The 57,671-nt window shown below is 69.1% G+C and carries 47 protein-coding genes and 2 pseudogenes (1 of these 49 running past the window's edge); 28 read left to right on the forward strand and 21 right to left on the reverse strand.

Annotation, left to right across the window (positions count from 1 at the left end):
- The 5 genes from MHW47_RS04140 to MHW47_RS04160 all read right to left on the reverse strand — a co-directional run.
- On the reverse strand, positions 1–2,040 hold a 2,040-nt coding region (locus MHW47_RS04140; protein WP_239221233.1), incomplete at its 3' end, for a hypothetical protein.
- A gap of 418 nt (positions 2,041–2,458) precedes the next feature.
- On the reverse strand, positions 2,459–2,983 hold the full coding sequence (locus MHW47_RS04145; protein ID WP_239221234.1) for a hypothetical protein: 525 nt from the start codon (positions 2,981–2,983) through the stop codon (positions 2,459–2,461).
- A gap of 440 nt (positions 2,984–3,423) precedes the next feature.
- A complete protein-coding gene (locus MHW47_RS04150; protein WP_239221235.1) occupies positions 3,424–4,062 on the reverse strand; it encodes a hypothetical protein in 639 nt (212 codons plus the stop codon).
- Positions 4,063–4,109: 47 nt separating this feature from the next.
- On the reverse strand, positions 4,110–4,637 hold the full coding sequence (locus MHW47_RS04155) for a GNAT family N-acetyltransferase (RefSeq protein ID WP_239221236.1): 528 nt from the start codon (positions 4,635–4,637) through the stop codon (positions 4,110–4,112).
- A gap of 254 nt (positions 4,638–4,891) precedes the next feature.
- The gene (locus MHW47_RS04160) at positions 4,892–5,032 is read right to left on the reverse strand and encodes a hypothetical protein (RefSeq protein WP_239221237.1); all 141 of its coding nucleotides are present in this window, start codon (positions 5,030–5,032) and stop codon (positions 4,892–4,894) included.
- Between the two features lie 279 nt (positions 5,033–5,311).
- Between MHW47_RS04160 and cas3 the strand changes: the two genes are divergently transcribed.
- The 10 genes from cas3 (at position 5,312) to MHW47_RS35660 (ending at position 16,358) form a co-directional block, all read left to right on the forward strand.
- Positions 5,312–8,215 (forward strand): CRISPR-associated helicase Cas3', encoded by a 2,904-nt coding sequence (gene cas3 / locus MHW47_RS04165; protein ID WP_239221238.1) that lies wholly within the window; start codon positions 5,312–5,314, stop codon positions 8,213–8,215.
- A gap of 305 nt (positions 8,216–8,520) precedes the next feature.
- Positions 8,521–10,209: a type I-E CRISPR-associated protein Cse1/CasA gene (gene casA / locus MHW47_RS04170; RefSeq protein ID WP_239221239.1), complete on the forward strand. Its 1,689-nt coding sequence runs from the start codon at positions 8,521–8,523 to the stop codon at positions 10,207–10,209.
- Positions 10,206–11,381 carry a type I-E CRISPR-associated protein Cse2/CasB gene (gene casB / locus MHW47_RS04175; protein ID WP_239221240.1) on the forward strand — a complete coding sequence of 392 codons (1,176 nt, stop codon included), beginning with the start codon at positions 10,206–10,208 and terminating at the stop codon, positions 11,379–11,381. The genes casA and casB overlap by 4 nt, the downstream gene beginning before the upstream one ends.
- A gap of 144 nt (positions 11,382–11,525) precedes the next feature.
- Positions 11,526–12,707: a type I-E CRISPR-associated protein Cas7/Cse4/CasC gene (gene cas7e / locus MHW47_RS04180; RefSeq protein WP_239221241.1), complete on the forward strand. Its 1,182-nt coding sequence runs from the start codon at positions 11,526–11,528 to the stop codon at positions 12,705–12,707.
- Positions 12,704–13,504 (forward strand): type I-E CRISPR-associated protein Cas5/CasD, encoded by an 801-nt coding sequence (cas5e, locus tag MHW47_RS04185; protein ID WP_239221242.1) that lies wholly within the window; start codon positions 12,704–12,706, stop codon positions 13,502–13,504. Before cas7e ends, cas5e begins: the two co-directional genes overlap by 4 nt.
- Positions 13,505–13,508: 4 nt before the next feature.
- Positions 13,509–14,306, forward strand: a complete 798-nt coding sequence (gene cas6e / locus MHW47_RS04190; RefSeq protein WP_239221243.1) for a type I-E CRISPR-associated protein Cas6/Cse3/CasE — start codon at positions 13,509–13,511, stop codon at positions 14,304–14,306.
- Positions 14,299–15,315 (forward strand): type I-E CRISPR-associated endonuclease Cas1e, encoded by a 1,017-nt coding sequence (gene cas1e / locus MHW47_RS04195; RefSeq protein WP_239221244.1) that lies wholly within the window; start codon positions 14,299–14,301, stop codon positions 15,313–15,315. Before cas6e ends, cas1e begins: the two co-directional genes overlap by 8 nt.
- Positions 15,312–15,638 (forward strand): type I-E CRISPR-associated endoribonuclease Cas2e, encoded by a 327-nt coding sequence (cas2e, locus tag MHW47_RS04200; RefSeq protein ID WP_239221245.1) that lies wholly within the window; start codon positions 15,312–15,314, stop codon positions 15,636–15,638. Before cas1e ends, cas2e begins: the two co-directional genes overlap by 4 nt.
- Positions 15,639–15,929: 291 nt before the next feature.
- Positions 15,930–16,106 (forward strand): hypothetical protein, encoded by a 177-nt coding sequence (locus tag MHW47_RS04205; RefSeq protein WP_239221246.1) that lies wholly within the window; start codon positions 15,930–15,932, stop codon positions 16,104–16,106.
- A 126-nt stretch (positions 16,107–16,232) separates the two neighbouring features.
- A complete protein-coding gene (locus MHW47_RS35660) occupies positions 16,233–16,358 on the forward strand; it encodes a hypothetical protein (RefSeq protein WP_275448839.1) in 126 nt (41 codons plus the stop codon).
- Positions 16,359–16,704: 346 nt separating this feature from the next.
- Here the strand turns inward: MHW47_RS35660 and MHW47_RS04210 are convergent, their stop codons facing one another.
- The 8 genes and pseudogenes from MHW47_RS04210 to MHW47_RS04240 all read right to left on the reverse strand — a co-directional run bounded on the left by MHW47_RS04210 (position 16,705) and on the right by MHW47_RS04240 (position 23,766).
- A complete protein-coding gene (locus tag MHW47_RS04210) occupies positions 16,705–17,916 on the reverse strand; it encodes an ImmA/IrrE family metallo-endopeptidase (protein WP_239221247.1) in 1,212 nt (403 codons plus the stop codon).
- Complete coding sequence (locus MHW47_RS04215) at positions 17,913–18,734, reverse strand: hypothetical protein (protein ID WP_239221248.1); 822 nt, start codon at positions 18,732–18,734, stop codon at positions 17,913–17,915. The genes MHW47_RS04210 and MHW47_RS04215 overlap by 4 nt, the downstream gene beginning before the upstream one ends.
- Before the next feature lie 237 nt (positions 18,735–18,971).
- Positions 18,972–19,688 (reverse strand): hypothetical protein, encoded by a 717-nt coding sequence (locus tag MHW47_RS04220; protein ID WP_374230049.1) that lies wholly within the window; start codon positions 19,686–19,688, stop codon positions 18,972–18,974.
- A 595-nt stretch (positions 19,689–20,283) separates the two neighbouring features.
- Positions 20,284–20,910 carry a hypothetical protein gene (locus tag MHW47_RS04225; protein ID WP_239221249.1) on the reverse strand — a complete coding sequence of 209 codons (627 nt, stop codon included), beginning with the start codon at positions 20,908–20,910 and terminating at the stop codon, positions 20,284–20,286.
- Positions 20,907–21,281 carry a hypothetical protein gene (locus MHW47_RS04230; protein WP_239221250.1) on the reverse strand — a complete coding sequence of 125 codons (375 nt, stop codon included), beginning with the start codon at positions 21,279–21,281 and terminating at the stop codon, positions 20,907–20,909. Before MHW47_RS04230 ends, MHW47_RS04225 begins: the two co-directional genes overlap by 4 nt.
- 33 nt (positions 21,282–21,314) lie before the next feature.
- Positions 21,315–21,497 carry a zinc-ribbon domain-containing protein gene (locus MHW47_RS36055; protein WP_374230050.1) on the reverse strand — a complete coding sequence of 61 codons (183 nt, stop codon included), beginning with the start codon at positions 21,495–21,497 and terminating at the stop codon, positions 21,315–21,317.
- Complete coding sequence (locus MHW47_RS04235) at positions 21,494–22,945, reverse strand: restriction endonuclease (protein ID WP_239221251.1); 1,452 nt, start codon at positions 22,943–22,945, stop codon at positions 21,494–21,496. The genes MHW47_RS36055 and MHW47_RS04235 overlap by 4 nt, the downstream gene beginning before the upstream one ends.
- Positions 22,946–22,961: 16 nt before the next feature.
- Positions 22,962–23,766 (reverse strand): annotated as a pseudogene (locus tag MHW47_RS04240) (transposase family protein).
- 245 nt (positions 23,767–24,011) lie between these two features.
- Here MHW47_RS04240 and MHW47_RS04245 point away from each other — a divergent pair.
- The 6 genes and pseudogenes from MHW47_RS04245 to MHW47_RS04270 all read left to right on the forward strand — a co-directional run bounded on the left by MHW47_RS04245 (position 24,012) and on the right by MHW47_RS04270 (position 29,084).
- Entirely contained in the window at positions 24,012–25,544 is a 1,533-nt protein-coding gene (locus tag MHW47_RS04245; RefSeq protein ID WP_239221252.1) for a hypothetical protein, read from the forward strand.
- Between the two features lie 284 nt (positions 25,545–25,828).
- Positions 25,829–25,990, forward strand: a complete 162-nt coding sequence (locus tag MHW47_RS04250) for a hypothetical protein (RefSeq protein WP_239221253.1) — start codon at positions 25,829–25,831, stop codon at positions 25,988–25,990.
- 2 nt (positions 25,991–25,992) lie between these two features.
- Positions 25,993–27,021 (forward strand): hypothetical protein, encoded by a 1,029-nt coding sequence (locus MHW47_RS04255; protein WP_239221254.1) that lies wholly within the window; start codon positions 25,993–25,995, stop codon positions 27,019–27,021.
- Between the two features lie 199 nt (positions 27,022–27,220).
- Positions 27,221–27,945: pseudogene (locus tag MHW47_RS04260) on the forward strand (IS5 family transposase); the annotation flags it as partial.
- A 133-nt stretch (positions 27,946–28,078) separates the two neighbouring features.
- Entirely contained in the window at positions 28,079–28,405 is a 327-nt protein-coding gene (locus MHW47_RS04265; RefSeq protein ID WP_239221256.1) for a hypothetical protein, read from the forward strand.
- 184 nt (positions 28,406–28,589) lie between these two features.
- On the forward strand, positions 28,590–29,084 hold the full coding sequence (locus tag MHW47_RS04270) for a hypothetical protein (RefSeq protein WP_239221257.1): 495 nt from the start codon (positions 28,590–28,592) through the stop codon (positions 29,082–29,084).
- Positions 29,085–30,022: 938 nt separating this feature from the next.
- Here the strand turns inward: MHW47_RS04270 and MHW47_RS04275 are convergent.
- Positions 30,023–31,552, reverse strand: a complete 1,530-nt coding sequence (locus tag MHW47_RS04275; RefSeq protein WP_111338779.1) for a UDP-N-acetylglucosamine 1-carboxyvinyltransferase — start codon at positions 31,550–31,552, stop codon at positions 30,023–30,025.
- Positions 31,553–31,920: 368 nt separating this feature from the next.
- Here MHW47_RS04275 and acnA point away from each other — a divergent pair, with 368 nt between their 5' ends.
- Positions 31,921–34,635 (forward strand): aconitate hydratase AcnA, encoded by a 2,715-nt coding sequence (gene acnA / locus MHW47_RS04280; protein WP_308381381.1) that lies wholly within the window; start codon positions 31,921–31,923, stop codon positions 34,633–34,635.
- 223 nt (positions 34,636–34,858) lie between these two features.
- Here acnA and MHW47_RS04285 read toward each other — a convergent pair whose 3' ends face one another.
- From MHW47_RS04285 to MHW47_RS04310, 6 genes are all read right to left on the reverse strand, one after another.
- Positions 34,859–35,767 carry an FG-GAP repeat domain-containing protein gene (locus MHW47_RS04285; RefSeq protein ID WP_374230051.1) on the reverse strand — a complete coding sequence of 303 codons (909 nt, stop codon included), beginning with the start codon at positions 35,765–35,767 and terminating at the stop codon, positions 34,859–34,861.
- A gap of 138 nt (positions 35,768–35,905) precedes the next feature.
- Positions 35,906–36,763: a VCBS repeat-containing protein gene (locus tag MHW47_RS04290; protein ID WP_239221259.1), complete on the reverse strand. Its 858-nt coding sequence runs from the start codon at positions 36,761–36,763 to the stop codon at positions 35,906–35,908.
- A gap of 232 nt (positions 36,764–36,995) precedes the next feature.
- On the reverse strand, positions 36,996–38,375 hold the full coding sequence (locus tag MHW47_RS04295) for a GH1 family beta-glucosidase (RefSeq protein ID WP_239221260.1): 1,380 nt from the start codon (positions 38,373–38,375) through the stop codon (positions 36,996–36,998).
- An 8-nt stretch (positions 38,376–38,383) separates the two neighbouring features.
- Entirely contained in the window at positions 38,384–39,238 is an 855-nt protein-coding gene (locus tag MHW47_RS04300) for a carbohydrate ABC transporter permease (protein ID WP_239221261.1), read from the reverse strand.
- Between the two features lie 5 nt (positions 39,239–39,243).
- Positions 39,244–40,203, reverse strand: coding sequence for a carbohydrate ABC transporter permease (locus MHW47_RS04305; RefSeq protein WP_239221262.1), 960 nt, complete (start codon positions 40,201–40,203; stop codon positions 39,244–39,246).
- A 12-nt stretch (positions 40,204–40,215) separates the two neighbouring features.
- The gene (locus tag MHW47_RS04310) at positions 40,216–41,445 is read right to left on the reverse strand and encodes a sugar ABC transporter substrate-binding protein (protein WP_239221263.1); all 1,230 of its coding nucleotides are present in this window, start codon (positions 41,443–41,445) and stop codon (positions 40,216–40,218) included.
- Between the two features lie 266 nt (positions 41,446–41,711).
- On the opposite strand from MHW47_RS04310, the gene yicI reads away from it, so the two are divergent.
- Positions 41,712–43,964, forward strand: coding sequence for an alpha-xylosidase (gene yicI / locus MHW47_RS04315; protein ID WP_239221264.1), 2,253 nt, complete (start codon positions 41,712–41,714; stop codon positions 43,962–43,964).
- Here the strand turns inward: yicI and MHW47_RS04320 are convergent.
- On the reverse strand, positions 43,933–45,105 hold the full coding sequence (locus MHW47_RS04320; RefSeq protein WP_239221265.1) for an alpha/beta hydrolase: 1,173 nt from the start codon (positions 45,103–45,105) through the stop codon (positions 43,933–43,935). The two genes, yicI and MHW47_RS04320, sit on opposite strands and share 32 nt — an antisense overlap.
- A gap of 290 nt (positions 45,106–45,395) precedes the next feature.
- Between MHW47_RS04320 and MHW47_RS04325 the strand changes: the two genes are divergently transcribed.
- The 10 genes from MHW47_RS04325 to MHW47_RS04370 form a co-directional block, all read left to right on the forward strand.
- Positions 45,396–46,034: a histidine phosphatase family protein gene (locus MHW47_RS04325; protein ID WP_239221266.1), complete on the forward strand. Its 639-nt coding sequence runs from the start codon at positions 45,396–45,398 to the stop codon at positions 46,032–46,034.
- Between the two features lie 384 nt (positions 46,035–46,418).
- Positions 46,419–47,867, forward strand: coding sequence for an N-acetylglucosamine/diacetylchitobiose ABC transporter substrate-binding protein (gene ngcE / locus MHW47_RS04330; protein WP_239221267.1), 1,449 nt, complete (start codon positions 46,419–46,421; stop codon positions 47,865–47,867).
- A gap of 39 nt (positions 47,868–47,906) precedes the next feature.
- Positions 47,907–48,830 (forward strand): carbohydrate ABC transporter permease, encoded by a 924-nt coding sequence (locus MHW47_RS04335; protein ID WP_239221268.1) that lies wholly within the window; start codon positions 47,907–47,909, stop codon positions 48,828–48,830.
- 12 nt (positions 48,831–48,842) lie between these two features.
- Entirely contained in the window at positions 48,843–49,769 is a 927-nt protein-coding gene (locus tag MHW47_RS04340; protein WP_239221269.1) for a carbohydrate ABC transporter permease, read from the forward strand.
- Between the two features lie 197 nt (positions 49,770–49,966).
- On the forward strand, positions 49,967–51,166 hold the full coding sequence (locus MHW47_RS04345; protein WP_239221270.1) for an ROK family transcriptional regulator: 1,200 nt from the start codon (positions 49,967–49,969) through the stop codon (positions 51,164–51,166).
- Between the two features lie 123 nt (positions 51,167–51,289).
- Positions 51,290–52,354, forward strand: coding sequence for a sugar ABC transporter substrate-binding protein (locus tag MHW47_RS04350; RefSeq protein ID WP_374230052.1), 1,065 nt, complete (start codon positions 51,290–51,292; stop codon positions 52,352–52,354).
- 227 nt (positions 52,355–52,581) lie between these two features.
- A complete protein-coding gene (locus MHW47_RS04355; RefSeq protein WP_239221272.1) occupies positions 52,582–53,370 on the forward strand; it encodes an ATP-binding cassette domain-containing protein in 789 nt (262 codons plus the stop codon).
- Entirely contained in the window at positions 53,367–54,659 is a 1,293-nt protein-coding gene (locus tag MHW47_RS04360) for a sugar ABC transporter permease (RefSeq protein WP_239221273.1), read from the forward strand. Before MHW47_RS04355 ends, MHW47_RS04360 begins: the two co-directional genes overlap by 4 nt.
- Positions 54,660–54,819: 160 nt before the next feature.
- Complete coding sequence (gene dxs, locus MHW47_RS04365; RefSeq protein WP_239221274.1) at positions 54,820–56,796, forward strand: 1-deoxy-D-xylulose-5-phosphate synthase; 1,977 nt, start codon at positions 54,820–54,822, stop codon at positions 56,794–56,796.
- 162 nt (positions 56,797–56,958) lie between these two features.
- Positions 56,959–57,671, forward strand: partial view of an amino acid permease gene (locus MHW47_RS04370; RefSeq protein WP_239221275.1) — the beginning only. Its footprint extends 793 nt past the window's final position; only the first 713 of its 1,506 coding nucleotides appear in the window; its start codon is at positions 56,959–56,961; its stop codon lies beyond the right edge, outside the window.

Below are 57,671 nucleotides of genomic sequence, written 5' to 3' on the forward strand. Positions count from 1 at the left end.
CGCCGCGGCCGGTGCGGCTGCGGACGGGGGCAGGTCCAGGGTGTAGGGCAGGCCGGTGGCGGCCGGGGTCCAGCCGGAGACCCGGCCGGCGTAGGCGGACCCGAAGCCGGTGCCGTCGTGCCGGGTGCCGGCGGGCATGGTGGCCGTGATCGCGACACCTGCGGGCGCCCGCACGGTCACCTCGTCGCCGATGCGGTAGGCGGTGACCTGGCCCGCGTCGAGGGCGGCGCGCCAGGCGGCACGGCGCCGCATCTCGCTGCCGATGTCCTTCATGCGGAGGTTGACCACGGGGGTGTCGGCGGTGAACAGGTCGGCGTAGCCGTCGAGTACACCGTCGAGCACCGGATAGGCGATGCGGTCCTCGGCGAGGTTCGCCTGGTGGATGAAGTGCGGCTTGGGATCGTTGGACAGGACGTGGCCCAGGGCGATCCGGGTCTCCAGCGGGACGATGTAGTCGGTGTAGCCGGTGGTGACGTCCAGCGGCGCGGCCAGGCAGGTGGTGGTGGCGGGGTTGTCCTCGCAGATCCCGCTGCCGCCCTGGGCCCGGCTGGTGTACAGCCAGTTGTACTCGTCGACCTGCTCCGCCGCCCGCCCGGTGTTGTAGAAGATGTTCATCGGGTAGCGGGAGACGGTCGTGGCGGGGCCGACCTGGCGCTGCACGGGGTCACGGGAGTTGTCCGAGCCCAGCCACTGGACGCCGGTGTCGGCGAGGGCGAGCGGCAGGTTGGGGTTGTCCACCGGCTGCTGCGGCAACACCTTCAGACCGGAGTGCTCGCCGGTGACCAACTCCTTCCGGTCGAGCGGGAGTCCGGCCGCCACACCCCACGCCTCGTTGGTCGCGATCTCGTCGACGATGTCGTTCCGGCTGACCCACCGGGTGGAGCCGTCGGGGTTCGTCGCGCACTTCCACGGCACCACGCTGATGTCCTGCACACACCCGAGGAAGGCGTGGGTGTAGGTGTGGTTGATCCAGCGGAACCGGTTCTTCTCGGTGATGAGCTTGTCGGCGAGGAGGTCCTGACCGCCGTTGTCCTCGCGGTGGTCGGCGCTGCCGGAGGCGTTGTAGGCCAGGTCGAGGGTGAAGCCGTGGCTGTTCTGCCAGGAGAGGGCGTGATCGACGTCGGCCGGGACCATGCGGATCGGGTCCGGGGTGCCCTCGCCCGGCTGGCAGTCCACGTCACCGGGTGTGCAGTTGAGGTCGGTGTCCCAGCGGTCGTCGGCGGCGAACACGTCGTCCACGTGGACCGCGAAGTAGTTGCGGTCGGCGCCGAGGTGCACCCCGCCGGTCATCCACTCCACGATGCCCCTGGCCAGCAGCCGGAACTGCTGCTGGTACCGGTTGTAGACGAAGGTGACGACGAGTTCCCGCCGTCCGTCGTGCCGGTACTCGCCCACCAGGGAGCCCTTGGTGGCCCTCCCCGGGATCGTCGCCTGGACGTAGGGCGTGAAGTCGGCGCCCGTCACCGGTGCCGACAGGTAGGCGTAGGACTCGCCCACGGTGGGGGAGTTGTCCTCGAACGGCACCGCGTCTTCCAGGTAGCCGAAGGGCCCGGCCTTGCCCGCCTGCGTCACCTCGGCCCGCATCCCGTCGGCGCTGCCGGCGTAGCCGGTGCCGACCGCCGCGTTGAGCCCCACCTGCGGCCGGGCGTACGTGTAGGCGTCGACCTGGGGGACCGCGTACGCCTGCTCGTAGGCCACGAGGGCCGCCATCTCGGCGGAGCCCGTCGGGAAGGGGTTGTCGTTGGGCAGGACGACGGCCTGGTACTTCGCTCGCGGCCGGCCGTCGACGGTGTCGGCGAGGAAGCCCGCGTCGATCACCGCCCGTCCGGAGTCGTTCAGGTCGACCTCGGTGTACGGCGTCCCGGCGTTCTCCAGCTCGGCGGCGATGGCGTCGGTGGAGGGCCCCCCGTCGCTCACGACGAGCACGCGCAGATCGACGCGCGGTGCCGGATCGTCCGCCTGGGCGGTGGCCACGGGTAACCCGAAGGTCGCCATCAGCGCGCCCACCAGGAGCGCGGTCGTGCGATTGGTCCGCTTCATGCGGTGGAATTCCCTCCCCAGGGCAGGGGAGGTCGGACTCCTGCCAGAGCCTGCCCCACCCCATGACCGTGCCGCCGCCCCTTCGGGGCGACGGTCGTTGACGCATCCGTCGAGTCACATCATGGGGGTCCGCGTGGAGCCTTTGTGTGACTGTCGGGAAACTTGACGGAAAAGCATATGTCTCGATCAATCCGACAAGCTGGTCGTGCCTGTTGACCGTGGTGGGCCCGCCCCTGGACGGGCGGGTGAGCGGTGCCAGTGGGCTAGACCAAGAGGCCGAAACGCGGTGCGGCCGGATCGAGTCACCGCCGGGCGGCATGCCGACGGCGGCCGGCGTGGAACTGGGGCCGGCCGCCGTCCTCCCGGGCGATTCCCGCTCAGCGGGGGCACGCACCGCCCGGGATGCGAGGGGGCGCGATCACGCGCACAGCACGCGGGTCTCGGGCGTGTAGACCGGACCGCCGCTGATGTTGGTGCTGTCGCTGAACTCTGCGTAGAAGTAGGAGTAGAAGCCGATGTTGCCGTTGCAGCCGGAGTCGGCGGCGACCTGCAGCGTCAGGGTGACGGTACGGCTCTGACCTGGCGGAATGGTGGTCCCGTAGTTGCCCCCGAGGTCGGCCGGCCCGACCCCGGAACACGGCACGGCCCCGGCGGCCGTCGCCAGGCTGCACCCGGTGAAGCTGTACTTGAGGTCGGGGCGCTGGGTGGTCAGCCAGGTCGGATCGATGGTCTGGTAGATGAACCAGATGTCGTACGTCTGGTTGTTCTTGATCGTCATCGACAGGTTCACCGTGCCGCCGGGCGTGGTGGTGGCCGCGTCGGTCGTGAACGACAGCTGAGCGGCCGGATCGGCGGCGCTCGCGGTGGGCGCCAGGCCGAAGAGCGAGAGGGCGACGGCGACGATTGCGGCGAGACCGAGGCGTCTCGTGCGAGTGAGTCTCATGGCCCGGGAGAGTAAGCACGGCCCGCACACACCGTCTGCACCCCGCACCTCACTGTGTACGTGATGTGGCTGAAAGCGATCAGAAGGTGAAGGACCCGTGCGACCACCTTCACACACCGGCCCGGAGGGAAGTCGTCGCACGATAACACCATGATGCGACCCGATAGCGGAGAGTTGCCCCACGCACCACTACCGCGGGTAAGCGCGACACCCTCAATGGCGAATTCCGAGAACCCCAACCCACCCGGGCCCGGAACCGCCGCCGACGGACATACGAACCGTCATCGGTGTTCCTGGCAGACGCCCTGTAGGGACACATGAACATCCACGGCCCGCCACGGGCCGCCGACACCGCGCATCCGGGCGCCGACCTACACGGCCGACTGACTCACCGGCAGCTGCGAGCGGTGGAGATTCTGTTCCTGGCGGGCACGGTCGGGCTATCCCCGTTCGGGACGTAGCAGGACCTCGCTGCCCAGGGGGGTGAACCCGCAGGCGAGGAAGGCCCGGAGGGAGCGGGCGTTGCCGGGGGCGACGGCGGCGAAGACCGGGTCGGCTTCCGGTACGAGGGCCAGGGCGTCGGCGAGGAGCGACCGCCCGTGTCCTTGGCCGCCGTCCTGAACGTCGCGGAGTTCGATGCTCAGCTCACGCCGTCCGGCGAGGCCGTCGGCCAGGGTGATGAGGCCGCGCTCGTCGCCGTAGACCTTGACGTTCGTCCGCAGCTCGCGGGCATGGCGGACGCGGGGATGGTCGTCTGCGTCGGTCAGCTCTGCCAGACGCGACGGGCCCCCTGTGCCACGGGCCATGAGCGTCACGTCGATGACGTCGATCCAGCCCTTCGGGCCGGCCAGGTGCCGCAGGAAATCCGGTGAGAGCGAGGCACCGAAGCCGTCCGGTTCCTGGGCGTGTACGGCCTGGCCGGCCAGGGCGGTGGCGACGACGGCGTGGCCGGTGAAGGCGACCGAGCACTCAAGTCCCCCGGCCAGGGGCGGCAGCACCGTCACCCGGCCGTCGGCCGGCGGGAAGCGGCCGTCGGCGGCGGCCATGAAGAACGTCAGGAGCGGGTGCGCTGCGCCCACGGTTGCTCACCTGTCTGTTGGAGAAGCCGGAAGGGGGTAAGGGTGTCTCAGTCGCCGAGGATGCGCTCCCACAGCAACCCGTCCCGCCAGCTCCCGTCGAGATAGATCGAGGAGTGAGCGACGCCGTACGGGCTGAACCCGTTGCGGCGCAGTACCCGCTGCGACGGCAGATTGTCCAGATTGGTGGACGCCTCGGCACGGTGCAGCCCGAGTTCGTCCGTCATCACCCGGAGGACAAGTCCGAGGGCGCGCCCGGCATGCCCTTGATTCTGGGCGGTGCTGGCGATCCAGTATCCGATGGAGCCGCGGCGCAGGTACGGCTGCGGCAGGATGCCGCCGACGGTGATCTGCCCGATGACCTCGCCTTCGGCGAGCACCACGCCCGGCCAGACCGAGCCGGCCCGGTACCCGGCCAGCAGGCCGTCGATCCGCTCCGCCTGTCCCTCCGGGGTGAAGAATGCGGCCGGCTGGTCCGGTTCCCACGGCCGGAACGCCTCGACGTCACGCACCCGATGCGCGGCGATCACGGCGGCGTCGTCGGGCTCGATCAGACGAATCCTGGTGCTGCTGCGCATGGGCTGATCCTCGTAGCGGGGCGTCGTATGAGACAGCCAGCCTATGCAGACAGACCCGGGCACCCCCCCGGGGCCCACCCGACTGAACCGCTCCGCGCCCCGGCCCACGCCCACCGCACGATCGTCAAGAGTCCCCACACCCTGGCCACGGCACTGCTGGGCGAGCCGGGGCCCGGTGCGAGTGCCGTCACGCCCCGCCCGGGCAAGAGCCGATCCCGCAGCTCGTCGTACGTGCCCGCCTCCGAGATCCGGCCTTAGTCGAGGTCGATGATCCGGCGGGTGTTGGCCAACCGGTGCGTGCTGAACACCATGGCCCTGCCCTCGGCGAGGTCCTTCAGACGGGTGCAGATCCGGTGCCCGGCGCGGGCGCCGAGTGCGGCGGCCGGTTCGTCCACCACGAGGACGGGTGCGTCGCGGTGGAAGGCGCGGGGACGCCCCGTCCGGCGAGGCCCGACAGGCCACCACCAGGAACTACCCCCGCAGGCGCGGGGACGACACTTCCTGACCTGCGGTGATGCTAGCAAGTGAGGCGGATTTCCTTTACCTGCATCTTGGCTCCGCTGCGGCTTGCTCAGGGGCGTTGTCAGTGGCACCGCCTAGTGTGCCAGGACGTACGTGAAGGGATGATTTCCATGGTTAATCACCGGTCTTCTGTGGTGCAGCTCATGAGGAGCATGGGGCTGGCGCCTGACGTCGTGGAGCGGGTTTCGCGGCTCTGGGGGAAGTCCGCGGCCAGGAACGGCGGACGCACGCATCTGCTGATCGGGCATCTGCTGGACACGGCCGCAGTAGCCGGGCTCATGTGGGACCGGTACCTTTCGCCGGCCTTTCGGCGCAGGCTCGATGAGATCAGCGAGGGCCGGGGCCGCCTGTGGTTCATGTGGGTGTGCGGCATTCATGACTGCGGCAAGGCGTGCCCGGCGTTTCAGGCCATGGACCCGATCGAGGCCGCCCCCGTGCGGGCGGCGGGGCTGACGTGGGGGCGGCAGCCGGCCAATCGGGGGAAGCGGTGGCGTCACGATGTCGCCGGGGCCGCCCTGCTCAAGCCTCGACTGGTTGCCGAATGGGGGAGCGAGGAAGCCGCCGCGTGGGTGTGGCCCCTGGTGGCGGGGCACCACGGTACGTTTCCGTCCGTCAAGAGCATCGAGCCGCCGTACCGAGGGGCAGAGGGAGAAGGGCCCGAGTGGGCCGAGGCGCAGCGCGCGGTGGTCGACGTGTTCACCCGTGCCATCGGGTTCGAGGACCTGGCGGACGTACGCCCCGTGGGCGCCCTGCGGAAGGCGGAGCAACTCGCGCTGTCGGGGCTGATCGTCATGGCGGACTGGATCGCGAGTGGCGGCCGCACAGGCCGAGGGCTGGCAGATGCCGGCCAGGTCTCGCTGGACGAAGCCCAGCGCCGCATGGAGTCGTGGTGGGACGAATTACGCCTGCGCGGCGGGTGGCAGGGCCTTCCGCTGCCGGGCACCCGGCTGGCGCCGCTGACCGACCGGCTGGGGGTGGCGCCACGCGCCTCGCAGCGGGAACTGGTGGAGCGGGCGTGGTCGATGCCGGTGCCGGGGCTCATGGTCGCGGAGGCCCCCATGGGGGAGGGGAAGACGAAGGGCGCCCTCGCTGCCGCAGAGGTCCTGGCAGCGCGCTTCGGGCTCGACGGCGTGTTCGTCGCGATGCCCACCCAGGCCACGAGCGACCCGATGTACGAGCAGGTCCTGCAGTGGGTGCGTACGTTCGACCCGGAGCTCGAGTCGCAGGTCGCGCTCCTCCACGGACGCCGGCGCTTCAACGCCTGGTGGCGGGCGATCTGGGAGGGGAAGGCCCGCCCGGACACCGACGAGTGCGCCTGCGCGGGCGAGGAAGCCGACCTCGGAGCCCTGGACGCGTACGACGACTTCGGGAGCATCGGCGAGGACGCCGACTTCGGCATGGCCTCGGCCGTACCGTCGACCGGAGACGTTCCCTCCTCCGAGGCGGACGGCCCCGCCCACTGGTTCCTCGACAACAAGCGGGGGCTGCTCACCGCGTTCGGCGTCGGCACCGTGGACCACCTGCTGCACGCCGCGACCCGCACCCGCCATGTCATGCTCCGGTTCGCCGGGCTCGCAGGCAAGGTCGTGATCGTCGACGAGGTCCACGCGGCGGACGTCTACATGCGGCAGTTCCTCGTGGAGGCGCTGCGCTGGCTCGGGCAGGCGGGGGTTCCGATCGTGCTGCTCTCGGCGACCCTGCCGCCCGCGCAGCGGCAGCTCTTCGTGGACGCCTACCTGTCCGGCGTCCTGGGTACGGCGGACGTGCACCAGCCGGTTCCGGAACCCGCCGGGTACCCGTGCGTCACGGTCGCCTACGGCGTGGAGGGCCGAGCCGTCGCCGAGACATCCCGCGAGGCCGTGCCGTCCTGGCGCGCGTCGATGCCTGTGGAGCTCGCCTGGCTGCCCGACACCGATGTCCCCGGTGCGCGGGTGGTGCGGGCGGTACGTGAGTCCGTCGCGGACGGCGGAGTGGTCCTGGTGGTGGTCAACCAGGTCGCCCGCGCCCAGGCGATCCACGACGGCCTGCGCGAGGCCGGGTTCGACGGCGAGTTGCACTTGCTGCACGCGCGCATGTGCGCCGCCCACCGCGCCGACCGGACGGCGGAGTGCCTGCGTCTGATGGGGCCGAAGGCAGGTTCGGATCGGCCGGAGCGCATGGTGGTGATCGCCACGCAACTCGCGGAGCAGTCATTCGACGTGGACGCGGACGTCCTGATCACCGACCTGGCCCCCACCGACCTGCTCCTGCAACGCATCGGCCGACTGCACCGCCACAGCGGCACCCGCCGTCCCGACACCCACCGCGTGCCGAGGGTCCTGGTCACGGGCGCGGCGGCGGGACAGGACGGAGTCCCGCGCTTCCTCAAGGCTTCGGAGAAGATTTACGGCAGGTGGTCCCTGCTGCGGGCGGCAGTCCTCGTGGAGGAGGCCGCCGGCTCGCTCTCGGCCGCCCCGGATGCGCGGAGTGCGCGTACGCGGGGGAACGGGTGGAGCATCCCGGCCGACGTGCCGGAGCTGGTGGCCCGCGCCTACGGCGGCGACGGCGTCTGCCCGGCCGGCTGGCACGAGACCGAAGCCCTGGAACAGTGGGAGGCGAAGGAGTGGAAGCGGGAGGACAAGGCTGGGGAGTTCCTTCTGTGTCGTCAGCGGGAATGGGCCTTCCCCACGCTTGAGGGCCTTCACTACGCGGGCAGCCGGGTCGCCACCCAGGAGCAGCTCGACGCCGTCGTCCGGGACGGCGAACCGACCGTCGAGGCGGTGATCGTCCATCGCGTTCCCGGCGGCTACCGGGCGTACGACGGCACCTGGCTCGGTATCCACGGCGAGGTGGACGACGACGAGGTGACCGACCGATTGATGGGCGGAATCATCCGCCTCCCGGCCGGGCTCACCGAAGCCGCTCAGGCCGAACTGCGCCCGCTGCCGGCGTGGGTCAACCGCCCATGGCTCACGTACCGGCCGGCGCTGGTCCTGGAGGAGGACGGTACGGCGGTCCTCGGCACGCACAAGGTCTCGTACGACGACGTGCTGGGCCTGCTCATCGAGTGGGGGTGAGGGTGGAGCGTCCCGGATTCCCTCGACCCCGCCCGTGCGGGGACCACCTTGAGAACTGACAGGGAACACCCCCGGCGCTGCGGGGAGAAGGAACGCTCCACACGCACAGGCAAAGAGTACTGGCCTATGGCCTATAGCTCCGGAAGCTGAAGCAGTCACCGGGATGAGGTGGGCGAGTTGCGAGAATTGACAGTTGGAGTAATGTGGTGATCGGCGGGGAGAGAGGCTCGGGAGGCATCGTCTCCCCGCCAACCCTCCCACCTGGAGGACAGGGGCAGGGCACGTCGTGGAGAGGAGAAAGCGCCATGGAAGTCAATGGAGACCTGGTCCACGGCACGATGCTGACCGCGGTCGATGTGGACGGCTCCACGCGACAATCCGGTCTGCTCGACCTGTTGTTCGACGCGCATCGGATCCGACGCCTGGAACTTCCGGTGCACACCATGACACCAGTGGTGCTACGCCAGTTGCTGCTGCCGGTCATGTTCGATGCGCTGGGGATGCCGAGGAGCCGGCAGGAATGGGGCGAGCGGTTCCGCCGGGGCCGGTTCTCCGAGGAGGAACGCGCCCGCCTCGGCGCGTACCTGGGCCCCGAGCGGTACGGCGACCGGTTCCGGCTCTTCGGCCCGGAGCGCCCCTTCGCACAGGTGGCAGGGCTGACCGCGCTGAACGGGGAGACGAAGTCCGCCGCGCAACTGGTGCCTTCGGTGGCGTCCGGGAACAACGTGCCCCTGTTCAGCGCGCTGAGTGAGTCGGACGACCTGCTGCTGACGCCGGGCGAGGCCGCGCTGTGGCTGCTCCACGTGCACTGCTGGGACACGGCGTCGATCAAGACCGGCGCCGAGGGCGACCCGCAGGCGAGCAAGGGCAAGACGACCGGCAACCCCACCGGCCCGCTCGGCCAGTTCGGTGTCGTCGTCCCCACCGGAGCGACGCTGTACGACACGCTGCTGCTGAACACCCCGATCGTGCCGGACGGCCTCAAGGCCGACGACCGGCCGCAGTGGGCCTGGGACGAGCGCCCGGCAAGCCTCGGCTGCACGTCACCGGCAAGCCCGGCCTGGTCCCAGCGCCCGGCGAGCGGGTTGTTGGACCTGCTGACCTTCCAGTCGCGCCGGGTGCGCCTGTTCACCTGCGAGACGGAGTCGGGGGTACGGGTGAACCGGGTCATCGTGTCCGCCGGTGACCGGCTGACACGGACGCCCCAGGACGAGCCGCACACCGCGTGGCAGCACACGGCCAAGCCGAAGAAGGACCAGCCGCACCAGCGGCCCCGCCGGCACACCTCGGGCCGGGCGGCGTGGCAAGGGCTGAGCACCCTCCTGGCGATGACCCTGCCCGAACAGGGCGACGGCCCCTACACCTCGTCGCTGCTGCGGCAGATCGGGGACCTCCAGGCCGATCAGGTGCTTCCCCACGGATACCCACTCGGTGCGGAGACCTCGGGTCTGGAGTACGGCACGCAGTCCGCCGTGGTGGAGAACGCGATCGGTGACGACGTGCCCCTGCCGGTCAACGCGCTCCTCGCCCAGGACAAGTGGCTGCGCGCGGCCTTGCTGGAGTGCGTCGACCAGGCGGACCAGGTCGCCCGGGCGCTCGACGGTCTCAACAACGATCTGCGGCGCGCGGCGGGCGGTGACCCGCTGCCCAGGGACAAGGGCAGCAGGCCATCCGCCGCGTTCCTCCACTCCCTCGACGGGATCATGCGGCGTCTCCTCGTCGGTCTGCGGACCGTCGGGGACGACGGCGACCTCCTCGAACGAGCCCAGCTCGCCTGGGAGCAGTCCCTGCGGATCGCCGCGGACAGGGAAGCCGACCTGCTGCTCGCGGCCGTCCCCCCGCGCGCCGTCGTGGGCCGCACGGTCAGGAGCGGTGACAAGGAGTTCGTGTACCGCAGCGGCAAGGCCGTCGGTCACTTCCAGGCGAAACTCGGCGCGATTCTGGAACGGATCGCGGCCGGACACGGCACCGAGGCAGAGGAGGCCGCGGCATGACGTCCACCCGGACACGTCCGTTCTTCTGGGAGGAGGCTGCCGAGGACTGGGACGCGAAGCGGCGGGCGGGACAGCCTCCGGAATTCTCCGAGTACGTGGTGCGAAAGCTCCGGGCCGTGCGCGAAGGCGTGGGCCGGGAGCCGGGCTCCGTCGCGTCGATGCGATCCGTCCACCGCGTCTTCCTCCGGGACGAGGAGCTGGACAGCCTCCCGCGCTCGTACGTCGCCGAGCACTACGCACTGACCCTGTTCGGTCTGCACCAGCACGCCTCGTCCGAGCCCGTCCACCAGCCAGGCAACGGGCTTGGCACCGCGTTCCTGCGGCTGTGGCGCATGGAGCCGCAGGCCCGGCCCGCTCGGGAACGGCGGCTGCTCGCGGCCGCCTCCGCCCAGGACGTGCACGAACTGGCGCAGCACCTCCAGCGCCTCGTGCCCCTGCTGCGGCAGGCAGGTATCGGCCTGGACTACAGGCGGCTGCTCTTCGAGCTGCAGCAGTGGGACGGCCCGGAGCGGGACCGTACGCTGCGGGCCTGGGGCCTCCAGTGCACCGACCCCGGCACTCCCGCCCCACCCGGTGACGAGGGTGCGCGGCGCTCCGACGCCGACAGCGCGTCCGCACCGTACTGGGTGACGTACGACCCCAGGAGCCGGGACGCCGCCGCAGAGCTGGCCGCGCTGCGCTCGGGCATCGGGCGGGAGGCGGGCACGGTGCCCGCCATGTGGGCGTTCCATCGCACCCGCATGACGTCGAACCGGCGCGATGCAGGACACCTCACACCGGATCTGAAGGCCGAACACGCGGCGCTCACCCTCTTCGCCCGTCATCAGCAGGCCCAGGAGCACCGGATGCACGTCAAGGGCCACAGCCCGGGCACCGCTGTCGGCTTCCTTGCCAAGAAGACGGCGGAGGGCATGGGCACAGGCGCCACCACCGCACTGGAACGGCGCTTCGGCGTCCTGCTCACCTCCGACGACTTCGACGAACTCGTCATGCATCTGCGCTCGCTCGTACCGCTGCTGAACCAAGCCGGTATCGGACTCGACTACGACCTGCTCCGCAAAGCCCTGCGCTTCTGGGACGACCCGAGTCGTCCGGACGCCGCGGCCTGTCGCCGGCGCTGGGAGCGCGACTTCCATACCGCGAAGACCGCGAACACCGCGAAGAAGTCCTGAATCCACCGACCGGAGACGGCCGCCCGGCCGCTCCGGCGCCGTATGCGGGACGCCCCGAAGGAACCCCGCGTACGCCCCGTTGCTTCGCCTCTCACACCCGGGTGCCGCCATGGGCGGCGCCCCACGCCTTCTAGGAGCTGTGCCATGAACCAGCCGCACCTGTTCGTCGAGGTCCACATCCTGCAGAGCCTGCCGCCGTCCAACGTCAACCGGGACGACAGCGGTACCCCCAAGCAGGCCCAGTTCGGTGGTGCCCGGCGCGCCCGCGTCTCCTCGCAGGCGTGGAAGCGGGCCACCCGCACCGAGTACGCCCGGCAGGTGCCCGAGGCCGACCGGGCCACCCGCACCAAGCGCATCGCCACCCTGCTCACCGAGCGGCTCGCCCGGTCCGCCGACGAGGGCGGAGCCGGCCTCGACGCGGAGCCGGCCGACCGTCTGGCCACCGCTCTTCTCGAACCGCTCGGGATCGCCAAGTCGGCGAAGAAGGACGACCAGTCGGCGTACCTGTTGTTCTTCGGCAAGAAGCAGCTCGATGACCTGGTGGCCGCGCTCGACGGCCGTGCCGCCGAACTCGCCGCCCTGCCCGACGACGAGCTGAAGGCGGAGGTGAAGAAGCTCCCCGTCGTCGGGACGCTGTCCACCGGGCACCCGGCGGAGGTCGCGCTCTTCGGCCGCATGGTCGCCGACCTGCCCGCGCTGAACGTGGACGCCTCCGTGCAGGTCGCGCACGCCCTGTCCACCCACGCCGTGCGTACCGAGTTCGACTACTTCACCGCGGTGGACGACGAGAACACCGAGGACCACGGGGCCGGGATGATCGGAACCGTCGAGTTCAACTCCTCCACCCTGTACCGGTACGCGGTCCTGGGCGTGCACCAGCTGCGCGACAACCTCTCCGACACCGCCGAGACCCGGGACACGGCGGTCCGCTTCGTCGAGGCGTTCGCACGCTCCATGCCCACCGGACACCAGAACTCCTTCGCCCACCGCACCCTGCCCCACCTGGTCCTGCTGACCGTCCGCACCGACCAGCCGGTCAACCTGGTCTCCGCCTACGAGGAGCCCGTCACCGGCACCACCGGCCTCGCCGAAGAATCCGCTGTCCAGCTCGCCGAAGAACTCACGAAGGTCGGCGAGACCTGGGGCAACAAGCCACTGCGTACGCTGGCCACCTACACCGCCGAAAAGGACAAGGTCACCGACGCATTCGGCCCCTCCCTGTCCTTCCCCGCCCTCCTCGATGCCCTGGGCGCCCTGGTCGGCGACTGGCTCGACGGCGGAGCGGCGGCTGTGGCCGGCGACGGCGCGGAGGCCGGTGCCCGATGACCGGCACCGAGTACGCGGTCCTGCTGCTGCGGCTCGCCGCCCCCTTGCAGTCGTGGGGCGGCCCCTCCCGCTACAACCGGCGCGAAACACGCCCCCAACCCACCAAGTCCGGGGTCCTCGGCCTCCTGGCCGCCGCCGAAGGCCGCGACCGTGCGGCGTCCATCGCCGATCTGGTCGGACTCCGGCTCGGCGTCCGTGCCGATCAGCCCGGTTCCCTGCTCCGCGACTACCACACGTACAGCGACTACCGGGGGGTGCCCCTGCTGTCGGCCAAGACCAACGCCAAGGGGCAGCAGACCCGGACCACACCCGCCAAGTACACAGGCGTCACCCAGCGCTTCTACCTCCAGGACGCCGTCTTCGTCGTGGCCCTCCGCGGCCCGAAGCCCCTCCTGACGGGCCTGGAGAAGGCCGTCCGGCATCCCGTCCACCCGCTCTCCCTGGGCCGCCGCTCCTGCCCGCCCACCGGCCCCGTCAGCCTCGGTCTGCGCCCCGACACCGATCTGGAGGAGGCACTGAAACGGGTGCCGTGGCAGGCGGGCCCGTACCGCCGCAGCCAAGTCCGGGACGCCACCGTGTCCCTGGAGGCCACCGTGGAGGACCCGGCGGGCGACCACCTCGCCGTGGACGTCCCCGACACCTACGACCTCAAGACCGGAACCACCTTCGGCCGCCGCGCCGTGCGCCATCTGTGGGTCTCCGTGCCCACCGGACACGCCGAGCCACCGCAGTCCGCGCGGGACACCGGCCCCACCGGCCGGTCCGGCCACGACCCGTTCGCCCTCCTGGGCTGGTGACCGCATGCCATACCTGTCGAAGATCCCCCTCAACCCGCGCCGCCGGGCCGCCGTCTCCCTGCTCGCCAACCCGCACCGGCTGCACGCGGCCGTACTGAACGGGCTGGCCGTCCAGCCCGTCACGGAACGCGTCCTGTGGCGACTGGAGAGCAACCGCCCCCACCAGGCCGAAGTCCTCGTCCTCACCGAGAGCCGCCCCTCCTGGGCGCACCTGGTCGAGGACGCCGGCTGGCCCGGAGCCGACGGGGGCGATCCGCTCATCGCCGACTACACCCCCCTGCTCGACCGCCTCGCGTACGGCCGCGAATTCGGCTTCCGCCTCACCGCCAACCCCGTACACAACGTCCTGGCACCCGCCCGGCCCAGCGAACCCCAGGCCGCCCGAATCAGCGAAGGCGCTGACAAGGGCGGCCGGCCGCGTGGCTTCCGCGTCGCCCACCGCACCGTGGCCCAGCAGATCGGATGGCTCCTCCAGCGGTGCGAGCGCCACGGATTCACCATCCCCGACGCCGACGTCACGCCGCCCGCCCCCGGCTTGCGCGAGCCCGCCGCCGACGACCGGAAACCGTCACCGGGGCCGGCGGTCGCCGTTGTCGGCCGGGACATCCTGCGCTTCAGCAAGCGGAAGGGCGGACCGCGCGTCACCCTGTCCACGGCGACCTTCGAAGGACGGCTGCGCGTCACCGATCCCGACGCTCTGCGGGCCTGCCTGCTCGGCGGCATCGGCCCCGCCAAGGGCTACGGCCAGGGCCTCCTCACCCTGGCCCCGCTCCGCGCCACCGAGGACGTGAACCGTGGCTGAACCGTGGTGGCGGACCGGGCCCCAGGACGTCCACCGGCTCGAGGACCGCATCAGCAGCCTCTACGCCGAACGGTGTCACATCGACCGCGACGACAATGCCATCGTCCTGGTCAACAAGGCGCGTACTGTCCACGTTCCGGCGGCCTGGCTCGCGGTCCTCCTGGTGGGCCCGGGCAGTCGCATCACGCACCCCGCCGTCACCCTGCTCGCCGACTCCGGCACCGCTGTGTGCTGGGTCGGCGAACACGGTGTACGCCTCTACGCCACCGGTATCGGGACGGCGCGCGGTTCCCAGCTCCAGCTCCGCCAGGCATGGCTGGTGACCCGCCCCAAGGAACGCGTCGCCGTGGCCCGCCGCATGTACGAGATGCGCTTCACCGGCGAGGACACCACCGGTCTGACCCTCCAGCAGCTCCGGGGCCGGGAGGGCACCCGCGTCCGCCGTCTCTACGCCGAGCACTCGGCGCGCACCGGCGTACCGTGGGTCAAGCGCGACTACAAGCCGGGTGACGCCTTCGCGGCGGGCGACGACGTCAACCGGCTCCTGTCCGCGGCGAACTCCGCCCTCTACGGCATCAGCCACGCCGCGATCACCGGGCTCGGCGCCAGCCCCGCCCTCGGGTTCGTCCACACCGGCAACGCGCTCTCCTTCGTGCTGGACATCGCCGACCTCTACAAGGCGGAATACACCATCCCGCTGGCCTTCGACCTTGCCGCCCAGGGCCTGACCTCGGAGCGCGACGCGCGCACCGCCTTCCGCGACGCCGTCGTCAAGGGCAAACTGCTGCCCCGCATCGTCACCGACATCAAACGGCTGCTCGTACGCGAAGGCACCGAACTCTCCGACGAGGATCTCGGAGCCCTGTGGGACGACGGCGACACCGTCGTCAGCAGCGGCCGGAACTGGAGCGCCGCCGACCACCTCGACATCATCCCGGAACCGGAACCGGAGCCGGAACCGAAGCCGGCTGAAAGGGACGGCTCCGGCGACGGCGAGGTGGCGTCATGAGCACGGGTACCACCGTGGTCGTCCTCGTCGCGGCCCCGCCCGGTCTGCGCGGACACGTCACCCGGTGGTTCACCGAAGTCGCCGCAGGCGTCTACGTCGGCAACCCGAACCCCCGTATCCGCGACCGGTTGTGGAACCTCCTCGCCGACCGCATCCACGACGGCCAAGCGGTCATGATCGAACCCGCCACGAACGAACAGGGCTGGACGGCCCGCACGGCCGGCCGCGACCGATGGTCCCCCGTGGACTTCGACGGCCTCACCCTGATCGCGCGCCCCCGCCAGGGCGGCCGGTCCTGGCGGCCGGCCGGCGGACCGAGGTAGGCCCGCCCACCACGTCCACGGCGGTCGCCGACGCGCCCGCCCCACCCCACCCGCAGGCCGGGCCGGGCGCGCCGGCGCGCCCGCTCAGATGTCCCGGAAGAGGCCAGTCACTTGGCTGACCTGCAGGAACGATCGACCATCAGCCTCTGACCTGGGGAAATGGCCTTTCGGTTGTTTCACGCTTGGGCCCCTTGATGCGGCCGAAAGTCCCAGGAAAGTCCCAGAGGGCTCCCAAGGAGACCGGGCGTTCTTTCCAGGTCATGCGGGCTGTGCCGCGCGGCGTCTGCCGGCGTGGCGGCCGCGGCAGCGGGGCGCAGCAGACAGCGGCGGCAGGAAGACCTGCTGCTCCTCGTCGAGGGCGAGGCCATGGCCATAGCGGCGGTGTCGGCAGTGCTCTCCTGGCTGGTGACGAACTGGTGGGTGCTCGTCGTACTGGGAGCGTGCGCTGCGGTGGGCGGGACCTGGTGATTTCACCGGTTCCAGCAGCAACAGGCTTGGGAGCGGGTACAGCAGCAGCCCTGCGCTACGCGCTGCCGCAGCTGGATGCCCTGCATCACCAGGACTTCGAGTACGTCATCCGTGACTTGATGCGCCGTGACGGAGGCACCGACACCCGGCAGATCGGCAGATCGGCAGATCGGCGGGGCCGGCGACAACGGCGCCGACGTCCTGGCCACCGGCCCCATGGGCCGGACCTGGGTCATCCAGTCCAAGCGCTGAGCGGCCGGTGACCGCGGGTCGGCGGACGGCACCCCGGACCTGCAGCGGGTCAACGGGACCGCCCGTCAGCTCTACGGCGCGGCCATCGTTCTCGTCGTCACGAACGGCCGGTTCTCAGCGCGTTGTGCACCCTGGCCGCTCAGCTGAGATGCACCTGGCCGACCGGTGGACCCCTTGCGGCCTGGGCGAGCGGTAGACAGCCTCTGCGGGAACTGCTGCCGAAGATTCCCAGCCCTCGCAAGAGCCAGTGATTCACGAGCCCTGAGCCGTGAACCGCTCGGGGGCCGCACTGTGGGGATTACGCCTCTGCGGTGGGGTCAGGTCGTAGAACCCTATCAACCAGTCTTTACGACGAGCTACTGACCAGCCGGAGGGCTGGCCGGTCTTCCTCGACACCGAGCATGCGCCGCACCTGGGCTGCGCTCCAAGCCAACTCGTGTGCCAGTTCAGTCATTGTCAGCCCGTGTTCGCAGGCGAGAGTGAAGGCGTGGGACAGCAGCGCGGGCTGTTCGCCGGGATAGCCGGCCAGGGGGTCCGGAGCGAAGCCGGGTTGCCCCTGCAGACCGTGCAGCCGCTGGTAGGCACGGCTGGCAGAGGAGTCCGACAAGAGCCCAAGTTCTCTGCAGCGGTACAGCAGGGAGTGCACCGAGACCCCCCAACCGTCGCGGAGCTGCGAGAGCTTATGCAAGTCCGCCCGCGCAGGCAGCTCGGGCAGGATCGATTCGCGGGGGGTGAGGAACTCGGCTGCGAAGGTGTCGGCCTCACGTTCCTGAGTAATGTCCCCCGGATTGGTGTCGCCATGCAAGATCAGGTGACCCAGTTCGTGGGCCGCGCTGAAGCGGTGACGGTAGACGTCATCGGTTCGGTTGGGCGTCAACACGATCACTGGGCGGGGGAGGTATGAGGTGGAGAAGGCGTCGACGGAGCGCAGGTCTTCGTCGCGCTTCGGGGCCACCACCACAATGCCGCGTGCTTCCAGACGCCGGACTAGGTGAGCGATGGGTCCAGTGCCCAGCCCCCACGCGACTCGCAGGGCGCGGGCAGCGGAGGCGGGGTCGCTGGGCAGATCCGTGCCCGGGTGCACCTCGCCTCCAGCGAAGCCGGGGAGGTCGACCAAGGGGAGCTGGACACGCCTTTCCAGTGCGTAGGCCAGCTCCCAGACCTGTTCGGTGAACGCAACGGCCTTGGCGCGCTGGTAGGCCCGGGTGCTGCGCAGACTGCGGAAGTGTGCAGCCGAGGGGTCCAGCCGTGCGTGCGGGCGCCCCGCCAGGAAGTACGCCAGCGGCACATCCAAAATTTCGGTTAGGCGCGGCAGCAAATCGGGGCGCGGCCGGTTAGTGCCCATCTCGTACTGGCTCACGGCAGCGGGGGTGACTCCCAGTTCATCAGCCAGCTGCCTCTTCGTCATCCCGAGGAGGCTGCGGGCCTGGGCCAGCCGGGCGGGGTCGAAGGCTTCGTGCACGGCAGCCGGGGATAGCTGTCCCCGGTCGCCGCGGCCCTTGACAGCGCGGCGGCTGCCGGAGGCGGTGAAAAGCGGTGGTTGGGTACTCTTACTCATTCGCCGTCTTCTATGTTGGAGATGGTTGGTTCCTGTTCAGCGGACGGGCTCTTGGCGACCTCGGAGCGGTGCGTGACGCCCAGACCGGGCACGTCACCTCCACTGAAGCCCTGCGCACGGGGGACGCCTCTACTTGAGCCGCGCAAGTCGTCACGGGAATGGGTGGAGTCATGCTTTGCGGAAGCGATGCTCATATCGAGCGGCTCCGGGTCCCAGACCATGGTGCCGTCGTCCTCTAGCGACGTCGGCGTACCCCACCAGGCGGCCAGTACCTTGTCGCTGTCGGCGTTGGCTGCGTACGCGACGTAGATCACCGTCAGCTGCTCGGCCGAGGCCGCAGCAGCGGCCTCGGCCACCGAGGGCTCCGCCGCCGGCTCGGTGGCCTCGGCCTCCCCCTCGAACAGCGTCAATGGAGGTCGCGCTGAGCCCACGCCGTTGTCGCGGGAAACCTGGTGAGGAATCTTTGTGCTCAGCTTCGCGCGGGAGATTGGTTCTGTCAGCGAGTCAGCGTGCCGGAAAGGGATCAGCACTCGCCCGTTGACAACTGCCAAGCTGTACGACGCCCCTTTGGGCTTGCGGGCCTCATAGCCGGGGAGTTCAGCCAGCTCGAACTGCTTGACGACCTGTCCGTAGCGCGTGGCCCACATGCTGCCGTAGGCGCGCTTGTCCACGGCTCCCGCTTTCTGGGCCGCTACCTGCACCTCGTAAGCGGTTTGTTGACCACGTGCCAGGCCCTTGACCACATGCCGTATCACCTCCGCGGCGTCATCACCGAACTGCTCATCAGCCCACTGCGACGGCGCAAATTCACCAGCCATGATCCCCCCACGGCACTAGTCGCTTACCGGATGGACGACAACGTAGCACTCTGGCTTAACTTATGCTCGCCAATTGCCCGGTGGGTGTGGCGGCCTCTGCGGCACGCGCGCCGTCCAACGGCGGGGCGGGCCCGTAAGTCGGCCTTGGGGGCCAACGAGGCAGTGATTAGCGCTCGCAGTGCTTCCACTTGGGCTGTTGGGTTTGGTTCTACGCGGCTCCCGGGAGCGAACCAGGCCCTAGTTGCGTTTGCCGGGGGCGTAGCCCTGCAGGAAAGCAGGCGCGACCATGCGCTGCCGCTCCAGCAGATGAGGAAGCTCGCGGGCGAGGTCCGGGTGGCTCTTGGCCCAGTCCGGGGCGTGCGCCACGAACTCACGGCTATTGAAGACGCTGTAGCGGTTGATGTCCGCGACCCGCAGCCGCGAGTGATCCTGGGGATCGCGGGAGATGATCACGGCGAGGGTGCTGCCCAGCGGCAAAGTCAGGCGCCGGAAGTTTTGGAATCCGACCACGACGCCGTGGTCGAAGTAGCCGGGCGGCACGTCCTCCGGCGGAGGGCCCACCAGGCCGGAGAAGCAGACGGGGTTGTCGCCGACCAGGAGCCCGCCTTTGCGAGGGCGGTAGCAGGACCAGTGCATGTCGCTGGACAGCAGAGTGGAGACCAGGTGATTCCACTGATCCTTGTGGTACGCGTCGTCGTCGTGGCGGAGCCGCCACGGATCGATCACGTACATGGATATGAACCCCATCATGCTCGTCTGGACCTCTTCATCGGGCAGCCCGCTGCCCTCAACCCCGCTCGCCTTGCCGGTTACGTACATCAGGAAGCGGCTGAGCTGCCACTGCAGGGCCAAGAGCCAAGCCAGGGCGCTGCGGGCGTGGGCGGGCACAGTGCGCTCCCGTCCCTTTACCAGCTCCCAGACGACAGTGGCGGCCTCGTCTTCGATCTTCCCCATGGCCGCCTCCATCGACACGTGGTCGGGTTCGTGTCCCGGCCGGTAGATCGAGTGACCGAAGTTGCGGTGGCCGAGCCGAATTGCCGCCCGCTCATCACCTGATGGGCGACCAGTTTGCCCGTGGGGCCAGCGAAGTGATGGAGGAGGAATTGGGGTATGAAGTGATGCTTCTTGGCATACTGCGGCATGGGGCGACTGTAGTGAGGTAGGACGTGTGGCCGCTCAGGGATACCGGCCCTCGCGATCAGCGGGCTCGCTACTGGTTGGCGAAGGGCGAAGGGTGAAGGGCGGACGGAACGCTACCGCCAACCGACCTGGCCCGACCCGCTGCCTGGGCGCACGCCCATGTTTTCTCCCTACGTTCCGAGGGTGAGAGGAAGTCCCTGTTGGACCTCGTGGGTGCGGCGACTATCTGACCATTGGCCTTACGGGCGGCCGTCAGCCATGGGGGCCCTTGGCAGGGACTGAAAAACTGACGCCTTTGACCTCAGGTGCGGCTCGAGTATCGTCCCCCGTTACGGCTGGCTTGCGTGGAACCACCAGATCGTATTACAGGCCGTTCGGGTCCTCAGCGATTCTCGGATTCCTGGTGGACTCACATTGCTCGTACGGCTGCCCGGGCCCGCGCGGCGTGCATGGCGGCGTTGTCACGCGCGAGGTGCGCCCTTTCCTGGATATTCCTGCCGAACTCCCCCCACCCGAAAAGCAAGGCGAAGAAGGCGGCCATGGTTGCCGTCACCAAGGCGGCAGACGCCATGAATCGGGTCAGGCCGGCGGGCAGATAGGCCAAGAGCCGCACACGAGTGTCGACCGCGAGGTCAGCGCAGCGGCCAGCCCACAGGTCGAAGCCTTGGGCGGCCCGCGCGAGGAACGCCGCGACGCATCCGACAAAGAGCAGGAAGAACAGAACTCCTCCGACTAGTCTTTTCGTCAAACCGGGAGCCGGAGAGGCGTCGGCGAAGGGGAGCCCACGGATGCAGTACATCAGTCCTGTACCCGCAATAATTCCGATGATTATGCATCCGATCAGGTTGAACGTGATGTCGTCATAGTCGCCTTCTGGAGGAGCGGCCCGGTTCTCGCTGGTCGGTGAGGGGCGACGGTGGGAGGGCATGAAAAGGTTGACGATATTACCGAGGACGTTACCGCCCACAAAGGTTCCCGAACCGCGGTTGGTTTGGTTGACAACCTTCTTCTCGGCCTTGGGAAGGTGTTCGGTCATGTGGCGGGCCCGCCCTGGTTGATGGTCAGACCACCGTGGTTGTCACCGCCGATGAACACACCGGCTCCGGTGTTGCTTTGGTTGTAGATAGTGGTCCCCCCGATGGTGAGGGCCCTGAACTCATTGACCGCCACTGGGTAGGAGTCGAGATGCACCCGCAGGAGCGGGGCAACGCGGGCCGCGAGCTCCTCCGTGGTGGCTTCCGGGTTGTCGAATACGGCGACGGCCTCATTCTGCTCGGCCGCCGTTCCCCGGTGCATGAGCTCGCGCACCTTCGCCTTGGCCCACACGGCCCCACTCGTGGCGGCTCCGGCCGCCAGGGCGACGGCTGCGCCGGTGCTAACCTCCGCAGCAATCTCCGGAAGCATCACAGTAGTTGTCCCCTCTCGGTCATGCAGATGAAGTCAAACGGTAGCAGTGGGGGCAGCCGCTATTGGATGTGTTCGGTGCCGCACTTGGGCTAGCCAGAGGTGCTGGCGGCTCCAGGTCCAGGCGGCTCGGTAGGAGCTGCCGGGGGTCACCTCATGTGGGCCCTTCACCGCCGCACAGCGCACGGCTGATGCTCCAGCGGCCTTCCGCGCGGTCACCAGTTGGCCTGAATGGTGGTGACGGTGAGATCGGACGTCCTGGTCGAGTGGATCGCCTCGAGCCAGTACCGTTCAGGAGGCTTGTCCACGGGATGGTGATGGGCCAGGGCGCACACGAGGAATCCGGTGTCCTGTAGCTCAAGGGGCCAGTCCGTGAGGACGGGATGGTCGCCATTCGCGGAGTAGTGGTCGCGGATGACGAGACCGACGACGAACCTTGTTGCGGTGATGGGATCGAGCTCCACGATCGTGGCCAGCAGCTCAACCGGAAGCCGTTCGAACCAAGTTACCCGTATCGCCGTGGCCTCCAAAGGTCGGAAGTAGGCATTGGCGGTGACGCCGAAGCGCTCCCGCAGGTGCTGAAGCGCGGTCGTGTCCAGCGGAGTACCGGGCAGCTGGAAGGAAAGCCTGCACTGGGAGACCGCGCGTCGGCCTGCCTGCTCGTCCTTGGAAGGGAACTGGCCAGGCAGTGGGGGAGCGCTGATCCTCGCGGTCAAGGTATAGAGACCGTCCAGCGCGGTGTCGCAGTAAACGAGCTGTTCACTGTGGTGGGGCTCATCCAGAGCCGCTGTCCGCTGCGGAGCCTCGTCCAGAGCCTCGATAAGCGCTGGAGCCCCGATCCCGAACCAGGAGGTCCCGAGCTGCTGCAAAGCCCATGTGGGACGGTGACTGGTCAGCCCGAGTTCGTCGAGAGTGTGGAGCAGCCCCACTAGATCCTCGGTCGAACGAGCCTGTACGGGCATGTCCAGGCACACCCCCTGCCCTCGGCCGAAGGACCAGTCGACATCCGTCACCGATGTGGCGAAGACCGCGGATGTGAACCCTCCCGGCACAGCGATGTAGGGCAAGGCGTCACCACCCTGGCCGCGCAGCATCAGGTCGCCGGGCGGCAGCTCGCGCGCTGGGCGGCGCAGCCCCTGAACTGCTCCGGCGCTCAGATGAACACGCCCGTGGGTGACGAGCCTTTCCTGCTTGCTATGCAAGAGGCCCGGGAGCGATGCGGGTTCACGCAGTACGGCAAGCACATCTGCGTGATCCATCAAAAGCACCGGCCTGCTGCGCTCCCGGCCCACCTCGTCAATGAGTGTCGTGGTGAACCCCGAAACGCTGACGATGACTCCGATCACATGGGAACTGACACGCCGCAGCCGGTCATGCACCGTACCCAGCACATCGATGTCGGCCTTTGCCTGCTGCCACTTGCACTCCAGCAGGTAGTGCCGCTCCCCGTAACGCACGGCCAGGTCCGTCTGCCGAGGCAAGGCCATGCCCGGATCGAGCTCCACTATGAAGTGCGCCAGCTCGAAGGCCCGGCGCAGCAGCTTCTCGAAGTCTTTGCCCCGCCGGTGCGGATTGTCCGCCGCGCTCAACCGCGAGTACATGTCGGCCAGCCCGGATTCGGGCGCAAGGAAGACATCACTACGGGGCACGGGAGAAACGTCGTTCACACCAGCTGATTCTGCTTCACCGTGACACGTGATGCGGACGCATTACGTCATTGAGCCTTTCCCAACCCCACGCTGACGCGTGGTGAAGGACGAGAACGGCCTGGACGATCGCGGTGATGCGGTTGGTGCCGCAGCGGAGCCTTCGCAGAAGGCGCCAGCCCTTCAGAGTAGTCATGGCCTGCTCGCCGGCAGCGGATCTTGGCGTGCGCGCTGTTGTGCCTGCGCTGCCACCGCTTGAGGCGACGGCCTCGGAAGGGGACGTGGACGGGGTGGCCGGCTCCCCGGCACACGTTGTCCGCCCAGCACTTCAGCTCGGCCACGGCGAGCGCGTCGATGATCCCGTGGGTCCGTGCGGCGGTCAGGTCGTGGGCGGACCCGGGCAGGGCGGGTGACGCTCACAGCAGCCGTCCGAACGGATCGCTGAGGACTTGGACGTTCATGCGGTGGCGCTTGTGTTTCCCGGAGTAGTACGGGGTGTCGGCGGCGATCCGGTCAATCGGCAGGAGGGTGCCGTCCAGGATCACGAACGCCTTGGTCCGGATGGTCTTCATCGCTTTGGTCAGAGTCGGGGTGAGGGCGGCCAGGACGACGACGACCTCGCGTAGGTAGCGACAAACGGTCGCGATGCCGATGCGGAACCCGGCGGCGAGCTGGGCACAGGCATAGCCGCATCGCAGGTGGGCCAAGGCGAGCAGGGCCTATCGGCCTGCGGGCAGACGCCGCCAGCATGTTCCGACCTCCCGTTGCCGGACATGCAGTTGAGCGTTCAGGTAGCGCAGGGTGCTGCTGGACAGATCAATCGATGACGGGTAGACAAACACGCGAGGCTCCTCGTGGGGCACTGTGGATCTTGGTCTTGACACCTCCTACCAGGAGCTTCATCGCGGCAATAAGCCGCCCAACTGACAAACACTGCTGACGGGTTGGAAACAGCTTATTGTGTGAGCGCCCACGATGGCTGCGCTGCGGGTAGAGAATCCAGCCCTTGTCAAGGAAATCCCGAGCGCGATCTACGGACAGCGCGACCCTCAGACTGGCTTCCCCCCTTCGAGAAAAGCTCAAGGCCGTGGCGTTGGACGCGAATGCCTACGGCTACGCGCGACCTGACCTCGACCAACTGGAGCGCCTGGCCGCGCGACTTGCCGGCATAGGCGTCAAGACCTGGGTACCCGAGACTGTCGCTTGGGAGTGGGCCGAACACCTGGTACTCGACTGGCAGATCCTGAAGAATGCCGCGTCCACCGAACGTTGGCGACTCCAGCAGGCTGGCCTCAGCGTGCCTGTATCGGACTACCCAGACCGCGACGAGGTGATCGCGGCGGTGCTCGCCAACCTGGCGAAGATCCCCAACGTGGAGATCATCGAGCTCACTGGTCGAAGTGCGATCGAAGGCTTGAAGGACCAGGTGCTTCTCCGCTCGCCGGCCAAGCTCAAAGGAGCCAGGGCGGCCGACCCCAGCACGGGGGAGAGGGAATCGCGCGGGGTCAAGACTGGCGCCAGCGACAGTGCCTGGATCCGCGACGTGCTGGAACGTGCCGCCCCGGACGAGATCGTGATCGTCAGCGGCGACCGTGACGTACTGGCCGCCTTCACGGCCTGGAACAAGTCGGCGCCGGAGATGCGCCGTCTTGAGGACCTCAGGCCCACCCTCTTCGACTTCACCGTGGACGATGGCCACGCACGCTCCGCCATCATCCGCTACCTCCGTGATCAGCTACCGGCACAGCTGGACAGTGACCCGATCGGCATCGGCCGAATCGAAGGGCTCGAACGGGCCTACGCCCGCACCCGGGACGGCGACGGCACCAGCATGAGCAGCTACGGCGCAAGCGTGACGCACCTTCTTGCGCTGGCTGGGGTCGACGACGTCATGATCGAAGTAGACGAGCCCTCCGCGTCGGCCGCGACCCGCCGCGGGAACCCGCGAGTCGACCCCGGCACAGCCGGAGGCGAGACCGTCTACGCGACGGTGGAATTCCTGGCTTCGGGGGAGACCACCGTGCAGTCGCTGTGGAATGGCGGTGACCCCGAGGTGGAGGTCATCTCGATCCCCAACGTGCTGGTGCGCGCGCACCTCAGCTTCGAGTTCGCCGACGGAGTCATTACCTTCATGGATGCCGACTCCGAGGCCGACGCCGGGATCCTCGATGACCTCTACTGGGGGGAAGACGAACTGGAAGAGTCGCTGGTCGAGGCACTGAACAGGGTCCTTGGAATCCGCCTCGACCTCAACCGTGACTCGTTGGATGGCCTGGAGATCAGCATTCCTGGCACGGACGCCCATGTCGAGCTCACCACGAACAAGTACGGTGACGGCCGATGGGATGCAGAGGTCACCCTCTGGACCGGTGGTGAAGAAGTTAGGACCCGTGAAGGGGCCGTGGGCGCGGAGTGGGCCCCCTCGCCTGGGTGGGATGACGCGGTCGGAGCCCCCTCAATGGCCGCCACCGCTGCGAATGTATGGGGGGAAGGCGTGTACGCAGACCACGGTCTCGTGTCCCTGGCCGCCTGGCTGATCGAGCGCATCGAGTGGCCCCGGTTCCCGACTCTCGCGGCCCAGCCCGAAGTGGCCGCGGGCGACGATCCCGCCGGCGACTGACAAGCCGCACGTCGTAGTTCCTGCTATAGCCAGAGCGGCGAGGTCCCCTTGTGTCGACTCTCAACGAGGGACGGCACAGGGGGACCTCCTCGCGATTCTGGAGCTCTCCGGATTCATCGGCATCATCACTGGTTAGGCGCCTCCAGCGTGGGGAGCGGGAGGCTTCCCCGCGAGGTTTCCTGCGGATCTCGTGAGGCGGCGTGAGTCCATACACGAGCAGCACCATCCCGCGCTCATGCGGCTGGGCTGCACTGCTGGACAGACGTCAGAAAGGGACCGAGCACATGAACTCCAACCCCACCGGACGCGACCGAGGACGCATCTGGGTGCTGCTCGTGGTGGCGGCCAGCGCGGCCGTCGCCATGCAGAGCGAAGCATGGGCGAGCGCCGTTGGAACGGCGGTCACCCTCTACGCCGTCCTCACCACCGACAGTCAGAGGAACTGACCATGGTCCGCACGAAACCGTCCGACGCACACCTCCTCCTGGTCCGTGCCATCACGGCACGCGGACTCAAGGCCACCACCACACAGGTGGAGCGCTGGCAGCAGCACGCCTGGCTCCCGAACCCGGCGACGTGGTTCGAGCCCGCACCCCCGACGCTCCGTCCCCTGATCCTGGACCGCGCTCTATGGCTTGCGGAGAACACGCGAGCAGGCCGCAGCATCGGATGGTGGGGGTGGGTCTTCTGGGCCGTCGACGGAACCCCCCATAGTATTCAGAGGCTTCGGGCCGCCATCATCGCCGCCTTGGAGCGACCGCTGAGGCGGGCAGGCGTCGGAGAAATCCCGAGAGGGAACTCCGACCGGGCATTCCAAGGCCGAGCGGCCGCTGCCGCGAAAATGCTCCCCAACCGCCTCCCGCCCCGGCGCAACCGGGACGAGGAATTGCGTGAGCATGCTGCCGAGGTAGGGCTGAGCATGCCGGCCCTTGCCGAGTCCGACATCCCGACGGTATTCCACCCCGCCCTGCTGGAGGCAGGGGCCCCACTTCTCGTGGGCGGCGGAGAAGACCTCGGGGCCGAGGGACTGCTGGACGCCCTCACGACGGCTCTCCCAGATCACCCGGAAGTTGTCGAGAACGTGCGTCAGCTGCTCCGCCAGGCCGAGTTCGCTGGGATCGACCTCATGGCAGTGCACCCACTAGCTCAGGGCGTCAGGGGCATGGTGCGCGCCATTGAGGCAGCCGATGATAAGGACCTGTGCAATGCCCTGTGCGCCTGCATGATGGCAACGGTCATCCTTCAGAACCTGATGCCCCGTGCTCCAGAGATGCCGGAGATCATGTCGCTGCTGACAGGAGACCCGATGTGGCGCTCGTGGGCAGTGTCCGGTGGGATCCTCCCGGACGGAGCACCCGGCTTGGCTGCCGTCGCACTGAACACCTACCAGTACCTGTCCATGCCGGATTGGGCCGCGGAGCTGGACCGATATTCGATGTTCATGTTCGCTCTGCACCTCGCCAGCGAGGACGGCTGAGCACTGCGGAGGCGGCCTGGCTGCGAAGAGCTCACGCTACGGGCAATGTCCGCACGCGCCGATACCGTCTCGAAGACGGCCATCGTTCCCAACGATCACGGCTGTCCAAGTGGTTACAACGTCTTAGAACGCCTAACACAATGAGGTGGATCGGCCCTGGTGGCCGTGTCCGCTCGGCGGGTAGGGCGTTGTCCGAGCCATGGGGGCTTCGCCGTGGATCGTGTCGGATGACCTGTGGGAGCGGATCGAACCGCTCCTGCCGAAGCGGGAGAGACGGTTCAGGTACCCGGGCCGCAAGCCGGTCCCGGACCGGCAGGCGCTGTGCGGAGTCCTGTTCGTACTGCATACCGGTATTCAGTGGGAACACCTGCCCCAAGAGCTCGGCTTCGGTTCCGGCATGACGTGCTGGCGCCGGCTGCGGGACTGGAACGAGGCCGGCGTCTGGCAGCAGCTGCACGAGGTGCTGCTGGCCGAACTGAACGCCGCCGCCCGCCTCGACTGGTCGAGAGCGGTTGTCGACTCCAGCCACGTCAGAGCGCTAAAAGGGGGCTCCAGACAGGCCCGTCACCAGTCGACCGGGGACGGGCCGGCTCCAAGCACCACCTGATCACCGACGGCAACGGCACCCCGCTCGCGGTCATCCTCACCGGGGGCAACCGCAACGACGTCACCCAGCTCCTGCCCCTGCTCGATGCCGTCCCACCAGTCCGGGGCAGGCCCGGGCGGCCCCGTCGCAAGCCCGAATCGGTCTTCGCAGACCGCGGCTACGACCACGATGTCTACCGAGACCAGGTCTGGGCCCGCCGAATCCTCCCCGTCATCGCCCGACGCGGCACGGCCCACGGCAGCGGACTGGGCACCTACCGGTGGGTGGTCGAGCGCGCCTTCGCCTGGCTTCACGGCTTCAAACGACTCCGCGTCCGCTGGGAACGCCGAGCCGACATCCACGAAGCCTTCCTTAAGCTCGCCTGCTGCCTGATCACCCACCGCCAGGTGCTGTCCTTGACCTGACCGGCACTCACCCCATGTCGATCGACCGGCCCGGCAAACTGATCCCATGAACCGAGACGCCCTGCAATCCGCACTGTCCCAGGACGACAGCATTTCAGCACGCGCAGTCCTGGCCGAGCTGGAGGCAGGCGCGGACTTCCAGGTCTTCCTGAACCAAACGGCTTCTGCACGACAGCTCTGGGGCATCTGGTCCTGGCGGCACGAGGTAATGCTCGACACGGGCGTCACACCCCGTGCCGGACTTGCCGAGGCCATCGCCGGACTCGAAGCCGCAGGAGAAATCCGGGTCTACATGGCGACGGTCACCGGATCACAGAGACGTTTCACGGTGTTCCTGTCGGAAGACCTCACCCAGTGCGTCGCCTGCTGGTGACACCACCTCATTGTGTTAGGCGTTCTTAAGGGCTGTCCCGCCGTTCGAGCGGCAAGGCTCATCCGGGGTCTTGCTCCAGTGTGGCCCGGTGCCGCGAGGATAACGAGTCCGCCCACCGCCGGGTCCGCCACCAGGTGCCGAAAACCCAGGCGGCTGGCGAAGGTCCCGTGCGAGCCTGGCGCACATGACGACGGAACAGAGCGACATCCCCCTAGACCTCACCGCGATCGAGGCCGCCCTCGGCCGCATGGTGTACCGCGCCGGGAACCTGGAGGCCGCGGTGCGATATGTCGGCGGCAGGCTCGCCATTACGCCCAAGGAGCTCCGGAAGCTCGACGGAGTACCGGCGGGCAGGCTGGTGAACGAGGCCAAGGGGCTCGTGGAGAAGGCCGCGGTCGACGAGCGTATCTCCGAGGCCGAGCGCGACGAGCTCGTGAAGCTCCTGGACGACGTCGGCGGCCACCTGGAGGGCCGCAACACCTACATTCACGGCGTGTGGCTGACCAAGGCGAACGGCGAGCCCTTTGTCATGCTCAGCCAGAAGGATTGGCAGGTGAAGACCCGGCCCCTGGCGCCGGAGGAGATCGGCAAGCTCTCCGACGTCTTGCTCGCACTGTCCAACGACATTTTCGACTGGACTGTGCGGGTGCTCGGCGAAGAGGGGGAGACCGGCTCGTAGATCGGACGCTTCGGACGCGTCGATCCGTCCGGCGTACCTTCGCCCAGCTCAGTTCGTTGGTCCCTCCGGGGCCCAGAATCCCCGTTTCCCTCAGAGCCCTGCCGGGCTTGTGGAGGGGCTAGACGGGTTGAGCGGACGGCCAAGACAAAGGCCCAGGCTTGGCAGCCGTGGCAGCTGGTGCATAGCCTCCCAGCAGCCCGGAGTACGGCCTCAGCGCTCCGCGGCTGTGACGCTCATTTGACGCTCCGGGCGTCCAACAGCCCCTGGCGGGACCGCAAAACCCTGTCTGACCTGCATGTTCTCCCACGTTGGCGCAACGTGACATGTTTTCGATGACCCATCACGTGAAGAGGCGCGGTACTTGAAAGCCGTCGCTCCCGCGCTCCAGGCCCCTTCCAGCCTCGCTTCGCCGATCTGTCCAGCGCGGACGACCGCACCATCTGCGTGGTCGCAGCGACCCGGGCCCCGCCATCGTGGCCGCGCTGATCGCATTCGTTTCGTTCCGCCGGCTCCTCAACGGCCGGCAACTGAAACTCCAGGCTGGCGTCTGGGAATCGCGACCGGCCGTCCTCGGACCCGCTTTGCTGCTCCGCACGATGCGCGCTCGGCGCTCCCGCTCGTTCTCCGAGTGGCACTGGCCGACACCGTGACGTTGTGGCTGGTCGGCGCAATCGCTCATCGCCGCGTGGTTCCTTGTCTTCTGGCTCGTGTTCCCGGCCTGCGCCACGGCCCGTACGAGGGGCGTACACGGCAGGTGAGAGGGTCGGCGTCACGCAGGTCATGCAAAAGGGCAAGGAGGATCTACCACTGCGCGGTGCACGTGATCCGTCGCTCCTGGTTCAAAGTCCCAGAGAAGTCCCAGAGACTTCGTCACACCCCACCTCACCTCGCATTTGTGCAGGTCAGGAGGGGTGTGACGATGCTTCTTCTGCAGGCTTTCAGATGTCCCGGAAGATCTCGATCTGTGCGCCCACCGAGTTCAGCCGCTCCGCCAGTTCCTCGTAGCCGCGGTTGATGACGTACACGTTGCGCAGCACCGACGTGCCCTCCGCCGCCATCATCGCGAGGAGGACGACCACCGCCGGGCGCAGGGCCGGGGGGCACATCATTTCGGCGGCGCGCCAGCGGGTGGGGCCCTCGACCAGGACGCGGTGGGGGTCCAGGAGCTGGAGGCGGCCGCCGAGGCGGTTCAGGTCGGTGAGGTAGATGGCGCGGTTGTCGTAGACCCAGTCGTGGATGAGGGTCTGGCCGTGGGCCGAGGCCGCGATCGCCGCGAAGAAGGGGACGTTGTCGATGTTGAGGCCCGGGAACGGCATCGGGTGGATCTTGTCGATCGGCGCCTCCAGTTTGGAGGGACGGACCGTCAGGTCGACCAGGCGGGTGCGGCCGTTGTCGGCGGCGTACTCCGCGGTGCGGTCGCAGTCGACGCCCATCTCCTCCAGGACCGCGAGTTCGATCTCCAGGAACTCGATGGGCACGCGGCGGATCGTCAGCTCGGACTCCGTGACGACGGCGGCGGCGAGCAGGCTCATCGCCTCGACCGGGTCCTCGGAGGGCGAGTAGTCCACGTCCACGTCGATGGAGGGGACGCCGTGCACCGTGAGGGTCGTCGTGCCGATGCCGTCCACGCGTACGCCCAGCGCCTCCAGGAAGAAGCAGAGGTCCTGGACCATGTAGTTGGAGGAGGCGTTCCGGATGACCGTCGTGCCGTCGTGGCGGGCGGCGGCCAGCAGGGCGTTCTCGGTCACGGTGTCGCCGCGCTCGGTCAGCACGATGGGGCGGCCGGGCGTGACGGAGTGGTCCACGCGGGCGTGGTAGATGCCCTCGGTGGCGGCGATGTCCAGGCCGAAGCGGCGCAGCGCGATCATGTGCGGCTCGATCGTGCGGGTGCCGAGGTCGCAGCCGCCCGCGTAGGGCAGCTTGAAGGCGTCCATGCGGTGCAGCAGCGGGCCGAGGAACATGATGATGGAGCGGGTGCGGCGCGCGGCGTCCGCATCCATGGCGTCCATGTCGAGCTTGGCCGGCGGAACGATCTCCAGGTCCGTGCCGTCGTTGATCCAGCGGGCGCGGACGCCGATGGAGTTGAGGACTTCGAGGAGGCGGTAGACCTCCTCGATGCGGGCGACCCGGCGCAGCACCGTGCGCCCCTTGTTGAGCAGCGACGCGCACAGCAGCGCCACGCAGGCGTTCTTGCTGGTCTTGACGTCGATGGCGCCGGAGAGCCGGCGGCCGCCGACGACGCGCAGATGCATGGGGCCGGCGTAGCCGAGCGAGACGATTTCGCTGTCCAGTGCTTCACCGATACGGGCGATCATCTCAAGGCTGATGTTTTGGTTGCCGCGCTCGATGCGGTTCACGGCGCTCTGGCTGGTTCCGAGCGCTTCGGCCAGCTGGCTCTGTGTCCAGCCCCGGTGCTGACGGGCGTCACGGATGAGCTTGCCGATACGTACGAGGTAGTCATCTGACATGTCGGCAGGCTATCTCAGATATGAGATGGCACCCGTACGGGGGTGTGCCGTTCGGGTGAGGAGGGTGTGCCGGGTGCGGGGGAGTGGGGGTGTTCGCGGACGGTTGCGCGGCTCATTCGGGGTACCCGGAGACGGGCGGGCGCGCGGCGCACCAGGGCGGCCCGGACATGACCCGTCAGCGGTCATGTACTAGAGTTATCTCGACATCGAGATATATGCCGAAGGCGCACAGCGGCACCGCTCGGTAAGGGTTACCTAACTAAGCCTTACCTTAGCGGATGGTCCGGTGGTCCGAGGCGGCACCACGCGGCGCCCGCCGCGGTGAGGCGCGGCGCGGAGTTCCGCGCACATTGATGAAGGAGACTGTCGTGTCGGCGAACAGCTTCGACGCCCGCAGCACGCTGCGCGTGGGCGACGAGTCGTACGAGATCTTCAGGCTGGACAAGGTCGAGGGCTCCGCGCGCCTCCCCTACAGCCTCAAGGTCCTGCTGGAGAACCTGCTCCGCACGGAGGACGGCGCGAACATCACCGCCGACCACATCCGCGCGCTCGGCGGCTGGGACTCCCAGGCGCAGCCCAGCCAGGAGATCCAGTTCACGCCGGCCCGCGTGATCATGCAGGACTTCACCGGTGTGCCCTGCGTCGTGGACCTCGCCACCATGCGCGAGGCCGTCAAGGAGCTCGGCGGCGACCCGGAGCGCATCAACCCGCTCGCCCCCGCCGAGCTGGTCATCGACCACTCCGTCATCGCCGACAAGTTCGGCACGAAGGACGCCTTCGGCCAGAACGTCGAGCTGGAGTACGGCCGCAACAAGGAGCGCTACCAGTTCCTGCGCTGGGGCCAGACCGCGTTCGACGAGTTCAAGGTCGTCCCGCCGGGCACCGGCATCGTCCACCAGGTGAACATCGAGCACCTGGCGCGTACGGTCATGGTCCGCAACGGCCAGGCGTACCCCGACACCCTCGTCGGCACCGACTCGCACACCACCATGGTCAACGGCCTCGGCGTCCTCGGCTGGGGCGTCGGCGGCATCGAGGCCGAGGCCGCGATGCTGGGCCAGCCGGTCTCCATGCTCATCCCGCGCGTCGTCGGCTTCAAGCTGACCGGCGAGCTGCCCGCCGGCACCACCGCCACCGACCTCGTGCTGACCATCACCGAGATGCTCCGCAAGCACGGCGTCGTCGGCAAGTTCGTCGAGTTCTACGGTGAGGGCGTCGCCGCCACCTCGCTCGCCAACCGCGCCACCATCGGCAACATGTCGCCCGAGTTCGGCTCCACCGCCGCGATCTTCCCGATCGACGACGAGACGCTGAACTACCTGCGCCTGACCGGCCGCGACGCCCAGCAGGTCGCCCTCGTCGAGGCGTACGCCAAGGAGCAGGGCCTCTGGCTGGACCCGGCCGCCGAGCCCGACTTCTCCGAGAAGCTGGAGCTCGACCTCTCCACGGTCGTGCCCTCCATCGCCGGCCCGAAGCGCCCGCAGGACCGCATCGTCCTCGCCAACGCCAAGGCCCAGTTCGCCCAGGACGTCCGCAACTACGTGGACTGCGTGGACGAGGCGGGCAAGGAGTCCTTCCCGGCCTCCGACTCCCCGGCCATCGGCGCCTCCGGCCCGACGAACCCGGTCCCCGTCACCGCCCCCGACGGCACCACGTACGAGCTGGACCACGGCGCCGTCACCGTCGCCGCGATCACCTCCTGCACCAACACCTCGAACCCGTACGTCATGGTCGCCGCCGCGCTCGTGGCGAAGAAGGCGGTCGAGAAGGGCCTGACCCGCAAGCCGTGGGTCAAGACCACCCTCGCCCCGGGCTCGAAGGTCGTCACCGACTACTTCGACAAGGCGGGCCTCACCCCGTACCTCGACAAGGTCGGCTTCAACCTCGTCGGCTACGGCTGCACCACCTGCATCGGCAACTCCGGCCCGCTGCCGGAGGAGGTCTCCAAGGCCGTCAACGAGCACGACCTGGCCGTCACCTCGGTGCTCTCCGGCAACCGCAACTTCGAGGGCCGGATCAACCCCGACGTCAAGATGAACTACCTGGCCTCCCCGCCGCTGGTCGTCGCGTACGCCATCGCCGGTTCGATGAAGGTGGACATCACCAAGGACGCGCTCGGCACCGACCAGGAAGGCAACCCGGTCCACCTGGCCGACATCTGGCCGACCGAGGCCGAGGTCAACGACGTCGTCGCCAACGCCATCGGCGAGGACATGTTCAACAAGTCCTACCAGGACGTCTTCGCGGGCGACGCCCAGTGGCAGGCCCTGTCGATCCCGACCGGCAACACCTTCGAGTGGGATGCCGAGTCCACCTACGTGCGCAAGCCTCCGTACTTCGAGGGCATGACCATGGAGACCGCGCCGGTCGAGGACATCGCCGGCGCCCGGGTCCTGGCCAAGCTGGGCGACTCGGTCACCACCGACCACATCTCCCCGGCCGGTGCGATCAAGGCCGACACCCCGGCCGGCCAGTACCTCACGGAGCACGGCATCGCGCGCCGCGACTTCAACTCCTACGGCTCGCGCCGTGGCAACCACGAGGTCATGATCCGCGGTACGTTCGCCAACATCCGCCTGCGCAACCAGATCGCGCCGGGCACCGAGGGCGGCTACACCCGCGACTTCACGCAGGACGGCGGGCCGGTCTCCTTCATCTACGACGCCTCGCAGAACTACCAGGCCGCCGGCACCCCGCTGGTCATCCTGGCCGGCAAGGAGTACGGCTCCGGCTCGTCCCGCGACTGGGCCGCCAAGGGCACCGCGCTCCTCGGCGTCAAGGTCGTCATCGCCGAGTCCTACGAGCGCATCCACCGCTCGAACCTCATCGGCATGGGCGTCCTGCCGCTCCAGTTCCCGGAGGGCCAGACCGCCGAGAGCCTGGGCCTGACCGGCGAGGAGACCTTCTCCGTCACCGGCGTCACCGAGCTGAACGACGGCACCACCCCGAGCACGGTCAAGGTCACCACCGACACCGGCGTCGAGTTCGACGGCGTGGTCCGCATCGACACCCCCGGTGAGGCGGACTACTACCGCAACGGCGGCATCCTGCAGTACGTGCTCCGCCAGCTCGTCGCCTCCTGACCCAACCCGGACGAGCGCCCTCCTCCACGCCTCCCGCGCGGAGGAGGGCACCGCGACGGAAGAACCCCGCCCCCGACCCCGGGCGCGGGGTTCTCCCGTCCCGCCTCCGGGGGAGCGGCGGCCCGCGCAGGCGCCCAGAAGCCCCGGACACGCGAAAGGGCCGCACCCCCGACAACGGGGACGCGGCCCTCTCTCATGTTCCGGAGGGAACCGTCAGGACGGCTCAGAACAGGAACTTGTAGCTGTCCCAGCCGCTGGTGCCGACCCGCACCTTGGGGGCGTACGGGGCAGTGGCGTTGCCCGTGCCCTTGTACAGGTACAGCTCGCCGCCCTTGCGGGCGAGGAGGTCGGTCTTGCCGTCCAGGGTGATGTCACCCGTGGAGACGATGGTGTTGTACGTGTTCCAGCCGCTGCCGATCTTCGTGCGCTTGGCGAACGGCGCGCTCTGGCTTCCGGTGCCCTTGTAGAGCCACAGGACGCCGGCCTTGTCGCGGGCGACGACGTCGTTCTTGCCGTCGCCGTTCAGGTCGCCGTTGCCGGCGATCTGGGTGTAGATGTCCCAGCCGTAGCCGGCCTTGATGCGCTTGGTGACGCGGCCGTCGCCGTAGCCGAGGTAGACGTAGAGGTCGCCCTTGGAGTCGACGGCGAGGATGTCACCCGCGGCGGCCCCGCCGATCTGGCCGGGGGAGACGATCTTCTTGTAGATGTTCCAGCCGTAGCCGATCTTGACGGCCGACGAGTCGAACTTCAGGTAGCCCATGTCCCCGTTGTCCTCGCGGAACCAGAGACCGTCGCTCTCACCGTCGACCTGGTTGTCGACCTGCATCATCGCGGAGACGCCGACCCAGCCCGAGCCCATCGTCTCGCGCGCGGTGAGACCGCCCTTGCCGTTCGGGCCGTACGCGTACGCGGTACCGGCCGAGTTGACGGCGTAGAGCGAGAAGTGCGGGGTGACCGCGGCGGCTGCCTGAGCGGGCGCCGCGGACGGCTGGTCCGCCGCCGCACCGAGCGTGGGCTGCGGGGCGTCGGCTGCCACGGCGGAGGTGCCGGTGGCGACGAGGGCGGCGGTGAGCGCCGCGGCTGCCGCGCGAGCGGCTATGCGCATGTGGTGCCGGCCAGTGGTTTTGGCCACAAGTACTCCATGGATCGTGAAGTGGGAGGCGGCCCGCCGCACATGGGCGGCGGGCCACCGATTCAGCCGAATCGTGTCACGATTCCGGGTACGAAACCTTCACGTTTCGTCATGACTCTGTAACCACTGTGACCGGACTCAGAAGAAGAGGCGGTACGTGTTCCAGCCCGAGGTGCCGATGAGCTCCTTCGCCTTGTACGGGGCGGCGGCGTCGCCGGTGCCCTGGTACAGGTACAGCTCGCCCTTCGTGTTGCGCGCGACCAGGTCGGTGATGCCGTCCATGGTCAGGTCGCCCGCGCCGAAGAGGGTGTTGTACTGGTTCCAGCCGCTGCCGATCTTCGTACGCTTCTCGTACGGGGCCTTCTGGTCACCGGTGCCCTTGTAGAGCCACAGGACGCCGGCCTTGTCGCGGGCGACGATGTCGTTCTTGCCGTCGCCGCTCAGGTCGCCGTTGCCGGCGATCTGGGTGTAGATGTCCCAGCCGTAACCGACCTTGAGGCGCTTGGTGACGCGGCCGTCGCCGTAGCCCAGGTACAGGTACACGTCGCCCTTGGTGTCGCGGGCGAACAGGTCACCGCCCTCGGCGCCGCCGAACTGGCCCACCGAGACGACGGTGTTGTAGATGTCCCAGCCGTAGCCGACCTTCTTGCCCGCCTCGTTGCCCTCGTAGTACCAGATGTTGCCCGAGGTGCCGAGCTGCCAGCGGCCGTCCGCGAGGTTGTCCGCGTTGTGGTCCACCTGGCCGACGAACGCGAGGCCCGTCCAGCCGCTGTCGATCTTGGTGCGCGGGGTAAGGGTGCCGTCGCCGAGCGGGGCGTAGGAGTAAGCGTTGTTGCTGCCGTCGACGCCCGAGAGGCCGAACAGGGGAGCGTCACCCACTTCGGCGGCGGAGGCGGAGGCGGCGGAGGCGCCGGTGACGACCAGGGCCGCGGTTATCGCGGCGGCGGCGAGACGGGTCACAGCCCGTCCGGGCCGACGGCCAGAGATCTTGGCCACGTGTGTTCTCCATCGATGGTGGGACGAGGCGTGACGCGCCGCGGGATACGGGGACACGCCACGGAATTGAGGGTGATCCTTTCACGAGTCCCTCACGTCTCCAAGGGTTTGGCGAAATGCGGCCACCACCCGTCCTTCGCCCCGATATGCGGACACCCGGGGTGAACGGCGAACGCCCCGCCCGGCCGCGAAGGGCGGCGGGACGGGGCGCTCGTGCGGCGGCGTACCGGTGTCAGGCCCGGTGCGCCGCGATCAGCCGCTGGTACCAGCGGTAGCTGTCCTTCGGGGTGCGCTCCAGGGTGTCGTAGTCGACCCGGATGATCCCGAACCGCTTCGCGTACCCCAGCGCCCACTCGAAGTTGTCCAGCAGCGACCACACGTAGTAGCCGCGCACGTCGACGCCCGCGTCCATCGCGGACCGCAGCGCCGCCAGGTGCGTGCGCAGGTACTCCACCCGGTCCGCGTCCCGCACCGAGCCGTCCGGCTCCACGGTGTCGTACTCCGCCGAGCCGTTCTCCGTGATGTGCACCGGCGGCAGCGCGTCCCCGTAGGTGTCCTTCAGCGCGGTCAGCAGATCGGTGAAGGACTCCGGGACGACCGGCCAGTCCATCGCCGTGCGCCGCACGTCCGGGTACCGCGCCTCCGCGTACCGGTTGTCGGTGGCCACCCGCAGCGCCGGGTCGGGCTCGCGGTGCGGGGCGTCGGCGACCACGATCGGGCGGTAGTAGTTGATGCCCAGGAAGTCCAGCGGCTGGGAGATCAGCTCCAGGTCGCCCTCGCGCCGGAAGTCCTGCCCGGTGATCAGCTCGCCCCAGGTCTCCTCCTCGGTGGCCGGGTAGCGGCCCGCGAGGATCGGCTCCGTCCACACCAGGTTGTGCTGGGTGTCCGCGCGGACCACCGCGGCCCGGTCGGCGTCCGAGCCGGTGGCCGGCACGTTGCGGTCCAGGTTGAGCGTGATCCCCGCCTCCCGGACGCCCGCCGCGCGCAGCGCCGTCATCGCCAGGCCGTGGCCGACGAGCAGGTGGTGGGCGGCGGCCAGGGCGCCGCGCCCCTCCTGCGCGCCGGGGGCGTGCCGGCCCACGGAGTAGCCCAGGAAGGCGCTGCACCAGGGCTCGTTGAGGGTGATCCAGCGCGGCACCCGGTCGCCCAGGTGCTCGGCGACGATCGCCGTGTACTCGCCGAACCGCTCGGCCGTCTCCCGTACCCGCCAGCCGCCCCGGTCCTCCAGGGCCTGCGGCAGGTCCCAGTGGTAGAGGGTCGCGGCCGGCTCGATGCCCGCCTCCAGCAGCTCGTCGACGAGCCGGGAGTAGAAGTCCAGGCCCTTCGGATTCACCGCGCCGGAGCCCTCCGGCAGGATGCGGGACCAGGCGATGGAGAAGCGGTACGAGTCGACGCCGAGATCGCGCAGCAGCGCCACGTCCTCGCGGTAGCGGTGGTAGTGGTTGCAGGCCACGTCGCCCGTGTCGCCGCCGTCCGTGCGGCCGGGCGTGTGGCTGTAGGTGTCCCAGATGGACGGCCCGCGGCCGTCCTCCCGCGCGGCGCCCTCGATCTGGTACGAGGCCGTGGCCGCGCCGAAGACGAATCCGGGCGGAAAGGTCGGGAACTCAGTCATGGCTGCCTTTACTTGACCGAGCCGCCGGTGATCCCGGCGGCGATGTACTTCTGCGAGAGCACGAGCAGGACGGCCGCGGGGACGGCGGACAGCACGGAGGCGGCCATCACCGAACCCCAGTCGCCGACGTGCGCGCCGATGTACTGGTAGATGCCGAGCGTGATCGGCTTGACGTCGTCCGTGGTGTTCAGCGTCAGCGCGAACATGAAGTCGCTCCACGCGTACAGGAAGGCGAACAGTCCGGCCGTGATGAGCGAGTTGCGGCTCATCGGGAGCACGACCCGGACGAAGGTGCGCAGCCGGCCCGCCCCGTCCACCTCGGCGGCCTCGATCACCTCGCGGGGGATGGCGACCATGAAGGACCGCATGAGGACGATCGCGAACGGGATGCCCAGCGAGGCGTCGGCCAGCATCAGCCCGGCGTACGAGTTGACCAGGCCCAGGTCCACGTACGCGCTGTACAGGGCGTTGGCGATGACGATGCCCGGCACCATCTGGGTGATCAGGGTGCCGAAGACGACGGTCTTGGTGCCCCGGAGCTTGAACTGCGCCAGCCCGTACGCGGCGGGCGCCGAGATCGCCAGGCAGATGGCGACCGCGCCGAGCGCCACCGCCAGCGAGGTCAGCAGGTTGCCGCCCTGGTCGGTGAGCGCCGAGCGGAAGCCCGACAGGTCCAGGCCGTGCGGGACGGGATCGACCTCCAGCAGCCCGGAGTCGGGCTGGAGCGCGGTGTTCACCATCCAGTACAGCGGGAACAGCATCACGCCCAGCACCAGGAGGCCGAAGACCGTGGCGCCCCAGCGGCGCTTGGGCCGGCCGGTCGGACGCGTGGGTGCGGCGGGGGTACGCACGGTGCTCGCCATGCCGGTCACTTCCCCTCGTTGCGGTTGGCCCGCAGGTAGAACACCGCGAAGACGGCGGAGATCAGGATCAGGATGTTGCCGACCACGGCACCGGCCCCGAAGTCCAGCTGGACGAAGGAGTTCTGGTACGTGAGGGTGCCGAGGGTCTGGGTGGAGTCGGCGGGTCCGCCGTCGGTGAGCGCGAGGATCAGGTCGAGGATCTTCACCGTGGACATGAAGCCGAGCACCAGCACCACCGTGATCACCGGCCGCAGCATCGGCAGCGTGATCGAGCGGAAGGTGCGCCAGGCGGACGCGCCGTCCAGCGCGGCGGCCTCGTACAGCTCCTTGGGGACCTCCTGGAGGCCGCCGTAGAGGATCACCATGTTGAACGGGATGCCGATCCAGATGTTCACCAGGATCACCGAGGTGAGCGCCATGCTCGTGCTGGTCAGCCAGGGGGTGTCACCGCCGAGGCCGATCGTGCCCAGGAACGAGTTGAGGACGCCGGTGTCCTGGTCGAGGATGCGCCGCCAGACGACACCGGAGACCACCATCGGCACCAGCCACGGCAGCAGGATCAGCGACCGCAGCACCCCGTTGAGCGGGAAGCGCCGGTTGAAGAACACCGCCAGGGCCAGGCCGATGCCGAACTGTCCGATCAGCGAGCCGATGGTGAACAGGATGGTGTGCCACAGGGCCTTCCCGAACAGCTCGTCGTTGAAGACCTTGCTCCAGTTGTCCGTCCCGTTGAACGGGGACTCGCCCGTGAAGAACGTGGACGGCGAGTAGTCCTGGAAGCTCATCACGATGTTCCGGACGAGCGGATAGCCGAAGAACAGCGCCATGAAGATCACGGCGGGGGCGATGAAGCCCCACTGGGCGAGCCGCCTGCGGCGGCGGATGCGGGCGGGGTTCGGCGGCTTCGCGGCCTTCTGCACGGCGGGCGCCGGGCCCGCGGTCGCGGAAGCGGTGGGGGTCGACATGGTTCGGATACCTCAGTTCCCGCTCGTCGCGCGCTTCTGGGCCCGGGTGAGGGCGGCCTCGCTCGACTCGCCGGTCAGGGCGGACTGGAACGCGCTCTGCAGCGCGAGGGAGACGGACGACCAGCGCGCGCCGAGCTTGGCGGTGCGCGACCGGGCCGTGGCGACCTGGTCGGCCAGGGCGTCCAGCTCCGGGACCTTCGTCCGCCACACGGCGGCGGCCTTCGCGTTGGCCGGGACCATCCAGCTGTTCAGCGCGTAGGTGATCTGCTCCTGCTCGCCGGACATGCAGCCGATGATCTCGGCGGCCTTCTTCTCGCGCTTCTCGTCGCCCGTGTTGGGCACGGTGAGCACGCCGCCGCCCAGCGGGCCCACCGAGTCGTCGCCGGCCTTCGGGACCGGGATCTCGGCGATGCCCCAGTTCAGCCCCTTCTTGGAGTTCAGGGTCTCGACCTGCCAGGGGCCGTTGATCATCATTGCGGCGTTGCCGGCCATGAACTGGTCGTTCACGTCGGCCTGGGTCCAGTTCACCGTCGACTTGGACAGCGATCCGTCCGCCAGCAGGCTCTTCCAGTAGTCCAGCGCCCCGACGACCTCGGGGCTGTTCAGCTCGGTCTCGTCGCCGCCGTTGGACCACATGAAGGGGGTGAACTGGAAGACGCCGTCCTCGGCGCCGCCCGCGCTGAGCGCGATGCCGTACTGCCGGCCGTGGGTGAGCTTCTTCGCGGTCTCCCGCATCTCGTCCCAGGTGGTGGGGGCCTTCAGCCCGGCCTTGTCGAGCGTGTCCTTGTTGTAGAAGAGGGCCAGCGTGTTCACGGTGCGCGCGGCCCCGTAGTAGGTGCCCTCGTAGGAGCCGAAGTCCACGATGCCCCCGGGGATGTCCTTCGTGCTCAGCCCGAGGTCCTTCAGCGGGATCAGCCCGCCGGCCTCGGCGAACGTCGGCATCTCGGAGGCGTCCAGCTGGAGGACGTCCGGCAGTGACTTGGACGACGCCATCCGCAGGGCCTTGGTCATCACCTGCGAGGCCGGAACGCTCTGCTGCTCGATGGTCACTCCGAGCCGCTCGCTGCACCGGGCCAGCGTCTGGGCGTCCCAGCGGTGGTAGGACTCGTCGGTCGACGAGTTCAGAACGGTGTAGACGTCCGGATCCCGCTGCTGGCCGCAGCCCGTCAGGACCACACCGCCGATCAGCGCGGACACGACGGTGAGCGGGACGGCGACCCGAGGGGTGAAGCGGTTCGACATTCTGCTGCCTCTTGTCGGCGGGGCCCGGACGGCTGCGCTGCCGTCCGACCGATTTGTTTGCTGCCAGTACTAATACGTCATGTGGCCCGGCGTTTCTAGACCGTCCTGGTGACGCGCACGTCACACTGGGGCAACATGCCCGCTCAGAGGGGGTCTCCCGCCCCGCGATCAGGCGGATTCGTAGGTTCCGCAAGGCAAATCGAAGCGCTTCGAAAACCATTTGTTTTGTGTACGATCAAATCAGGACCCACAGGAACGGACCCCCCATGAAGTTCACCGACGGCTTCTGGCAGATGCGAGACGGTGTCCACGCCTCGTACGCCACCGAACTCCGCGACCTCCGCCTCGGCACCGACCGTCTCACCGCGTACGCCGCGGTCCAGCGCGTGACACGGCGCGGGGACACCCTGAACGCGCCGCTGATCACCGTGGAGGCCCACGCCCCCGCCGAGGGCGTCATCGGCGTCCGGATCACCCATCTGGCGGGCCGGCGCCACCCCGGCCCGGACTTCGCGCTGCCCGGCGCCGCCGGGGACGCCTCCGCCGTCACCCGCGAGAGCGACGGCGCCGCCGAGCTGACCAGCGGTCCCCTCACCCTCCGGCTGCCGACCTCCGGCGCCTTCGGCCTGGAGTTCCGCGACGCGGACGGCCGGACGCTCACCTCCGCCGGGCGCAAGGGGACCGCCTTCGCCTCCACCGGCGACGGCGCCCACCACGTGTTCGCCCAGCTCGCGCTCGGCGTCGGGGAGAACGTCTACGGCCTCGGCGAGCGGTTCACCCCGTACGTCAAGAACGGCCAGGCCGTCGACATGTGGCAGGCGGACGGCGGCACCAGCAGCGAGCAGGCGTACAAGAACGTGCCGTTCTACCTGTCCTCGCGCGGCTACGGCGTCTTCGTCAACCACCCCGGCAAGGTCTCCTTCGAGGTCGGCTCCGAAGCGGTGGGCCAGGTCCAGTTCAGCGTCGAGGACCAGACCCTGGAGTACTACGTCGTCGCCGGGCCCACCCCCAAGGAGGTGCTGGCCCGCTACACCGCGCTCACCGGCCGCCCGGCCCTGCCCCCGGCCTGGTCCTTCGGCCTCTGGCTCACCACCTCGTTCACCACCTCCTACGACGAGGCCACCGTCACCTCGTTCGTGGACGGCATGGCCGAGCGCGGCATCCCGCTCTCCGTCTTCCACTTCGACTGCTTCTGGATGCGCGAGTACCAGTGGTGCGACTTCGAGTGGGACGCCGACGTCTTCCCCGACCCGGAGGGCATGATCGCCCGGCTCAAGGACAAGGGCCTGCGGATCTGCGTCTGGATCAACCCGTACATCGCGCAGAAGAGCCCCCTGTACGAGGAGGGCGCGGCCCGCGGCTACTTCGTCCGCACCCCCGGGGGCGACGTCTGGCAGTGGGACAAGTGGCAGGCCGGCATGGCCCTGGTGGACTTCACCAACCCCGAGGCCACCGCCTGGTACCAGGGCAAGCTGCGCACCCTGCTCGGCCAGGGCGTGGACGGCTTCAAGACCGACTTCGGCGAGCGCATCCCCACCGACGTCGTCTGGCACGACGGCTCCGACCCGGAGCGCATGCACAACTACTACACGCACCTGTACAACAAGGCCGTCTTCGAACTCCTGGAGGAGGAGCGCGGCCGGGGCGAGGCGGTCCTGTTCGCCCGCTCCGCCACGGCCGGCGGCCAGCAGTTCCCCGTGCACTGGGGCGGTGACTGCTGGTCCTCCTTCGAGGCGATGGCGGAGTCCCTGCGCGGCGGCCTGTCCCTCTCGCTCTCCGGCTTCGGCTTCTGGAGCCACGACATCGGCGGCTTCGAGGGCACCCCCGACCCGGCCGTCTTCAAGCGCTGGCTCGCCTTCGGCCTGCTCTCCTCGCACAGCCGGCTGCACGGCTCCTCGTCGTACCGCGTGCCGTGGGAGTTCGGCGACGAGGCGGTCGAGGTCGCCCGCCGCTTCACGGAGCTGAAGCACCGCCTGATGCCCTACCTGTACGGGGCGGCCGTCGAGGCCCACCGCACCGGCGTCCCGGTCATGCGGCCCATGCTCCTGGAGTTCCCGGACGACCCGGCCGCCCGCACCGCCGACCGGCAGTACATGCTGGGCCCGGACCTGCTGGTCGCCCCGGTCTTCAGCGAGGACGGCGAGGTCGAGTACTACGTCCCCGAGGGCACCTGGACCCACCTGCTGACCGGCGAGACCGTGACCGGCCCGGCCTGGCACCGGGACACCTACGGCTTCGACAGCCTCCCGCTGCTCGTCCGGCCCGGCGCGGTCCTCCCGCTCGGCGCGGACACCTCACGCCCCGACGGTGACTGGACGGACCACCTCGAACTGCGCGCGTACGCCCCCGAGGGCACCGGCGACTTCACCCGCACGGTGACCGTCCCGGACCTCACCGGCGCCCCCGCCGCCACCTACCGGGTGACCCACCAGGACGGCACGCTCCACGTGTCGGCGGACACGGACCGGCCCCACCGGGCGGTGACCGTCACGCCCGGCGCTCCCTCTCCCGCGATCTGACCCACGCGGTGAACGCCTCGACCGCGTCCACCACCGCTTCGAACCGCAGCGAGTGGTACAGGTCGAAGGCGTGGTGGCCGCCCCGCAGCTCGGCGTACACGACCGGGTTCGCGGAGGCGGCCCGCAGCCCGTCGGTCACCTCCCGGATGCCGGCCACCGGCACCAGCGGGTCCAGATCGCCGTGCGCGACGAACATCGGGGGCGCGTCCGGCCGGGCGTGGCCCAGCGGCGACGACTCGGGGCCCTGGTCCCAGTACGAGCCCAGGAAGCCGTTGAGGACGACGACCCCGCTGACCGAGGTGTCGGCGTCCTCGAAGCCCGGCTGGAACGCGGGGTCGCCGGCGGTCAGCGCGGCGATCGCGGCCATGTGGCCGCCCGCCGAACTGCCCGCGACGAACACGGTCGAGGCGTCCGCCCCGTAGACGTGGGCGTGCTCCCGCGCCCACGCGATCACCCGCTTCAGATCGATCATGTGCTCCGGGTGCCGGACCTGCGGCTTCAGCCGGTAGTTGGCGCTGATGGTGACCCAGCCCCGGCTCGCCAGCCGGTGCAGCAGCGGCAGCGACTGGCTGTTCTTGTGGCCCCCGCTGTAGTGGCCGCCGTGCATGTGGATCAGCACCGGCCCGCCCCGCGGCCGGGCGCGGTGGTGGTACACGTCCAGCAGCTGGCGCCGCCCCGCGTCCCCGTACGACAGGTTGCCCACCCGCCGCACGCCGGGGTGGCGGCGCAGGATCGGCAGGAACACGATCCGCGGCCACGGCGGCCGGTGGCGCAGCCCCCGGGCGAGGTCCGCGTCGATCGAGGCGCGCCACCCCTCGCCCAGTTCCGCCGTCATCGCCCGCTCGATCCGCGCCCGCTCGCCCCCGGCGCGGTGGGCGACGACCGCGAGGCCGGGCACGGTCGCGGCGGCCAGCGCGACGATCGCCCAGGCGCCCGGCGAGTCCCGGACGTCGTCCTGGGCGAAGGCCATCGCCGTGGGGACCAGCAGCATCCAGAAGAAGACGGCGAACGGCAGCTCGTTGGCGGCGAGGCCGAAGAAGTAGGCCGGGCGGCCCAGCGGACGCTCCCAAGGCACCGGCCACAGCGCGCACAGCGTTCCGATCGCTGCGACGGCGACGGGGATCAGATATCCGACGGGCACGGCACCTCCCTGGGACGGCAGCCGGCACTGCCTGCGGACGCGCCCCCGGCGGAGGGCGGCGCCCACCAGTGTTCCGCCGCCCGCCCGGGGCATCAACGACGTTCTCGGCAACGTCCGTTGACTCCGGACCGAAGAATTTGGGGGCCGCGCGCGTAGGGCCTGTCCGGCGGATCAGGGCCGGGTAGGGCGCGCCCGCGCCGCGCGCCCGGCCCGGAGTGGGATCGTGAGGCGGCGGGCGCGCACCCCGCGCGGCGCGAGCGGTTACGGCACTGAGAGCGGACGGCCTTCACATGGGCGAACTGATCCTGATCCGGCACGGCGAGACCGCGTGGTCCCGCGACGGGCGGCACACCAGCCACACCGACCTGCCCCTGACCCCCCTCGGTGAACGCCAGGCCCGCGCCCTGGCCCCCCTGCTCGCCGAGCGCTCCCTCGCCCTCACCCTGGTCAGCCCGCTGGCCCGGGCCCTGCGCACCGCCGAACTCGCCGGGATCGCCGCGCCCCGGGTCACCCCGGAGCTGCGCGAGTGGGACTACGGCGGCTACGAGGGCGTCACCACGGACGAGATCCACCGCACCCGGCCCGGCTGGAACCTCTGGACGGACGGGGTGGCGGCCGGGCCGCCGGAGCATCCGGGGGAGAGCCCCGCCCAGGTGGGGGAGCGGGCCGACCGGGTGCTGGCGCAGGTGGCCGAGGCGGCTGCGCGGGCCGGTGACCGGGACATCGCGCTCGTCGCCCACTCGCACTTCCTGCGGGTCCTGACCGCCCGCTACCTGGGCCTCTCCCCGGCCGGGGGCGCCCTGTTCCAGCTGGCCACGGGCGCGGTGTCGCGGCTGGGCCGGGAACACGGCAACCCGGTCGTCACCGCGTGGAACGTGGCGCTGCCGCGGAGCCTCTTCCCGCCGCCGCAGGCCCCGGAACACGACTGACCCGATGATTGGACTGGACCAATAAGCCGGTCAACGGGCCGGTTCCGTAAGAGGATCGCGCGAACCAACGGCCACAGTCCCGCCCTAAGGGCCTGCCCTAGGTCTCAAGTAGGGAAAGACTCTTTCGTAAGTCCGCATTCGATCTTGCGTAGTTGACGAGAAGTGGACTATACCTGTCGGCGTCCGCATAGCCGAGGTAGTCGGCGGCGGTCCAGGGGGAATCGGAAGCGGTCCGTACGAACGAGTACGCGGCGTGCCGGAGGCTCCCCGTGGCCAGAATGATCCAGCTTCAACTGACCGCGGTGGCGGGGCCCTTTGCCGAGGCACATTCTCGCTGGGTGACCGATACACCGCCTGAGTCCTGGAGAAGGCGAGGACTTGAGCATGGGATCCACCTCCGCTCACGGTAATGAGGGTCTCGGACGCCGTGATCTGATCAAGCGGTCCGCCGCCATTGGCCTGATCACCGTGCCGACGATGAGTCTCCTGACGAGCTGCGCCACCGGTGGCGGCGGCAGCGACGAGAAGAAGACCAAGGCGCCGGCCGGCAAGACCTCCGCAACCAACCCCCTCGGTGTGGAAAAGGGCGCGGCGCTCGAGGCGTTCATCTTCAAGGGCGGTCTGGGCGACCAGTACGCCAAGGACGCGGAGGCCGACTACAAGTCGACGTACGGGGCGACGGTCAAGCACACCGGCACCCAGCAGGTCGGCCCCAAGCTGACCCCGCGCTTCGCGGGCGGCAACCCGCCGGACGTGATCGACAACTCCGGTGCCGACCACCTGAACATGAACAAACTCTCCGCCCAGGGCCAGCTCCAGGACCTGAAGGCGCTGCTCGACGCCGGCTCCATCGACGACCCGGCCAAGAAGGTCCGCGACACGATCCACCCGAGCACCCTGGAGAAGGGGCTGCACGGCGAGACCTTCGACGTGCTGTACTACGCCTTCACCATCTACGGCACCTGGTACTCCCAGAAGCTGATGGACGCCAAGGGCTGGGAGTACCCCAAGACCCTCGACGCGATGGTCAAGCTCTGCGGCGACATCAAGAAGGAGGGCATCGCGCCCTGGACGTACGCGGGCAAGTACCCGTACTACGTCCACTTCAACCTCTTCGCCCAGATCGCCAAGATCGGCGGCATGGACGCCTGGATGGCGATCGACAACCTCGAGCCGAACGCGTGGACGAAGAACGACGCGGTCAAGGAAGTCATCGAGCACTACGAGGAGTTGGCCGCCAAAAAGTACTTCCTGGAGGGCAGCCAGGGCCTCACCCACATCCAGTCCCAGACTCAGTGGACCAAGGGCAAGGCCGTCTTCATCCCGAACGGCTCCTGGGTCGAGAACGAGGCCGCCCCGACCACCCCGGAGGACTTCGGGATGGCCGTCGGCGCGCTCTTCGACGGGACCGGCGACAAGATGCCGCACGGCACCCTGCGCGCCGAGCCCAGCGAGCCGTTCATCGTGCCGAGCAAGGGCAAGAACCCGGTCGGCGGCATGGAACTGCTGCGCATCATGCTCTCCAAGAAGCACGCGCAGAACTTCGCCACCAAGGTCAAGTCCCTCACCTGCGTGATGGACGCGACCGAGGGGATGAAGCTCTCGCCCGGTCTGGCCTCGGCCAGCTCCGTCTTCAAGGAGGCCGGCAGCAACCTCGTCACCTGCCAGCTCCAGGAGTGGTACCCGGCACTGACGGACGAGAAGATGGGCGGCCTGACGGGCCAGCTGCTCACCGGTGACCTGAAGGCGGCCGACTGGATCAAGAAGACCCAGGAGGCCTGCGACAAGGTGGCCAAGGACGACTCGGTCACCAAGTTCAAGCGCACTTCCTGAGCAGCGCCCCGAAACCGAGGAGAAGGGCCGGGAAACACCATGCAACACGGCAAGTACCGATTCGTCGCGGGCTTCCTGGCCCTGCCTCTGATCGTCTACGCGATCTTTGTGATCTCACCTTTCGTCCAGGCGTTCCAGATCTCGATGACCGACTGGTCGGGACTGGTCGGGACGGCCGAGTTCGTCGGGCTCGACAACTTCCAGCGGCTCTGGGAGAGCGACGAATTCTGGAATGCGCTGCGCCACAACATCTACATGCTCGCGCTGATCCCCGTGATCACGCTGGGGATGGGTCTTTTCTTCGCCTTCATGCTGAATGTCGGCGGACGGCGCAAGAAGAACGAAGTGGTCACCGGCGTGGCCGGCTCCAAGTTCTACAAGTTCGTCTTCTTCTTCCCCCAGGTCATTTCCATCACGATCATCGCGGTGATCTGGTTCAACATCTACAACCCGGACCCGAACGACGGAATGCTCAACTCGTTCCTGGGGAGCGTGGGGCTGGACTCGCTGCAGAACGCGTGGCTGGGCGAGAAGAGCATCGCCCTGTGGTGCATCAGCGCCGTCATGGTGTGGAGCAACGTCGGCTTCTACGTCGTGCTCTTCTCCGCCGCGATGGCGTCGATCCCGCGCGAGATCTACGAGGCGGCGCTGCTGGACGGCGCCGGCCGGTTCGACACCTTCTTCAGGATCACCGTCCCCCTGCTGTGGGACACCGTGCAGACCGGCTGGGTGTACATGGGCATCATCGCGCTCGACGCGTTCGCCCTGGTGCAGATCATGTCGGTCAACATGGGCGGGCCGGACGGCGCCACCGACGTCATGCCGCTGCGGCTCTTCCAGACGGCCTTCCGCGACAGCCAGTTCGGCTACGCCTCCGCCATGGGTATCGCGATGCTGATCGTCACGATGGCCTTCGCCGTGCTCACCATGCGCTTCGCGCGGCGTGAGCGAATCGAGTTCTAGGGGTACGGGCGCATGACGATCGACGAAACAGAGGCCGTGGCCAAGCAGGACCCGGTCACGACGGAGACGGCCCGGCCCGTCCGCCCCAAGCGCGGGGGCAGCGGCGAGGGCGGCGTCCTCAACGTCTTCTCGCACGGCATGCTGGTCGTGTGGACGCTGATGGTGGGCGTGCCGCTGCTGTGGGTGCTGTGGAGCGCGTTCAAGGACAGCAACGGCATCCTCACCGACCCGTGGGGCCTGCCGACCACGCTGCACTGGGAGAACTGGTCCAACGCGTGGAACGACGCGCACATGGGCCGCTACTTCATCAACACCGCCATCGTGGTGGGCGGTTCGGTCATCGGCACGATGGTGCTCGGCTCGATGGCCGCCTATGTGCTGGCCCGGTTCCAGTTCCCGGGGAACAGGTTCATCTACTACCTGTTCGTGGCCGGCATGTCCTTCCCCGTGTTCATGCTGGTGATCCCGCTCTTCTTCGTCCTGCGGGACTTCCCCGGCGGCTCGCTCCTGGCGACCTACCACGGGCTGATCCTGGTCTACATCGCCTACTCGCTGCCGTTCACCGTCTTCTTCATGACGGCGTTCTTCCGCACGCTGCCCGCGTCGGTCGCGGAGGCGGCGATGATCGACGGGGCCTCGCACACCCGGACGTTCTTCCAGGTGATGCTGCCGATGGCCAAGCCCGGCCTCATCAGCATCGGCATCTTCAACTTCCTGGGCCAGTGGAACCAGTACCTGCTGCCCATGGTGCTGGACCAGGACGAGGACAAGTACGTCCTCACCCAGGGACTCGCGATGATCGCCCTCCAGCAGGGCTACGACAACGACTGGGGCGCCCTGATGGCGGGCATGATGATCGCCATCATCCCCGTCCTCGCCGTGTACGCGATCTTCCAGCGCCAGGTCCAGGCGGGCCTCACCGCCGGCGCCCTCAAGTAGGCGTTCACCTCTCGAAGCCCGAAAACCCCGAAACCGCCCGTCGGCTCGTCCGACGGGCGGTTTCGCGTGCTGTCCGAACCCTGCGCGGCGGTGGCCGTGACCCCGGACCGCCCGCGCTCAGGTCTTGACGGGGAGGACCCCAAAACGGTCAGCTTAGAGTTCACATGTTAGAGAATATGGCAGGAGTGAGTGAGTCGATGGAGACTCCCGGGTCGCAGACGTCTCTGCATCGCGCCAACCTCGAGCGGGTCGTGCGCGCCGTACGCATGGCGGGATCGCTCACCCAGGCGGAGATCGCCAGGAGTACGGGCCTGTCCGCGGCCACGGTCTCCAACATCGTTCGTGAACTGAAGGACAGCGGCACGGTCGAGGTCACCCCCACCTCGGCCGGCGGCCGGCGGGCCCGCAGCGTCTCGCTCAGCGGGGACGCGGGCATCGTGATCGGCGTCGACTTCGGCCACACCCACCTGCGCGTGGCCGTGGGCAACCTCGCCCACCAGGTCCTCGCCGAGGAGTCCGAGCCGCTGGACGTGGACGCCTCGTCCGCCCAGGGCTTCGGACGGGCGGAACAACTGGTCAACCGGCTGATCGACACGACCGGGATCAGCCCGGGCAAGGTCATCGGGGTGGGGCTCGGTGTACCCGGCCCGATCGACGTGGAGTCCGGCACGCTGGGCTCCACGTCGATCCTGCCGGGCTGGACGGGCATCAACCCCAGCGAGGAGCTGTCCTCGCGCCTGGGCGTACCGGTGTACGTGGACAACGACGCCAACCTCGGCGCCCTCGGCGAGCTGGTGTGGGGGAGCGGCCGGGGGGTCAAGGACCTCGCGTACATCAAGGTCGCCAGCGGCGTCGGCGCGGGCCTGGTCATCGACGGCCACATCTACCGGGGCCCCGGGGGCACGGCCGGCGAGATCGGCCACATCACCCTGGACGAGTCGGGCCCGGTCTGCCGCTGCGGGAACCGCGGCTGCCTGGAGACCTTCACGGCCGCGCGCTACGTCCTGCCGCTGCTCCAGCCCAGCCACGGCCCCGATCTCACCATGGAGCGGGTGGTCCAGCTGGCCCGCGAGGGCGACCCGGGATGCCGGCGGGTGATCGGCGACGTCGGGCGGCACATCGGAAGCGGTGTCGCCAACCTTTGCAATCTCTTGAACCCGAGCCGGGTCGTACTCGGCGGTTCGCTCGCCGAGGCGGGGGAGTTGGTCCTCGGGCCCATCCGCGATTCGGTGTCCCGGTACGCCATTCCCAGTGCGGCGCGGCAGCTCTCGGTGCTGCCCGGGGCCCTGGGGGGACGCGCGGAGGTGCTGGGGGCGCTGGCCCTGGTGCTGAGCGAGATGGGCGATTCCACCCTTTTGGAGAACGCCACGCCCGCGGCGGCCCCTGCCTTCACTTAGATAACGGATGGCACCGTTGTCATCTCGTTAAGGATTTACTCCTTGACGTCGCTCGTGCGGCCGAGTTGACTTCCAGCCACCTCGGCCGCGACGTTGCGGCCTCGTCAGGGAGGCAAACCCCCAATGAACGCAATGACGCGACGCATCGTCATAGGCACGGCCGCCGTCTCGATGGCCGTCTCCCTCGCCGCGTGCGGCAAGGCCGGCGACGACAAGGACTCGGCGGACTCGGGCAGCAAGACCAAGATCGGCCTGCTGCTCCCGGAGAACAAGACCGCCCGCTACGAGACGCTGGACAAGCCGCTGTTCGTCGAGGCGGTCAAGAAGAACTGCGCCGACTGCGAGGTCGTCTACAAGAACGCCGCCGGTGACGTCGGCCAGCAGAAGCAGCAGTTCGAGCAGCAGATCGCCGACGGCATCAAGGTCATCGCGATCTCCTCGGTCGACGCCGAGAAGGCCGCCGGCTGGATCGACGCCGCGCACAAGAAGGACGTCAAGGTCGTCGCCTACGACCGCGCCATCGCCGGTGCCGACGCCTACGTCAGCCACGACAACGAGAAGATCGGCAAGCTCCAGGGCCAGGCCATCCTCGACGCCCTCGGCTCCAAGGCGGCCTCCGCCAACGTCGTCATGATCAACGGCGACGAGAAGGACCCGAACGCCGGTCTGTTCAAGAAGGGCGCCCACGAGTCCCTCGACGGCAAGACCAAGATCGCCTACGAGGCGTCCGGCGAGTGGGACCCGAAGATCGCCGGTGAGAAGATGACCGCCGCCATCTCCTCGGTCGGCAAGGGCAAGATCGACGCCGTCTACTCCGCCAACGACGGCATGGCCGGCGGCATCATCACCTCCCTCGGCAACGCCGGCATCAAGGACATCCCGGTGGGCGGCCAGGACGCCGAACTCCCCGGCATCCAGCGGATCATCGCCGGTACGCAGACCTTTACCATCTACAAGTCGCCGAAGCAGCTCGCCCCGACGGCCGCCCAGTTCGCCGTCAACCTGCTCCAGGGCAAGGACATCGGCGCCCAGGGCGAGACGGACGGCGTCCCCTCCACGCTGCTCGAGCCGACCGTGGTCAACAAGGACAACATCCAGTCCACCGTGATCAAGGACGGCATCTACGAGGTCTCCAAGGTCTGCGTCGCGGACATCGCCGACAAGTGCGCCGCGCTGGGCATCAAGTAGTCCCCCTCCGCGCCGGGGCCCCCGAGCCCCGGCGCGTACGGGCGTGACCGCTCCGCACGCCGGAGCCCGCCCGTCCCCCCAGCTGTCCGGCCCCGGTCGGCTCATACCCCGCTGCCGCCGGGTGCCGGACGCTCACCCCCGTACTTCCCGTACGCCGACCCGCCCCCGCGGCTCGGCGTCTCCGCCGGTCAGGCGGCACATCCCCGCCGGGTCAGGCGGCGAAGGAGATGGTTCACGTGTCAAAGACGCCCGTGCTGGCGTTGCGTGGGGTCTTCAAGCGATTCGGAGCGGTCCAGGTCCTCTCCGGTGTCGATCTCGAAGTCCACGCCGGAGAAGTGGTCGCCCTGGTCGGCGACAACGGTGCAGGAAAGTCCACGCTGGTCAAGACGATCGCCGGGGTGCACCCCATCGACGAGGGCGTCATCGAGTGGGAGGGCGCGAAGGTGGACATCAGCCGCCCGCACGACGCCCAGAACCTCGGCGTCGCCACCGTCTACCAGGACCTCGCGCTCTGCGACAACCTGGACGTCGTCGCCAACCTGTTCCTCGGACGCGAGATCAAGAAGGGCGGCATCCTCGACGAGGTCGCCATGGAGAAGCGGGCCCAGGACCTCCTGTCCACCCTCTCCATCCGCATCCCCAGCGTCCGCATCCCGGTCGCCGCGCTCTCCGGCGGCCAGCGCCAGGTCGTGGCCATCGCCCGCGCCCTGGTCGGCAACCCCAAGATCGTGATCCTGGACGAGCCCACCGCGGCCCTCGGCGTCGAGCAGACCGCCCAGGTCCTCGACCTGGTGGAGCGGCTGCGCGAGCAGAACCTCGGCGTCATCCTCATCAGCCACAACATGGCGGACGTCAAGGCCGTCGCCGACACGGTCGCCGTGCTGCGGCTCGGCCACAACAACGGCACCTTCCCCGTGGCGAGCACCAGCCACGAAGAAATCATCGCCGCGATCACGGGCGCCACGGACAACGCCGTGACCCGCCGCAAGTCCCGCAGCGCGGAGGCATCCAAGTGAGCAACATCAACGAGACCCCGGCCCAGGCCGCGGCCCCCGAGGACGCCCCGGAGGCGCCGGCGGCCGGCGCGGTCACCACCGTCGACCCCCGCCTGCTCGTCCGCGAGCAGGGCTTCAAGGGCTACTGGATCGAGTTCAAGCGCAAGGTCCGCTCCGGCGAGATCGGCTCGCTGCCCGTCGTGGTGGGCCTCATCGTCATCGGGATCGTCTTCCAGCTGGAGACCGGCAACTTCCTCACCTCGTACAACCTCGACCAGATCACGCTGTACGCGACCGGCCCCGGCATCATGGCCGTGGGCATCGTCTTCGTACTGCTGCTCGGCGAGATCGACCTCGCGGTCGGCTCCGTCGCGGGACTCGCCGGCTCGGTCTGGGCCGTCCTCGCCACGGACATGCCCGACTCCCTCGCCATCCTGCTCGGCATCCTGTCCGGCACGCTCATCGGCGCCTTCCACGGCATCGTCTTCGCCAAGATAGGCGTGCCCGCGTTCGTCGTGACCCTGGCCGGCTTCCTGGGCTGGGCCGGCATGCAGACCTGGGTGATGGGCGACAAGTCCACCATCACCACCCCGCTCGGCAGCTTCGTCCGCGACCTGACCAGCTACTACTTCAGCGACATCGCCGCCGCCTACGGCCTCGCCGTCGTCGTGATCATCGCCTTCTACCTCGCCCAGCTGCGCGACTCCCGCCGCCGCAAGGCCGCCGAGCTGCCGTACCGCCCGCAGAGCGAGATCATCCTGCGCAGCGCGCTGCTCGCCGTCCTGTGCCTGCTGGCCGCGTACGGGTTCAACCAGGAGCAGGGCCTCCCGCTCTCCCTGGTGATCTTCCTCGGCATCCTGGTCGTCACCGACTTCGTCCTGCGCCGCACCACCTACGGCCGCCAGGTCTTCGCGGTCGGCGGCGGCATCGAGGCGGCCCGCCGGGCGGGCATCAACGTGTCCTGGATCCGCATTTCGGTCTTCATGATCTCCGGCACCCTCGGAGCGGTCGGCGGCCTCTTCCTGGCCTCCGCGACCGGCGGCGCCGACCGCTCCCTCGGCGGCGGCAACCAGCTCATGATGTGCATCGCCGCGGCCGTCATCGGCGGTACGTCCCTGTTCGGCGGACGCGGCAAGGTCTGGTCCGCGCTGCTGGGCATCCTGGTCATCCAGTCGATCGTCCAGGGCCTCAACCAGATGGACCTGTCGTCCAACGCGATCCAGTACATGATCACCGGCGCGGTGCTCCTCATCGCCGTGATCATCGACTCGGTCTCCCGCAAGACCCAGAAGACAGCAGGCCGCGCCTAGCGCGGGTACGCACGTCCCGCCCGCCGGAGCCCGGCGTCCCGCGAAGGGGCGCCGGGCTCCGGCGCGGACGGGGGCGGTACGCCCCGCCCCCCGCTCCGGAGGGAGGCCGTTAGACTCATCGGATCGGCATGCTCGACCAGCACAATCGCAAGGAGGCACGGTGACACAGCCGCGCGAAGCGCGTCCCGCACGGGCGGTGGTGGGCGACGGAGGAGATCTGCTGACCGGCATCGGCGGACCGCGTGACCTCGACCGCCTCACCCCCGAGCAGCTGGTGCAGCTCGCCGAGGAGATCCGCACCTTCCTCGTCGATGCCGTCTCCAAGACCGGCGGCCACCTCGGACCCAACCTCGGTGTGGTCGAGCTGACCATCGCCCTGCACCGGGTCTTCGACTCGCCGAAGGACAAGGTCCTCTTCGACACCGGCCACCAGAGCTATGTGCACAAGCTCCTCACCGGCCGCCAGGACTTCAGCAGGCTCAAGAGCAAGGGCGGCCTGTCCGGCTACCCCTCCCGCGCCGAGTCCGAGCACGACGTCATCGAGAACTCGCACGCCTCCACCGTCCTCGGCTGGGCGGACGGCCTGGCCAAGGCCAACGAGGTACGCGGCAAGGACGACCACGTCGTGGCCGTCATCGGTGACGGCGCGCTGACCGGCGGCATGGCCTGGGAGGCGCTGAACAACATCGCCGCCGCCAAGGACCGCCCCCTCGTCATCGTCGTCAACGACAACGAGCGCTCCTACGCGCCCACCATCGGCGGCCTCGCCAACCACCTGGCCACCCTGCGCACCACCGACGGCTACGAGCGCTTCCTCGCCCGCGGCAAGGACCTCCTGGAGCGCACCCCCGTCGTCGGCAAGCCGCTGTACGAGACGCTGCACGGCGCCAAGAAGGGCCTCAAGGACTTCATCGCCCCGCAGGGCATGTTCGAGGACCTCGGCCTGAAGTACGTCGGCCCCATCGACGGCCACGACATCGAGGCCCTGGAGTCCGCGCTCCAGCGTGCCAAGCGCTTCGGCGGCCCGGTCATCGTGCACTGCCTCACCGAGAAGGGCCGCGGCTACACCCCCGCCCTCCAGGACGAGGCCGACCGCTTCCACGCCGTCGGCAAGATCCACCCCGACACCGGCCTGCCCGTCGCCACCTCCGGCCTCGACTGGACCTCGGTGTTCGGCGAGGAGATGGTCAAGCTCGGCCACGAGCGCGAGGACATCGTCGCCATCACCGCGGCCATGCTCCAGCCGGTCGGCCTGACCAAGTTCGAGAAGGAGTTCCCGGACCGGATCTACGACGTCGGCATCGCCGAGCAGCACGGCGCCGTCTCCGCCGCCGGCCTCGCCACCGGCGGACTGCACCCCGTCTTCGCGGTGTACGCGACCTTCCTCAACCGCGCCTTCGACCAGGTCCTGATGGACGTCGCCCTGCACAAGTGCGGCGTCACCTTCGTCCTGGACCGGGCCGGCATCACCGGTACGGACGGCGCCTCGCACAACGGCATGTGGGACATGTCGATCCTCCAGGTCGTCCCCGGCCTGCGCATCGCCGCCCCGCGCGACGCCGACCAGGTCCGCGCCCAGCTCCGCGAGGCCGTCGAGGTCGACGACGCCGCCACCGTCGTCCGCTTCTCCAAGGGCGCGGTCGGCCCCTCGGTCAAGGCCGTCGGCACGGTCGGCGGCATGGACGTGCTGCGCAAGCCCGCCGCCGCCAAGCCCGACGTCCTGCTCGTGTCCATCGGCGCCCTCGCCCCGATGTGCCTGGAGATCGCCGACCTGCTCGACGCCCAGGGCATCTCGACGACCGTGGTGGACCCCCGCTGGGTCAAGCCCGTGGACGAGGCCATGGCCCCGCTCGCCGCGCAGCACCGCGTCGTCGTCACCGTCGAGGACAACAGCCGGGCCGGCGGCGTCGGCTCCGCGATCTCCCAGGCCCTGCGCGACGCGGACGTGGACGTCCCGCTGCGCGACTTCGGCATCCCGCCGGTCTTCCTGGACCACGCCTCCCGCAAGGAGGTCATGGCCGAGATCGGGCTGACCGCCCCGGACATCGCCCGCCAGGTCACCGGCCTCGTCGCCAAGCTCGACGGCCGCTACGACACGGGCGCCCAGCGCACCGTGGCGGAGCACGTCGCGGACTGACCCGGACCACCGCTTCGGCCGGACGGGCCGGTCGGACCACCCGTAACGAGTGGTCCGACCGGCCCGTTCGCGTGAAATCCGGCCCCGGCAGGCGTGCCGCGCACCGGTGCGGGTGCGGGCTCCGAATCATGGCGTGCACGACGAGTGCGTGGAGGTACGCCGGTGAGCACGCAGCAGGACCTGCCCCCCAGCGGAGACGGGCTGTTCAGGACCAAGACGGTCGAGCAGTCCATCCGTGACACCGAGGAGCCGGAGCACGCCCTCCGCAAGTCGCTCTCCGCCCTCGACCTCACCGTCTTCGGGGTCGGCGTCGTCATCGGCACCGGCATCTTCGTCCTCACCGGAAAGGTCGCCAAGGAGACCGCCGGCCCGGCCACCGCCCTCGCCTTCGTCGCCGCCGGCGTCGTCTGCGCCCTGGCCGCCCTGTGCTACGCGGAGTTCGCGTCCACGGTCCCGGTGGCCGGGTCCGCGTACACCTTCTCGTACGCCTCGCTCGGCGAACTGGTCGCCTGGATCATCGGCTGGGACCTCGTGCTGGAGTTCGCGCTCGGCACCGCCGTGGTAGCGGTCGGCTGGTCCGGCTACGTCCGCTCGCTGCTGGACAACGCGGGCTGGCATCTGCCGGACGTGCTGTCCGGCCCGGACGTGGCGGAAGGATTCGGCTTCGACATCCTCGCCACCGCCCTAGTGCTGCTGCTCACCGTGATCCTGGTGCTGGGCATGAAGCTCTCCGCCCGCGTCACCACCGTGGTCGTCGCCGTGAAGATCGCCGTCGTCCTGATCGTCATCGTCGCCGGACTGTTCTTCATCGACACCGGCAACTACTCGCCGTTCATCCCCGAGGCCGAGCCGCAGCCCTCCGGATCGGGGCTCGA

This window comes from Streptomyces sp. OfavH-34-F (genome assembly GCF_022347745.1).
In the GTDB taxonomy this organism is placed as follows: domain Bacteria; phylum Actinomycetota; class Actinomycetes; order Streptomycetales; family Streptomycetaceae; genus Streptomyces.

Bases quoted from the DNA above. Each gene is read 5' to 3' on its own strand.
- MHW47_RS04255 (WP_239221254.1), top strand. From the start codon at position 25,993: ATGGTCCGCACGAAACCGTCCGACGCACACCTCCTCCTGGTCCGTGCC.
- MHW47_RS04225 (WP_239221249.1), bottom strand. From the start codon at position 20,910: ATGACCGAACACCTTCCCAAGGCCGAGAAGAAGGTTGTCAACCAAACC.
- MHW47_RS04335 (WP_239221268.1), top strand. From the start codon at position 47,907: ATGCAACACGGCAAGTACCGATTCGTCGCGGGCTTCCTGGCCCTGCCT.
- cas2e (WP_239221245.1), top strand. From the start codon at position 15,312: ATGAGCACGGGTACCACCGTGGTCGTCCTCGTCGCGGCCCCGCCCGGT.
- cas6e (WP_239221243.1), top strand. From the start codon at position 13,509: ATGCCATACCTGTCGAAGATCCCCCTCAACCCGCGCCGCCGGGCCGCC.
- MHW47_RS04325 (WP_239221266.1), top strand. From the start codon at position 45,396: ATGGGCGAACTGATCCTGATCCGGCACGGCGAGACCGCGTGGTCCCGC.
- MHW47_RS04340 (WP_239221269.1), top strand. From the start codon at position 48,843: ATGACGATCGACGAAACAGAGGCCGTGGCCAAGCAGGACCCGGTCACG.
- MHW47_RS04215 (WP_239221248.1), bottom strand. From the start codon at position 18,734: ATGGCTGGTGAATTTGCGCCGTCGCAGTGGGCTGATGAGCAGTTCGGT.
- cas3 (WP_239221238.1), top strand. From the start codon at position 5,312: ATGGGGCTGGCGCCTGACGTCGTGGAGCGGGTTTCGCGGCTCTGGGGG.
- MHW47_RS04145 (WP_239221234.1), bottom strand. From the start codon at position 2,983: ATGAGACTCACTCGCACGAGACGCCTCGGTCTCGCCGCAATCGTCGCC.
- MHW47_RS04350 (WP_374230052.1), top strand. From the start codon at position 51,290: ATGAACGCAATGACGCGACGCATCGTCATAGGCACGGCCGCCGTCTCG.
- MHW47_RS04155 (WP_239221236.1), bottom strand. From the start codon at position 4,637: ATGCGCAGCAGCACCAGGATTCGTCTGATCGAGCCCGACGACGCCGCC.
- MHW47_RS04355 (WP_239221272.1), top strand. From the start codon at position 52,582: ATGGTTCACGTGTCAAAGACGCCCGTGCTGGCGTTGCGTGGGGTCTTC.
- MHW47_RS04275 (WP_111338779.1), bottom strand. From the start codon at position 31,552: ATGTCAGATGACTACCTCGTACGTATCGGCAAGCTCATCCGTGACGCC.
- cas5e (WP_239221242.1), top strand. From the start codon at position 12,704: ATGACCGGCACCGAGTACGCGGTCCTGCTGCTGCGGCTCGCCGCCCCC.
- casB (WP_239221240.1), top strand. From the start codon at position 10,206: ATGACGTCCACCCGGACACGTCCGTTCTTCTGGGAGGAGGCTGCCGAG.
- MHW47_RS04270 (WP_239221257.1), top strand. From the start codon at position 28,590: ATGACGACGGAACAGAGCGACATCCCCCTAGACCTCACCGCGATCGAG.
- MHW47_RS04300 (WP_239221261.1), bottom strand. From the start codon at position 39,238: ATGGCGAGCACCGTGCGTACCCCCGCCGCACCCACGCGTCCGACCGGC.
- MHW47_RS04345 (WP_239221270.1), top strand. From the start codon at position 49,967: ATGGAGACTCCCGGGTCGCAGACGTCTCTGCATCGCGCCAACCTCGAG.
- MHW47_RS04220 (WP_374230049.1), bottom strand. From the start codon at position 19,688: ATGGGGAAGATCGAAGACGAGGCCGCCACTGTCGTCTGGGAGCTGGTA.
- MHW47_RS04210 (WP_239221247.1), bottom strand. From the start codon at position 17,916: ATGAGTAAGAGTACCCAACCACCGCTTTTCACCGCCTCCGGCAGCCGC.
- MHW47_RS04295 (WP_239221260.1), bottom strand. From the start codon at position 38,375: ATGACTGAGTTCCCGACCTTTCCGCCCGGATTCGTCTTCGGCGCGGCC.
- cas7e (WP_239221241.1), top strand. From the start codon at position 11,526: ATGAACCAGCCGCACCTGTTCGTCGAGGTCCACATCCTGCAGAGCCTG.
- MHW47_RS04265 (WP_239221256.1), top strand. From the start codon at position 28,079: ATGAACCGAGACGCCCTGCAATCCGCACTGTCCCAGGACGACAGCATT.
- MHW47_RS04305 (WP_239221262.1), bottom strand. From the start codon at position 40,203: ATGTCGACCCCCACCGCTTCCGCGACCGCGGGCCCGGCGCCCGCCGTG.
- ngcE (WP_239221267.1), top strand. From the start codon at position 46,419: ATGGGATCCACCTCCGCTCACGGTAATGAGGGTCTCGGACGCCGTGAT.
- yicI (WP_239221264.1), top strand. From the start codon at position 41,712: ATGAAGTTCACCGACGGCTTCTGGCAGATGCGAGACGGTGTCCACGCC.
- MHW47_RS04310 (WP_239221263.1), bottom strand. From the start codon at position 41,445: ATGTCGAACCGCTTCACCCCTCGGGTCGCCGTCCCGCTCACCGTCGTG.
- casA (WP_239221239.1), top strand. From the start codon at position 8,521: ATGGAAGTCAATGGAGACCTGGTCCACGGCACGATGCTGACCGCGGTC.
- MHW47_RS04250 (WP_239221253.1), top strand. From the start codon at position 25,829: ATGAACTCCAACCCCACCGGACGCGACCGAGGACGCATCTGGGTGCTG.